The organism is Cupriavidus sp. CPT47-8839-RL05A (assembly GCF_058792255.1).
The window spans coordinates 115,344-171,814 of sequence record NZ_JBYTEG010000001.1 but is presented as its reverse complement, the minus strand read 5'-3'; the positions used below and the strand labels follow the sequence as shown (position 1 = coordinate 171,814).

At 66.5% G+C, this 56,471-nt stretch carries 52 protein-coding genes and 1 pseudogene (1 of these 53 only partly in view); 23 read left to right on the top strand and 30 right to left on the bottom strand.

The window, feature by feature from the left end; translation table 11 throughout:
* Positions 1-2,301 carry the 3' portion of a helix-turn-helix transcriptional regulator gene (locus AC3WVS_RS00745; RefSeq protein WP_492316941.1) on the top strand. The gene continues 390 nt to the left of window position 1, outside the view, so only the last 2,301 of its 2,691 coding nucleotides appear in the window; its start codon lies off the left edge, out of view; the stop codon is at positions 2,299-2,301.
* Positions 2,302-2,393: 92 nt separating this feature from the next.
* Here the strand turns inward: AC3WVS_RS00745 and AC3WVS_RS00740 are convergent, their stop codons facing one another.
* Both AC3WVS_RS00740 and AC3WVS_RS00735 read right to left on the bottom strand, forming a co-directional pair.
* Entirely contained in the window at positions 2,394-2,603 is a 210-nt protein-coding gene (locus AC3WVS_RS00740; RefSeq protein ID WP_492317182.1) for a hypothetical protein, read from the bottom strand.
* 113 nt (positions 2,604-2,716) lie between these two features.
* Positions 2,717-3,454 carry a TetR/AcrR family transcriptional regulator gene (locus tag AC3WVS_RS00735; protein ID WP_492316940.1) on the bottom strand — a complete coding sequence of 246 codons (738 nt, stop codon included), beginning with the start codon at positions 3,452-3,454 and terminating at the stop codon, positions 2,717-2,719.
* Positions 3,455-3,635: 181 nt separating this feature from the next.
* Here AC3WVS_RS00735 and AC3WVS_RS00730 point away from each other — a divergent pair, with 181 nt between their 5' ends.
* The 3 genes from AC3WVS_RS00730 to AC3WVS_RS00720 all read left to right on the top strand — a co-directional run bounded on the left by AC3WVS_RS00730 (position 3,636) and on the right by AC3WVS_RS00720 (position 7,751).
* Positions 3,636-5,528 carry an alkyl/aryl-sulfatase gene (locus tag AC3WVS_RS00730; RefSeq protein ID WP_492316939.1) on the top strand — a complete coding sequence of 631 codons (1,893 nt, stop codon included), beginning with the start codon at positions 3,636-3,638 and terminating at the stop codon, positions 5,526-5,528.
* A 53-nt stretch (positions 5,529-5,581) separates the two neighbouring features.
* Positions 5,582-6,667: a Zn-dependent alcohol dehydrogenase gene (locus AC3WVS_RS00725; RefSeq protein ID WP_492317175.1), complete on the top strand. Its 1,086-nt coding sequence runs from the start codon at positions 5,582-5,584 to the stop codon at positions 6,665-6,667.
* A gap of 85 nt (positions 6,668-6,752) precedes the next feature.
* A complete protein-coding gene (locus tag AC3WVS_RS00720) occupies positions 6,753-7,751 on the top strand; it encodes a Bug family tripartite tricarboxylate transporter substrate binding protein (RefSeq protein ID WP_492316938.1) in 999 nt (332 codons plus the stop codon).
* Positions 7,752-7,986: 235 nt separating this feature from the next.
* Here the strand turns inward: AC3WVS_RS00720 and AC3WVS_RS00715 are convergent.
* The 4 genes and pseudogenes from AC3WVS_RS00715 to AC3WVS_RS00700 form a co-directional block, all read right to left on the bottom strand.
* Positions 7,987-8,113, bottom strand: a pseudogene (locus AC3WVS_RS00715) (porin); the annotation flags it as partial.
* A 69-nt stretch (positions 8,114-8,182) separates the two neighbouring features.
* Positions 8,183-9,745, bottom strand: a complete 1,563-nt coding sequence (locus AC3WVS_RS00710) for an AMP-binding protein (RefSeq protein WP_492316937.1) — start codon at positions 9,743-9,745, stop codon at positions 8,183-8,185.
* A gap of 37 nt (positions 9,746-9,782) precedes the next feature.
* Complete coding sequence (locus AC3WVS_RS00705; protein WP_492316936.1) at positions 9,783-10,757, bottom strand: NAD(P)H-dependent flavin oxidoreductase; 975 nt, start codon at positions 10,755-10,757, stop codon at positions 9,783-9,785.
* A 76-nt stretch (positions 10,758-10,833) separates the two neighbouring features.
* Positions 10,834-11,889, bottom strand: a complete 1,056-nt coding sequence (locus AC3WVS_RS00700; protein ID WP_492316935.1) for a phosphotransferase — start codon at positions 11,887-11,889, stop codon at positions 10,834-10,836.
* Between the two features lie 541 nt (positions 11,890-12,430).
* Here AC3WVS_RS00700 and AC3WVS_RS00695 point away from each other — a divergent pair.
* Entirely contained in the window at positions 12,431-15,145 is a 2,715-nt protein-coding gene (locus AC3WVS_RS00695; RefSeq protein WP_492316934.1) for a winged helix-turn-helix domain-containing protein, read from the top strand.
* Between the two features lie 45 nt (positions 15,146-15,190).
* Here AC3WVS_RS00695 and AC3WVS_RS00690 read toward each other — a convergent pair whose 3' ends face one another.
* The 11 genes from AC3WVS_RS00690 to AC3WVS_RS00640 all read right to left on the bottom strand — a co-directional run bounded on the left by AC3WVS_RS00690 (position 15,191) and on the right by AC3WVS_RS00640 (position 26,624).
* Positions 15,191-16,168, bottom strand: coding sequence for a Bug family tripartite tricarboxylate transporter substrate binding protein (locus AC3WVS_RS00690; protein ID WP_492316933.1), 978 nt, complete (start codon positions 16,166-16,168; stop codon positions 15,191-15,193).
* A 75-nt stretch (positions 16,169-16,243) separates the two neighbouring features.
* Positions 16,244-17,050, bottom strand: coding sequence for an enoyl-CoA hydratase/isomerase family protein (locus tag AC3WVS_RS00685; RefSeq protein ID WP_492316932.1), 807 nt, complete (start codon positions 17,048-17,050; stop codon positions 16,244-16,246).
* 90 nt (positions 17,051-17,140) lie between these two features.
* A complete protein-coding gene (locus AC3WVS_RS00680) occupies positions 17,141-18,322 on the bottom strand; it encodes a thiolase family protein (protein WP_492316931.1) in 1,182 nt (393 codons plus the stop codon).
* 27 nt (positions 18,323-18,349) lie between these two features.
* Positions 18,350-19,540, bottom strand: a complete 1,191-nt coding sequence (locus tag AC3WVS_RS00675; RefSeq protein ID WP_492316930.1) for a CaiB/BaiF CoA transferase family protein — start codon at positions 19,538-19,540, stop codon at positions 18,350-18,352.
* Positions 19,541-19,599: 59 nt separating this feature from the next.
* On the bottom strand, positions 19,600-20,568 hold the full coding sequence (locus AC3WVS_RS00670; protein WP_492316929.1) for a Bug family tripartite tricarboxylate transporter substrate binding protein: 969 nt from the start codon (positions 20,566-20,568) through the stop codon (positions 19,600-19,602).
* Positions 20,569-20,640: 72 nt separating this feature from the next.
* On the bottom strand, positions 20,641-21,819 hold the full coding sequence (locus AC3WVS_RS00665; RefSeq protein ID WP_492316928.1) for a CaiB/BaiF CoA transferase family protein: 1,179 nt from the start codon (positions 21,817-21,819) through the stop codon (positions 20,641-20,643).
* A 26-nt stretch (positions 21,820-21,845) separates the two neighbouring features.
* Positions 21,846-22,553 carry a CoA transferase gene (locus AC3WVS_RS00660; protein WP_492316927.1) on the bottom strand — a complete coding sequence of 236 codons (708 nt, stop codon included), beginning with the start codon at positions 22,551-22,553 and terminating at the stop codon, positions 21,846-21,848.
* A gap of 50 nt (positions 22,554-22,603) precedes the next feature.
* A complete protein-coding gene (locus AC3WVS_RS00655; RefSeq protein ID WP_492316926.1) occupies positions 22,604-23,392 on the bottom strand; it encodes a crotonase/enoyl-CoA hydratase family protein in 789 nt (262 codons plus the stop codon).
* Positions 23,393-23,493: 101 nt separating this feature from the next.
* Positions 23,494-23,907 carry a Zn-ribbon domain-containing OB-fold protein gene (locus tag AC3WVS_RS00650; protein WP_492316925.1) on the bottom strand — a complete coding sequence of 138 codons (414 nt, stop codon included), beginning with the start codon at positions 23,905-23,907 and terminating at the stop codon, positions 23,494-23,496.
* Positions 23,908-23,919: 12 nt separating this feature from the next.
* Complete coding sequence (locus AC3WVS_RS00645) at positions 23,920-25,005, bottom strand: thiolase family protein (RefSeq protein WP_492316924.1); 1,086 nt, start codon at positions 25,003-25,005, stop codon at positions 23,920-23,922.
* 1,076 nt (positions 25,006-26,081) lie between these two features.
* Entirely contained in the window at positions 26,082-26,624 is a 543-nt protein-coding gene (locus AC3WVS_RS00640; RefSeq protein ID WP_492316923.1) for a MarR family winged helix-turn-helix transcriptional regulator, read from the bottom strand.
* Positions 26,625-26,719: 95 nt separating this feature from the next.
* Between AC3WVS_RS00640 and AC3WVS_RS00635 the strand changes: the two genes are divergently transcribed.
* The 3 genes from AC3WVS_RS00635 (at position 26,720) to AC3WVS_RS00625 (ending at position 29,997) form a co-directional block, all read left to right on the top strand.
* Positions 26,720-27,697 (top strand): Bug family tripartite tricarboxylate transporter substrate binding protein, encoded by a 978-nt coding sequence (locus tag AC3WVS_RS00635; protein WP_492316922.1) that lies wholly within the window; start codon positions 26,720-26,722, stop codon positions 27,695-27,697.
* A 17-nt stretch (positions 27,698-27,714) separates the two neighbouring features.
* Complete coding sequence (locus AC3WVS_RS00630) at positions 27,715-29,283, top strand: sulfatase-like hydrolase/transferase (RefSeq protein WP_492316921.1); 1,569 nt, start codon at positions 27,715-27,717, stop codon at positions 29,281-29,283.
* 189 nt (positions 29,284-29,472) lie between these two features.
* The gene (locus AC3WVS_RS00625; RefSeq protein ID WP_492316920.1) at positions 29,473-29,997 is read left to right on the top strand and encodes a host attachment protein; all 525 of its coding nucleotides are present in this window, start codon (positions 29,473-29,475) and stop codon (positions 29,995-29,997) included.
* Between the two features lie 50 nt (positions 29,998-30,047).
* Here AC3WVS_RS00625 and AC3WVS_RS00620 read toward each other — a convergent pair whose 3' ends face one another.
* The gene (locus AC3WVS_RS00620; protein ID WP_492316919.1) at positions 30,048-30,302 is read right to left on the bottom strand and encodes a hypothetical protein; all 255 of its coding nucleotides are present in this window, start codon (positions 30,300-30,302) and stop codon (positions 30,048-30,050) included.
* Positions 30,303-30,572: 270 nt separating this feature from the next.
* Positions 30,573-31,283, bottom strand: a complete 711-nt coding sequence (locus tag AC3WVS_RS00615) for a GntR family transcriptional regulator (RefSeq protein ID WP_492316918.1) — start codon at positions 31,281-31,283, stop codon at positions 30,573-30,575.
* A gap of 174 nt (positions 31,284-31,457) precedes the next feature.
* Between AC3WVS_RS00615 and AC3WVS_RS00610 the strand changes: the two genes are divergently transcribed.
* The 7 genes from AC3WVS_RS00610 to gabD all read left to right on the top strand — a co-directional run bounded on the left by AC3WVS_RS00610 (position 31,458) and on the right by gabD (position 39,139).
* On the top strand, positions 31,458-33,131 hold the full coding sequence (locus AC3WVS_RS00610; protein WP_492316917.1) for a GMC family oxidoreductase: 1,674 nt from the start codon (positions 31,458-31,460) through the stop codon (positions 33,129-33,131).
* A gap of 49 nt (positions 33,132-33,180) precedes the next feature.
* Positions 33,181-34,092 (top strand): TauD/TfdA dioxygenase family protein, encoded by a 912-nt coding sequence (locus AC3WVS_RS00605; RefSeq protein WP_492316916.1) that lies wholly within the window; start codon positions 33,181-33,183, stop codon positions 34,090-34,092.
* Between the two features lie 34 nt (positions 34,093-34,126).
* Positions 34,127-35,548: an aldehyde dehydrogenase family protein gene (locus AC3WVS_RS00600; RefSeq protein WP_492316915.1), complete on the top strand. Its 1,422-nt coding sequence runs from the start codon at positions 34,127-34,129 to the stop codon at positions 35,546-35,548.
* A 194-nt stretch (positions 35,549-35,742) separates the two neighbouring features.
* Positions 35,743-36,978 (top strand): AI-2E family transporter, encoded by a 1,236-nt coding sequence (locus AC3WVS_RS00595; protein ID WP_492316914.1) that lies wholly within the window; start codon positions 35,743-35,745, stop codon positions 36,976-36,978.
* A gap of 108 nt (positions 36,979-37,086) precedes the next feature.
* Positions 37,087-37,302 carry a hypothetical protein gene (locus tag AC3WVS_RS00590; protein ID WP_492317174.1) on the top strand — a complete coding sequence of 72 codons (216 nt, stop codon included), beginning with the start codon at positions 37,087-37,089 and terminating at the stop codon, positions 37,300-37,302.
* 97 nt (positions 37,303-37,399) lie between these two features.
* Positions 37,400-37,618 carry a DUF3079 domain-containing protein gene (locus tag AC3WVS_RS00585; RefSeq protein ID WP_492316913.1) on the top strand — a complete coding sequence of 73 codons (219 nt, stop codon included), beginning with the start codon at positions 37,400-37,402 and terminating at the stop codon, positions 37,616-37,618.
* A gap of 72 nt (positions 37,619-37,690) precedes the next feature.
* Positions 37,691-39,139: an NADP-dependent succinate-semialdehyde dehydrogenase gene (gabD, locus tag AC3WVS_RS00580; RefSeq protein WP_492316912.1), complete on the top strand. Its 1,449-nt coding sequence runs from the start codon at positions 37,691-37,693 to the stop codon at positions 39,137-39,139.
* A gap of 12 nt (positions 39,140-39,151) precedes the next feature.
* On the opposite strand, the gene AC3WVS_RS00575 is transcribed toward gabD, so the two are convergent.
* Genes AC3WVS_RS00575 through AC3WVS_RS00565 form a run of 3 tightly spaced genes read right to left on the bottom strand, consistent with a single transcriptional unit; the run spans position 39,152 to position 41,230 of the window.
* Positions 39,152-39,994, bottom strand: coding sequence for a hypothetical protein (locus AC3WVS_RS00575; protein ID WP_492316911.1), 843 nt, complete (start codon positions 39,992-39,994; stop codon positions 39,152-39,154).
* A gap of 22 nt (positions 39,995-40,016) precedes the next feature.
* Positions 40,017-40,370 (bottom strand): flagellar transcriptional regulator FlhD, encoded by a 354-nt coding sequence (gene flhD, locus AC3WVS_RS00570; RefSeq protein ID WP_492316910.1) that lies wholly within the window; start codon positions 40,368-40,370, stop codon positions 40,017-40,019.
* Between the two features lie 26 nt (positions 40,371-40,396).
* A complete protein-coding gene (locus AC3WVS_RS00565; RefSeq protein ID WP_492316909.1) occupies positions 40,397-41,230 on the bottom strand; it encodes a helix-turn-helix domain-containing protein in 834 nt (277 codons plus the stop codon).
* Between the two features lie 243 nt (positions 41,231-41,473).
* Between AC3WVS_RS00565 and AC3WVS_RS00560 the strand changes: the two genes are divergently transcribed.
* Positions 41,474-43,468: a PAS domain-containing hybrid sensor histidine kinase/response regulator gene (locus AC3WVS_RS00560; RefSeq protein ID WP_492316908.1), complete on the top strand. Its 1,995-nt coding sequence runs from the start codon at positions 41,474-41,476 to the stop codon at positions 43,466-43,468.
* A 109-nt stretch (positions 43,469-43,577) separates the two neighbouring features.
* Positions 43,578-44,558, top strand: a complete 981-nt coding sequence (locus tag AC3WVS_RS00555; protein ID WP_492316907.1) for a Bug family tripartite tricarboxylate transporter substrate binding protein — start codon at positions 43,578-43,580, stop codon at positions 44,556-44,558.
* 10 nt (positions 44,559-44,568) lie between these two features.
* Here the strand turns inward: AC3WVS_RS00555 and AC3WVS_RS00550 are convergent, their stop codons facing one another.
* Together AC3WVS_RS00550 and AC3WVS_RS00545 are read right to left on the bottom strand one after the other, a co-directional pair.
* Entirely contained in the window at positions 44,569-45,399 is an 831-nt protein-coding gene (locus AC3WVS_RS00550; protein WP_492316906.1) for an IclR family transcriptional regulator, read from the bottom strand.
* Positions 45,396-46,223, bottom strand: coding sequence for an IclR family transcriptional regulator (locus tag AC3WVS_RS00545; RefSeq protein WP_492316905.1), 828 nt, complete (start codon positions 46,221-46,223; stop codon positions 45,396-45,398). Before AC3WVS_RS00545 ends, AC3WVS_RS00550 begins: the two co-directional genes overlap by 4 nt.
* 319 nt (positions 46,224-46,542) lie before the next feature.
* On the opposite strand from AC3WVS_RS00545, the gene AC3WVS_RS00540 reads away from it, so the two are divergent.
* The 4 genes from AC3WVS_RS00540 (at position 46,543) to AC3WVS_RS00525 (ending at position 51,031) form a co-directional block, all read left to right on the top strand.
* Entirely contained in the window at positions 46,543-47,502 is a 960-nt protein-coding gene (locus tag AC3WVS_RS00540) for an MBL fold metallo-hydrolase (RefSeq protein ID WP_492316904.1), read from the top strand.
* A gap of 49 nt (positions 47,503-47,551) precedes the next feature.
* Entirely contained in the window at positions 47,552-49,276 is a 1,725-nt protein-coding gene (locus AC3WVS_RS00535; protein ID WP_492316903.1) for an FAD-dependent oxidoreductase, read from the top strand.
* A 30-nt stretch (positions 49,277-49,306) separates the two neighbouring features.
* Positions 49,307-49,531, top strand: a complete 225-nt coding sequence (locus tag AC3WVS_RS00530; RefSeq protein ID WP_492316902.1) for a DUF2783 domain-containing protein — start codon at positions 49,307-49,309, stop codon at positions 49,529-49,531.
* Between the two features lie 141 nt (positions 49,532-49,672).
* On the top strand, positions 49,673-51,031 hold the full coding sequence (locus AC3WVS_RS00525) for an MFS transporter (RefSeq protein ID WP_492316901.1): 1,359 nt from the start codon (positions 49,673-49,675) through the stop codon (positions 51,029-51,031).
* Positions 51,032-51,086: 55 nt separating this feature from the next.
* Here the strand turns inward: AC3WVS_RS00525 and AC3WVS_RS00520 are convergent, their stop codons facing one another.
* Positions 51,087-51,395, bottom strand: coding sequence for a hypothetical protein (locus AC3WVS_RS00520; protein ID WP_010814535.1), 309 nt, complete (start codon positions 51,393-51,395; stop codon positions 51,087-51,089).
* A gap of 173 nt (positions 51,396-51,568) precedes the next feature.
* Here AC3WVS_RS00520 and AC3WVS_RS00515 point away from each other — a divergent pair, with 173 nt between their 5' ends.
* Positions 51,569-51,790: a DUF2188 domain-containing protein gene (locus AC3WVS_RS00515; RefSeq protein WP_010814536.1), complete on the top strand. Its 222-nt coding sequence runs from the start codon at positions 51,569-51,571 to the stop codon at positions 51,788-51,790.
* 63 nt (positions 51,791-51,853) lie between these two features.
* Positions 51,854-53,233, top strand: a complete 1,380-nt coding sequence (locus AC3WVS_RS00510; protein WP_492316900.1) for an erythromycin esterase family protein — start codon at positions 51,854-51,856, stop codon at positions 53,231-53,233.
* Positions 53,234-53,262: 29 nt separating this feature from the next.
* On the opposite strand, the gene AC3WVS_RS00505 is transcribed toward AC3WVS_RS00510, so the two are convergent.
* From AC3WVS_RS00505 to AC3WVS_RS00485, 5 genes are all read right to left on the bottom strand, one after another.
* Positions 53,263-53,535, bottom strand: coding sequence for a BON domain-containing protein (locus AC3WVS_RS00505; protein ID WP_492316899.1), 273 nt, complete (start codon positions 53,533-53,535; stop codon positions 53,263-53,265).
* A gap of 32 nt (positions 53,536-53,567) precedes the next feature.
* A complete protein-coding gene (locus AC3WVS_RS00500) occupies positions 53,568-54,134 on the bottom strand; it encodes a BON domain-containing protein (protein WP_492316898.1) in 567 nt (188 codons plus the stop codon).
* 44 nt (positions 54,135-54,178) lie between these two features.
* Positions 54,179-55,321, bottom strand: coding sequence for a flavodoxin family protein (locus AC3WVS_RS00495; RefSeq protein ID WP_492316897.1), 1,143 nt, complete (start codon positions 55,319-55,321; stop codon positions 54,179-54,181).
* Between the two features lie 150 nt (positions 55,322-55,471).
* Complete coding sequence (locus AC3WVS_RS00490; protein ID WP_492316896.1) at positions 55,472-55,915, bottom strand: PA2169 family four-helix-bundle protein; 444 nt, start codon at positions 55,913-55,915, stop codon at positions 55,472-55,474.
* A gap of 37 nt (positions 55,916-55,952) precedes the next feature.
* Positions 55,953-56,324, bottom strand: a complete 372-nt coding sequence (locus tag AC3WVS_RS00485) for a hypothetical protein (RefSeq protein ID WP_492316895.1) — start codon at positions 56,322-56,324, stop codon at positions 55,953-55,955.
* Positions 56,325-56,471 lie beyond the last annotated feature (147 nt).

Sequence of the window (56,471 nt, the reverse complement as noted above, 5' to 3'; positions counted from 1 at the left end):
GACGTGTTCCTGTTCATCGACGGCTACCATCACGTTGATGACAGCGACACGCACGCACTGATCCAGGGTCTCGTGGACCACGGGCCCGAGACCCTGCACCTGATCCTGGCCTCACGAACCCACCCGCCGCTTGCCGTCCACCGCCAGCGCCTGACCGGCGAGCTGGCGGAGATCGCCTTCCCCGACCTGCCTTTCGATTTCGCGGAGACACAGGACTTCCTGGCCAAGCACCTCGGCGAAGTGGTGCCTGACGATGCGCGCCTGATCCACGACATCACCGACGGCTGGCCGGTCTGCCTGCAGATGATCTGCATCCGGCTCAAGCGCAGCCCGGCCAACCGGGCCGTGCTGTCCCAGTTGCTGCATCGCCGCACCGATCTGCAGCGCTATCTCTCGGAAGACGTGGTGCGCCATCTGGCGCCAGACGTGGCCGATTTCATCGAGAAGCTCTCGTTCTGCCGCCGCTTCAATGCCGAACTGGCGCGGCGCGTCACGGGCAATGCACAGGCTCCGGTGCTGCTTGAGCAGATCGAGCGCGACAACCTCTTCCTGCTGCCGGTCGAGCTGGACAGCCCGCAGCCGTGGTACCGCCTGCATCCCCTGTTCGCCAGCTTCCTCCAGGACCGGCTGCAGCAGCGCGACCCTGGCTTGGTACAAGAGATCCATGCAAGGGCCAGCCAGTGGTTCGAGCAACAGGGCCTGCTGATTGAAGCGCTGCGGCACGCCTATCACGCGCACGACACCGAGGCGGCCGTGCACCTGATCGAGCGGGCTGACCTGCCGATCCGCAGCATGAGTTTCATCAGCACGCTGCAACACTGGACGGATGAACTTCCGGCCGAGGTGCTGCTGGGCCATCCCCGGCTGCTGCTCCTCGGTTGCTGGGCGCTGGTGGCCGCGGGCCGCTGGCGCGACGCGCAGGGCTGGCTCGAGCGGCTGGAGCGGTCGCACGGCACACTGGCGCCTGAGCACGCCTTGCACGCGCTCTACCTGCGGGCCAGCATCGCGCTGCAGCGCGACGACACCGAAGCCGCATTGGCCCTGGTGGCGCCGTCAGACTTCGAGAGCCTGACCGACCGCTTCCTGCGCCAGGCCCATCTGGCGGTGCTCAGTTTTTCCTATTGCGCGGCCGGGCGCTACGAGGACGCGCGGGCGCTCCATGGGCACATCGCGCGGCTGCCACGCTCCGAGCTTCAGGACGACATGGCCCTGGTGGCCGAATCCACCCTGCTGCTCAGCCACCTGCTGGCGGGCAACAATCGCGACGCCATCCGCACCGGCAGCGCCCTGGTGGCGCGCGCCGAGGCGGCACATGGCCGGCGTTCGGTATCTGCCGTCAATAGCGCGGCATTCCTCGCCAACGCCTATTACGAGGCAGACTTGCTGGCCGAGGCCAACGAGGTGCTGGCCAACCGCCTGGATTTGCTGCGCCTCTCCTCGCCTGAGCCGATGACGCTGGCCATCATCGTGCGCAGCCGCCTGATGGCAGCCCAGGCCTCCCCGGAAGAAGGGCTGCGCGCGCTGGACGAGGAGGAAACCCGCTGCCGCGAGCTGGGGCTGGACCGGCCGTTGGCCTACGTCCTTGCCGGCAAAGCCCGCTTGCAGCTCCAGCTGAACCGCCAGGACGAAGCCCGGCAGCTGCAGGCCGCACTCGACCAGCTGGCCGTACGCCACCGGAATGCCGCCGGTTTTCTCGCCGAGATCGAGGCGATCGCAGCCCTGGCCGGCGCCCGGCTGGCGCTGGCAGGCATGGACTGGACCCATGCCATGGCGCGGGCCGAAACGCTGCGCGGCTACGGCATTGCGTTCGGGCGGCAAAAGAACGTAGCGCAGGCCGACCTCCTGTCGGGCACCGCCCTCGCCGAGATGGGCGAAACCACCAAAGCCATGCATCGCCTGAAGGCCGCGGCCGAGTCAGCGCAGGAGCTGGGACTGGTGCGCACGCTGCTCGACGAAGGCGAGCGCGTGCGGCAGGCCCTGCTGCAACTGCAGCCCACGCTCGGCCCCGGCGGCACTGGGGACTATCTGGCCGAGGTCCTGCGCCGCAGCCTCGCGGCGCATGTGCCGCCCCAGCAGTCCGACGCCGCGGGTGAGCAGGCCAACGGCCCGGCGCTCAAGCCACGTGAGGTCGAAATCCTGCGCCTGGCCGCGCAGTCGATGTCGAACAAGCGCATCGCCCTGACCCTCAACCTCACGCTGGACACGGTGAAGTGGAACATGAAGAACGTGTTCGAGAAACTGGGGGTGCCAAGCCGCTATGACGCGGTAATCGCCGCCCGCAAGCGCGGCCTGATCGACTGACGGCGCAATCACGCGCACGCCTGCCCGCCACCGGGAAAGTGTGGTGATCTCACCGTGGCGGCATCCCAGAATCTCCTGACCAGGCGCGCCCGCTACCATCGCATCGCGGGCACTGCCGCACAGGAGACATCATGGCCCAGGACTGGGCGGTTCGCACCTTCCAGGTGCTCGCCATCGCGCTCGTTGCCCTCCGGAATGCGGCCCATCACCGCCTCGGTCGCGGCATGGATAACGTCGATCAGGCCCGCGCCGTGCGGGGCCACCCACTTGCCACTGATGAAGAGTTTGTCTCGTTGTTGCATGGCTTACCGCTTCCGTTGTGAAAATCCGGGTGCGTGGGAACGCGTGACGCGTGGCATCGCCGCATCGGGGCGAGGCCAGCCTGAGCTCGGGAGGACAGGTGCGCCTGGGGCGCTCAGGAAGTGCTCGCGTCCTGCAGGCGCGACAGAACCTGCTGCGAGACGGGAGCCATCAATGCGCCAATCACCATGTCGATCAGGTTCTCGACGGCGCGGGCCATGTCGAAGCCGCGGTTCTGGCGTCCGCGCCGCGCCTTGACGCGCTCGAAGTCGGCCAGGCTGAACATGATGAACGCCAGGCTAGACAGGTAGCGCTGCCTCACGATGCTGGGCGGCAGGTCCGACAGGATCGATTCCAGCAACGCCTGCGCCCGGCGGAAGCCACGATTGCTCTCGTCACTGGTGAACGCGACGATGTCGACGTCAGGATGCATCTGGGCAGCCGCGAGGAAGCGATTGTAGTAATTGGCCTTGCCGGGCTCGAGCAGACCGGTCGCCATGGGCCTGACCAGGGCTTCGACCGCGGTGCGCAGGCTGGGCAACTCGCCACCGGTCAATGCCTGATCCAGGAAGGCGTTGCGCACCTCGTCGAACTCGCACATGCGCCGCTGCAGGATGGCACGGATCAGCGCCTCCTTCGAGCCGAAGTGGTAGTGCAGCGCAGATGTATTCCTCTGCGCCGCCTCGCGCGAGATCTCGCGCATGGACACCGCATCGATCCCCTTCTCCGCGTAGAGACGCTCCGCCGTGAAGAGCAGCAGGTCGGAACTGCTGGCCGCATCGTCCTGCCCGTCGGCAGGCTCGGCCTTCTGGCGCAAACGTGCAGTCGCTTGTTTCATCGATTTCCCTTGCATACAGGCCGCACTTGCGCCCTCGTCCACTAGTCAGCCGAAGCTTAGACATCCGCCAAATTTAAATCAAGTGCTTTACTTGAATTAAATCACGTGCTTTACTTTCAGGCATCGTGCTTCGCGGCATGCTGGCCGGGCGCGGTCCTGACCCGACCACCCATCCAACAAGGGAAGAGGAAACCACATGCAGAACACAGCATCCGGTCCGACGCGGGCCGCCCAGCGCAAGGCCCTGACCGAATTGCCCGTCGAAGACGGCATCGACGAAGAGGAAGCGCGGCGCGGCTTCATCGCCACGCTGCCCGACGCGGAGATCCGCGATGACCATGGCCGGCTGGTGTGGAGCCTTGCCGACTATGGCTTTCTGCAGGAGGAGACGGCACCCGACACGGCCCATCCAAGCCTGTGGCGGCAGGCGCGCCTCAATCTTCATCACGGCCTGTTCAAGGTCTGCGACCGCATTTACCAGGTGCGCGGCTTCGACCTTGCCAATATGACGATCATCGAGGGCGACAGCGGCCTGATCATCATCGATCCGCTGACCTGCTCCGAGAGTGCGGCCGCGGGCCTGGCGCTATACCTGGAGCATCGTCCGCGCAAGCCGGTGGTGGCCGTGATCTACAGCCACAGCCACTCCGACCATTTCGGCGGGGTCAAGGGCGTCATCAGCGAAGCTGACGTGCGGGCGGGCAAGGTGCACGTGATTGCCCCGTCCGGCTTCATGGAGCATGCCGTCTCGGAAAACGTGATCGCCGGCCCGGCGATGGGGCGGCGCGCGCAGTTCCAGTTCGGCCATACCCTGGCACGCAGCGCGTGCTGCCAGATCGACAGCGGCCTGGGCAAGAACCTGGGGCGCGGCACCATGACGCTGATTCCGCCCACCTGGCTGATCTCACAGGAAGCGGAAACACACACCATCGACGGCATCGAGATTGTGTTCCAGCTCACGCCCGAGAGCGAGGCGCCGGCGGAAATGCATTTCTTCTTTCCGCAGCTGCGCGCGCTGAACCTTGCGGAGAACGCCACGCGCACCCTGCACAATCTCTGCCCGCTGCGCGGCGCGCAGGTCCGCAATGCGCGCCTGTGGGCACGCTATCTCGACCAGGCGCTCGAACGCTATGCGCCGCACGCGGACGTGGCCTTCGCCCAGCATCACTGGCCGGCCTGGGGCCGCGAACGGCTGTCGCAATACCTCGCCCAGCAGCGCGACCTGTACAAATACATCCATGACCAGACCGTCAGGCTGATGAATCACGGCCTGACGGCGAGCGAGATCGCCGAGACCCTGCGGCTTCCCGACAGCCTGCACCGCGAATGGCATGCACGCGGCTACTACGGCACGTTGTCGCACAACGTCAAGGCGGTCTACCAGCATTACCTGAGCTGGTACGACGGCAACCCCGCCAACCTGCATGCCCTGCCGCCCGAGGCGGCCGGCAGGAAGTACATCGAATACATGGGCGGCGCGGCCGCGGTCATCGAGCGCGCCAGGGCCGACTTCGACAAAGGCGAGTACCGCTGGGTCGCGCAGGTCATGAACCACGTGGTATTCGCCGACCCGGGCCAGCGCGAGGCCCGCGAGATCGGGGCCGCCGCCATGGAACAGATGGGATTCCAGGCAGAGTCGGCCACCTGGCGCAACGCCTTCCTGCTCGGCGCTCGCGATTTGCGCCTCGGTGCAAAGGGTGTGGAGATCAAGACGGCCCGTGGCGGCGACATGGTCCGTGCCATGACCGACGAGATGTTCTTCGACTACCTCGCGGTGCGCGTCAACAGTGAGCGTGCGGAAGGCCTGAAGCTGCGGCTGAACTGGGTCATGACGGATACCGGACGCCACTACGCGCTCAACCTGGAGAACAGCGCGCTGACCGTGCGCAGCGGCAAGCGCGCGGACGATGCGCGTGCCACCGTGAGCATGGAGCGCGCCACGCTCGACGCCATCCTGCTGCGCCAGACCGATTTCGCAACGGCCATCGCCGACGGCCGGATTCGCGTCGAAGGCGACGCGCAGCAGTTTTCCGCCCTGCTCGGCACGCTCGACACCTTCGATCACCTGTTCAACGTCGTCGAGCCTTGAGTGATGGCATAGCCGTCACCAATGTACCCGTCACACCACCAGAGGAAACACTCATGAAAGCCGCAGTCCTGCATGCGCCGAAGACACCTTTGCTGATCGAGGATATCGCGATCGCGAAGCCCGGCCCGCGCGAGGTGCTGGTTCGCACTTCGGCGGTAGGCGTTTGCCATTCCGACCTGCATTTCGTCGATGGCGCCTACCCGCACCCCTTGCCGGTGGTGCTCGGGCACGAAGCCGCCGGCGTGGTCGAACAGGTCGGCTCGGAAGTGCGTACCGTCAAGCCGGGCGATCACGTCATCACTTGCCTCTCGGCGTACTGCGGCCACTGCGAGCATTGCCTGACCGGCCACCTGTCGCTTTGCATCGCGCCCGATACGCGCCGCACGGACGACGAGGAGCCGCGCTTGACGGCGCCCAGCGGCGTGATGCGCCAGTTCGCCAATCTCTCCGCCTTCGCCGAGCAGATGCTGATCCACGAGCACGCCCTGGTTGCCATCCGGCGCGACATGCCGCTCGACCGCGCCGCACTGATCGGCTGTGCAGTCACGACGGGCTTCGGCGCGGTTGCCCATACGGCGAAGGTCAGGCCAGGCGAAACGGTAGCCGTGATCGGCTGCGGCGGCATCGGGCTGGCAACGATCAACGCAGCGCTGATCGCCGGCGCCGGACGGATCATCGCGATCGACCGGGTGCCGGGAAAACTGGCGCTCGCACGCGAATTCGGCGCCACCGACGTGATCGATGCCAGCGAAGTGGACGCCGTCGAGGGCGTACGCACGCTGACCCGCGGCGGCGTACAGCACGCCTTCGAGGCGATCGGCCTGAAGCAGACCACCGAGCAGGCGTTCGCAATGCTGCGCCGGGGCGGCACCGCCACCGTGATTGGCATGATCCCGCCGGGCGTCAAGGTTGAGCTCAAGGGAACGGACTTCCTGGCGGAAAAGCGCATCCAGGGCTCGATGATGGGATCGAACCGTTTTCCGGTCGACATGCCGCGGCTGGTGGATTTCTACCTGGCCGGCAAGCTGAAGCTGGACGAACTGATCGCACAGCGCATGCCGCTCGCCCGGATCAACGAAGCCTTCGACGAGCTTCGCCGTGGGGAACTGGCACGGTCGGTTATCGAGTTCGAGCAATAGCACCGGCCGGCATTAGCCATGCGCCGGTCCTGCATCGACCAAACGGCCGGCCCCATCATCCGCTTGGAAATGAGGAGACAACAGTATGAACATGCGGAGCCTATTCGGACGACAGCGCCAGGCGCTGTGTGCAGCCATCGCGCTCACCCTGCTTCCCGTCACCAGTCAGGCTGAAGGAACATACCCGGACAAACCGGTCCGGCTGGTGGTGGCCTATGCCGCCGGCGGATTGACCGACATCCTCGCACGCGCCCTTGCGCAAGGCTTGAGCCAGCGCCTCGGCCAGCCGGTCGTGGTGGAGAACAAGAGCGGCGCGGGCGGCATCATCGGCACGAGCACGGTGGCCAAGGCCGCACCCGACGGCTACACGCTACTGCTGTCCACGCCCGCCCCGATCACGGCCAACATTGCCCTCTACAAGAGGCTGCCTTACGATCCCCGCACCGAGCTGCGCCCGGTTTCCGACATCGCCATGGCGCGCACCGTGCTTGCGGTCAACCCGTCCGTGCCGGCAAAAACGGTGGCCGAGCTGATCGCCTATGGCAAGCACAACCCCGGCAAGCTGCGTATGGGTTCATGGGGACCCGGCACCGTCCCCCACACCATCCAGACGTATATGGCGAAGACTTATGGCGTCGACATGCTGCACGTGCCTTACAAGGGCGAGAGCCCCATGACCACCGACCTGCTCGCCGGCCAGATCAATGTGACCGTGGGCACGGTCACCACGCTGCAGCCCTACCTTGCCAGCGGAAAGCTGCGCGCCCTCGCCGTGACGGGCCCGCAGCGTGCGAAGCGTTTGCCGGGTGTTTCCACTTTCGCCGAGGCGGGATACGCGGATGCTGCATACCAGTACGCTACGCCGATGACGCTATTGGCCCCGGCCAAGACACCCCAGGCAATCATCGACCGACTGGGCAAGGAAGTCTCGGCGCTGGTCAAAGGCGAGCCTTTGAACCGGCAGATCGAGGCGATGAGCGCCGAACCGATCGGCAATCTCCCGGCCCAGGCGGAAGCGGGCTACAAGGCGATGTTGCCGGTGATCCTGAAGTTGACCGCCGATACCGGCGTCACGCTGGACTGAGCACGCCACCATGGCGGCGGCGCGAAGGTGCTGTCTCTCATCGCGCGAGCTGGCGAAGACCACCGGCGCGGTGCGGCAAGCTCGCCGCCGGGCTCAGGGCGGCGCAATCTGGCGTTTTCCGCCTGTGAATTTGTCGTTCGCTGTCCAACCCGATTGGACATGATTCGACAAGCGGTACACGGAAAAGCACGCACCCTGCGTACCGGTGTGGAGACGTCATGTGTGGAACGCTGGCTCAGAACTTGTGCCGCACGCCCGCAGCGAGACCCGAGCATACTGCTCTTGCCGCTGCCAGGGAAATAGCCGTTTGAAAAGCCATTGGCCGAAGTATCAAAGTTCAGGCCGGCGTTCTTCGCGTAGGCGGGCTGCCTTCATAGGTCTCCTCCTTATAGTTTTCTTTCAATCCCAGTCATGCACGGCCAAGCTGCGACTCACGATACCTGGCGACCTTGCCCTTCCCAGAAGCGCGTGCGAAGTGCTTTCTTATCTATCTTTCCGACACTGGTAAGCGGGAGCCTTTCGACAAATTCGATTTGCTTCGGTGCATAGATGGCCCCCTTGCGCGACTTCACCAGTTGCATCAACTCCTCCGCCTGGACCTGCTCGCCAGGGCGGCGCACCACCAGGGCCGCAACTGCCTCTCCCCACTTCGGATCGGGAACCCCAATGACAGCCACCATCGATACCGCCGGGTGAGTGCTGATAATGTCCTCGACATCTCGTGGGTAGACATTGAATCCACCTGATATGACCATGTCCTTCTTCCGGTCAACGATGTAGAGATAGCCGCGATCATCGAATCGCCCGATATCGCCGGTGTGCAACCAGCCATTCTTCAGTGCACTGTCGGACAACTCGGGCAAGTTGAGATACTCGCGCATGACGTGTATGCCTCGCACGCAGATCTCCCCGGCTTCACCCATGGGGACTTCCTGATCCTGGTCGTCCAGCACCTTCAGAAGGGTGCCAAGCGTCGGACGGCCGCAGGACGCAAAGCGCTCCGGGCTGGCGGGATCATGGTCAGCCCGGCCAAGATAGGCCAGGGGGTAAGCCTCTGTCTGGCCATATAGCTGGGCGAAGACCGGGCCCATGCGCTCCAGACCTTCATGCAGGCGAGCCGCGGACATGGGTGACGCGCCATAGAGCAGCAGTTCCAGCGATGACAGATCCGCCTTGTCGAGCGAGGGATGGTCCAGCAGGCTGTAGATCATGGTGGGAACCATCAGCGCCATGTTGATGCGCTCACGACGGATGACATCCAGCACGCGGTCGGGCGCGAAGCCGTCCTGCAGATGGACGGTGCCACCGCGTACGAGCGTCGGCATGATCTTTGTACCCGTCACATGGGTGATCGGCGCCACGGCAAGATAGCGCGGGACGGCCGGAATCTCAAAATCAGCCAGACCGTTCAGGAGCATCGCGGCAAATGCCGCGTGGTCCCGTACCACCCCCTTGGCCCGACCGGTTGATCCGCCGGTATAGTGGACATACGGAACGTCTTCCCGATGCGTCAGATCGCGTGGCGAGCAACTTCCGGCCTTCTCCGCTTGTGCCAGCAAATCACTGCCGAAATCCGACTGCCCAAGGCTGAACACCGAACGCAAGCCGGGTGCAGCCGCGAGAATCTCTTCGCCGCGCGCCAGGTGCGTTGAGACATCCACCACCAGCACGTCTGCATTGAAATCCTGGATCTGCAGCAGATGGTCTTCAAGGGAGCCAAGAGGATGAAGCGGTGTGCTGATCATTCCGCTGCAAAGTGCCGCCATGCCAGCGCACCAGCCGAAGGCCGAATTGCCGGTCAGCAGGCAGACCCGATGGCTGCGGATCAGGCCCGCGCTCGCATAGACGGCCTGCATGCGCCCAAGCAGGTCGCCCATGGCGCGATAGCTCAACGATCCGCCCTCCCAGCTGAAAGCAGTCCGATCACCGTACTGCCAAACAGAGCGCAGCAGCAGCGTACCAATGGTTGGGGCCATTTGAATCGACTGGTCCATGTTGATGTCTCCTCCTTTGAATAGTCTTGTTCCGACGTCACTTGCCAAGGGCTGACCGATACTCCGTCAAGGTCTGGTCAACGAGCTCTGCAACGGACTGGACCGCGCGTACGCCCGACACGCTGTGCCCGGCGCTGCAAATATCCACCCATCGCCGCGGCCCGGCCTTACCGGATCCGGCACCGAACAGTTCGCCAGCGCGCGGGCGGGAAACCTGCTCGTCGAGGCGGTCCGGGTCCAGGCCCGCCGCGCGAATGGAAGGCCGAAGCATGCTGGTATCCAACCCTGTGAACGCCCTGGTCAGCATCACATCGTCCATGGTGCTGTCCACCAGCAGCTGCCTGTATCCTGGCGCCGCCATGCTCTCAGCCGTAGCGATGAAGCGAGTCCCCATATAGGCAAGGTCGCAACCCAGGACTTCTGCGGCGCGAAGCGCAATGCCATCGGATATGCCGCCGGCAAGGACGATGGGGCCGTCAAACAGGCTGCGCACGGCACGCACAAAGGCGAAGGGATTGAGCCAGCCGGTTTGCCCGCCGGCCCCGGCTGAAAGCAGCACCAGTCCATCGGCACCCGCCTCGATGGCCTTGTGCGCGTGCTTCAGTGTGGCCACGTCCGCCCACACCTGCGCGCCAATGCCATGCAAGGCAGGTATCACAGCCGCCGGCGATCCAACGCTGGTGATGACCAGTTCCACCCGATGCCGCACCAGGCACGCCAGATCGTCCCTGAGCCGGGATTGCTGCATGATGAGATTCGGGCAAATCGGCGCAGGCGGGCTGTCACAGGTGGCAAGCGACCTCTTCATGCCGGCAAGCCAGTGGTCGAGCTCATCCGTCGAGCGGGCATTGGCGGTCGGAAACGCACCGATCACACCCTGTCGGCAAGCGGCGATCACCATCTCGGGCCCTGACACGCGCAGCATTGGCGCCGCAATCAGCGGCAGGCCAACTCGTTCTGCAATGTGTTTTGGAAGCCTGCCGCCAGACGCTATTGATGGCGATGCGTGCATCAAGTCATCTCCATCGTGGCGCGTCCCGTTCGAACGACCCCCGCCGCATGGGCAGCGCGGCTCGGCCAATGCCAGCTCATGCCGACCGCCGCTGGGCCACCTGCCACCCGACCTCGGCGAACTGGCGTGCCCGCCGACCGAACTCCGATGCGTCGGCGCCGACTGCATTCCCCTGCAATGCGCGATGGTAGACACCCTGCGCGATGGCGGCCGAGCGGAACAGCGAGAACGCAACGAAGAACGGCCAATGTTCGAGGTCCGCATCCCCCGCTCTCCTGACGTAGGCTGACACCAGGCTGTCCATGCCGGGAAGGCCCGCGGCTTCCAGATCAAGCCCATGGAGACCGTTGGGAAAGACGTCTGCAGGCAGCACATAAGGCATGCAGCAATAGGCAAGGTCCGCGAGCGGATGCCCGATTGTCGCCAGTTCCCAGTCAAGGATGCCGACGACCTCGGCGCGTTCGGCATGAAAGATCAGGTTGCCAAGCCGGAAGTCCCCATGCGCAATGGCATCACGGTTCAGCACGGGAACTTGCGTGGCCAACCATGCCATCAGCGCATGCATTGCCGGCATCTCGTCGGTCTGGCTCGCCAGGTACTGCGCGCTCCAACGCGCGATCTGGCGTTCCACATAACCCTCAGGACGACCGAAGTCGCCCAGACCCGCCGCACGCCAGTCGACCTGATGCAGTCTTGCCATCGCGTCCACCATCGCCTCGTAGATGGTCTTGCGGCTTGCCGTCGGCACACCCGCAAGGTCCACCCGACTGAGAATCCTGCCGGGAAGATGCTCCATGACATAGAACGGCGTACCAATCACGCTTGCGTCCTCGCAAAGGACTCTCGCTCGTGGAATGGGCACGTCGGTATCGGCCAGTGCCGCCAGAACGCGGTATTCGCGCTCGATCTGATGTGCGGAGGGAAGCAGCTTGCCCGGTGGCTTCTTGCGCAGCACATAGTTGTGCCCGTTCGCCTGCAGCAGGTAAGTGGGGTTCGACTGCCCGCCCTGGAACTGCGACACGGCAAGGCTTTCATCAACGCCATCCAGGCGTCCGCGCAGGTGCGCGACCAGTGCCTCGACATTGAAGCGATGGGATGGAAGTACATCCACGGTCAGAATGTCCGCACTCATTCCCGGATCTCCAACGGCTCGACCACGGGACAGAAATACCACTTTGACCGGGCTTCAAACGGATTGACCGCACATGGTGGTCCAGGCAGGATGTCGTTCAGGTTCATAGCTATTCTCGAGTGAATCTGCGTACCTGCGTGTGACCGATAGCGGTCAAGCTCGCGGGGATATCACGAGGCTTCGACGCCGACCGCAGTCCGTATCGGAACAGAGCCGACCAGAAGTGGCCACAGCAGGTCCGCGCGGCCATCCCACCGGATACTGGCGGGAAACCAGTGACGTGCGCCCAGTATGGCCAACTCTTTCGCGCTGGCACATCGTCAGAATTGACGATCAGAGGCGTCGCCATCCGAATCCAGTTTTCACATCACCGGCCAACACGCCGCTCACAAGCGTGACCAGCACGCGTCGCTTCGAACATGGTTGTGCTATGCAAGCCAAATATTTGATAATCGCAGGAAGGCCTGGGCAATGACCCATCCTCCACGGAGTTGACGGCCACCTGCGAGCACGCGCCGTGCCTCGCTCAGGAGACAACGAGATGATCGGCAGTAGAGAGCGGCACGGATCTTCGCCGCCAGTTGCGATAAAGCTGAATCCCCCCAATGCTTTGCCAAACCAGGTCCAGCGTCAGTCGATCTGTGACGCGGCCTGTGACTCCCACGCCGCCAAGGTGGTTCTCATCAGCGCGCCCGCCGGTTCTGGCAAGACGACGTCCATGACCCAGATTCGTTCCCGACTCGAAGGCAATGGCGTTGCTACCGCCTGGCTGACCTGCGACGCGGCGGACAACGATACTTCGCGCTTTCTTGGCAATCTTGCGATGGCGGTCTCCCGGCTCGCTCCTCGACAGCACGATCGGGACAATCGGGAGCCGCGGCAATCCATGACCGTGTTGGAGACGATCCAAGAGCTAGGCAGAAGTCCGTCGCCGTTCGCGCTCTTTCTGGACGAGCTGGAGCATCTTCACGAACCGGCCGTGCTGGGCTTGCTCAGAGAAATCCTGAGCCAGCTTCCGCGCCGCGGGCTGATCGTGATCGGTACGAGAAGCACCCCGGATCTTGGGCTGGCCCGGCTTCGCGTGCATGGCGAACTGCTGGAGATCGATGCTTCATGGCTCAGGCTGTCGCTCGAGGAGACTGTGGACTTCTTCAACAAGAAGCGTCACCTGTCGATACCGCACGACGAGGTGCGTCAACTTCACCAGACTACGGAAGGCTGGGTCGCTGCGATATCGCTCGCCTCCGTCGCATTGGAGCGCCATGTCAGGCATAGTGATTTCATCACCCGCTTCTCGGCGTCGAACCGGGAGATAGCCGAGTACCTGAGCGAGGATGTCCTGAACCGGCAGCCAGCCGCGACCAGGAATTTTCTGCTGCGGACCAGCGTCCTGAAGCACCTTTCCCCCGCGCTTTGCGATGCCATCCTGCGACGCACCGACAGCACGCAGATGCTGGAGCGGCTGGAAAGATCCAACCTGTTCCTCACCTCCATCGCAGGTCCGGAGCCGACATATCGCTATCACAGCCTGTTCGCCAGCTTCCTGCGCAATCAGCTGGCGCACGAGATGCCGGACGAGGCTCCCCGGCTCACGATGGCGGCCTCGCGCTGGCATGAAGAGCAAGGCCGACCTGTGCCGGCAATCGACTATGCCATCGACGCGCAGGACTACGGGCGTGCCCTGGATCTCATCGCCGCCCATGCCGACAGCTTTCTTTCCAGCGGCCGCTGGCGACTTCTCAGCCGCTGGTTCGGGGCGATACCGTCGGCCCTGCTGGGCAACTACCCCATTCTCCGGGTGGTCCATATTCTTGCCGTCTATTTCACCCGCGGCGCACACGAGGCAAACCGGCACCTGGAGCAACCGGAACTAAAAGAGGCGACGAATCCCGAGGTCGTCACCCACCTTCGCGCCCTGCGTCCGCTGCTGCTGGCAAGCGTGGATCGCCATGAAGCAGCCTATGAGGTAGGCGTGACAGCGTTATCGTCGTTTCCGACCGGAAACGCGTTTGCCGACGGTATCCTGGCCAATGCAATGGCCGTCGCCTTTGCCGTCAGGGGCGAACATGAGCAAGCCCGCAAGCTCCTCGACGAGGCCAGGATCACGCAATCTGACCATCCGAACCCATTCGGCCTGATGTATACGGAGTCAGTCGAAGGCATGATCGACATGCAGGAAAACCGGCTGCGGCAGGCGACTGCCCGCTTCCGCATGGCCGTGGCCGCAACCGGCGCTCCCTCCTACTGCTACACGACCGGCAACGCATGGGCCGGTGTCTTCTACGCCCATGCACTGTACGAAGCCAATGAACTGGAGCGGGCTGCGCGCTTGCTCGATGTCTATGTGCCGATCACGAAGGAACTCGGCCTGCCCGATCATATGGTCACGGGACACGTCACCCTGGCGCGGATTGCTGTCGCCAACGGCAATGTCGCCCAGGCCTTCCAGCTGCTCAGCGAGCTCGAGTACCTGGGCCATCACCGGCATGCGGCCCGTGCCGTGGCCAACGCAAAGCTCGAGCGCGCGCGCCTGCTGGTCATGCAAGGCGATCTGATGGCAGCCCGGACGGAGCTCGAGCGCGCCAATTTCCCTGATATCTGGAAACGCTGCCAGGACCTGCGCCTTCCCGCCAATGATGTCGACTATCTCGAACTGGGCCAGCTGCGTTGGCAGATCGCTGCAGGCCAAGCCAGCGAGGCACTGCCGGCCATCGAGCGTGCCATTGCAATGGCGACGTCCCAGCGCCGGCTGCGGCGCGCCATGAAGCTCTGCGTGCTGAGGAGCCTGGCACTGGACAGCATGGGCAACATGGCCGCGGCGAACGCTCAGATGCGGGACCTCCTCAAGGCGGCGTGCCATGAGGGCATCATGCGCCTGGTGCTGGATGAAGGCAGACCTGCGCGCAACATTGTCTTGCGATTAGAGCGGTCAAGCCAGGCCGAACCGCCGACTCAGCGCGACCCCATCTTTGCCGATTTCCTGCAGCGCATGCTGCAGGGGTTCGGGCCGTTTCTGGATGCCCCCGGGGCACGGACGCCCGGCGACAGCGGTGAATCGACGCCACCGCTGTCAGCTGCCGAGCTCAAGGTGCTGCGCCTGCTCGCCGAAGGCTGTTCCAACAAGGCCATGAGCGAGAAGCTGTTCGTCTCCGACAGCACGGTCCGCACCCACGTCCGCAATATCAGCCAGAAACTCGGAACGCATAGCCGAACCCAGGCAGTGGCGAAGGCGCGTCTGCTGGGACTGATCAGCTAGGCATGGCGTCGCGGGTTGATCACCATCCAGACGGGATGGCCGCGCTTATTCCGCTTTGGCGCCCGACATCCTGATCAGCCGCCTGACGGTCGGCTCGATCGCCTCGAAATCCCGTCTGAACTCGGCACCGGTGTTGCCAATCGGCTCGCTGTTGGACATGCCGAGGCGCGCTGCCATCGGCTTCGATCTGGCGGCCGTGCTCGCCTCTTGCTCCAGCCGGGCGACGATGGCCGGCGGCGTGCCGGCACGCGCCAGCAACCCGGCCCAGGCAGCTGACCCGAGCTCCGGGTCTGCCAGGCCGGCTTCTGCCATGGTCGGCACATTCGGCAAGCTCCTGGCCCGATGGTCGCCGAACACCGCAAGCGGGCGCACCTTGCCGCTCTGGATGTAAGGCGCCATCGAGGTAAGCGTGCTGATTGCCAGAGAGATCTGCCCCGCGCCCAGATCCTGAACCATCGGTCCTTCTCCCTTGTAGGCAACGTGTACCATGTCAAGGCCCCTCGACTGGTTCAGGTAAGCGCCCGCCAGGTGCGCGAAGCTGCCGACCCCGTACGAGCCAAAGGACACCTTGTCCTTGTTCTGTGCCGCCCAGGCAAGGAACGCCTTCATGTCGGTGGCCGGCACGCGCTGATTGACAGCCAGTACGAACTGGCCCGTGGCAACCTGTGAGATGAACGCCAGGTCGCGCCGCACGTCATAGGGCACTTTCGAGAACAGATAGGGGGTGCTGATGATTGGGGCGGAATGCGTCAGCAGCAAGGTGTAGCCATCGGGCGCCGCACGCGTCACCGTCTGCACGGCCAGTATTCCGCCTGCCCCTGGCTTATTGTCCACGATGACCGGCTGGCCCATCTGCCTGGCCATCTCCTGTGCCAGGGTGCGGGCGATGGTATCCAGGGTGCCACCGGCAGGCGCGGGCACCACGAGGGTGATGGGCCGCGACGGATAGGTTTGCGCATGGCACAGGGAGAAAACTGTTTGCAGGATGAAGATTGCGACAACGAGCAGCGATCTTGCGATCATAGGAAGTCACCTCGAAGTTGGGAAATCGAACATGTCGCTTGCATGGCAAGCATGCCGGCAGCGCCTTTCCACTGCCTATCCGGCGTTTGGCCATTTGAAGCGCGGTTCGCGCTTTTCCAGGAACCGGCTCACGGCCTCGCGGTGGTAATCGGAAGAGAAGGCGATGCCTTGCGCGGCAGCCTCAAGTTCGAGCATCAGGTGCAGGCTCGACGACTGCGACTGGTTCAGCGCGGCCTTTGCCATGCCCACGGCGGCGGCCGACGCGGTAGTCATCGCGACCGCCATCGCCCGCGCGCGGGACATCAGCTCCGGCGCGGCCACGATCTCCATGACGATGCCGTATTCCCTGGCGGTGGTGGCGTCGAGCTCCCGGCCCGTCAGGATCAGCTCCTTGGCACGTTGCAACCCGACAATGCGAGGCAGCGTATAGAGGGACGCGCAATCCGGCATCAGTCCGATCTTCATGAACGACATGCAGAAGCGCGCGGCTGGCGTGGCGATGATGATGTCCGCCAGCAATGCCGTGCCGAAGCCGCCCCCATAGGCGCATCCGTCCACTGCCGCCACTACCGGCTTGTCGCAGTGATAGAGACGTTCAGCTTTTTCCACGACAGGACGCATGCGCTTGCGTCCGGCCTCGGCCGACAGTTCCCTGGCCCCCTCCATGCCGCGGATATCGCCCCCGGCGCAGAAATGGCCGCCGTTGCCACTTAGCAGGATGGTCCGTACTTCGTCGTCCTGCATGGCACGGTCGAGCAATTCAGCCTGTAGCGCGCGCGCCTCTGCATCCAGCGCGTTGCGGTATCTTGGGCGGTTGGCGATGATTTCGGCGACACCGTCCCTCACCGTATAGAGAACCGGGGCGTCCTGACTGTCTGTCATGATGGTGTTCCTGGTGAACAGTTATCGGGCGACAGGGCGAGCGTCCCCCTGCCATGCCATGGCATTGCGGATGCGCGCGCGTTGTCCTGACTACAGTCTTTCGATGACGGTGGCGTTGGCCATGCCGCCGGCTTCACACATCGTCTGCAGTCCGTATCGGCCGCCGCTGCGCTCCAGCGCATGCAGCATTGTGGTCATGAGACGGGCTCCGGAGGCGCCGAGCGGATGGCCGAGCGCGATGGCGCCGCCGCACGGGTTCAACCGCTCCGGATCCACCTTGAACTCCCGCTGCCAGGCAAGAGGAACCGGGGCGAAAGCCTCGTTGACCTCAAAGTGATCGATGTCGCCGACATCGAGGCCAGCCTTCTGCAGCGCCCGCCGTGTCGCCGTGATCGGGGCGGTCAGCATCAGCAGGGGATCATCGCCGCGCACGTCGAAGGACACGAAGCGGGCCCTGGGCCTCAGACCCAGCTTCCGTGCCATCGCTTCGCTCATGACCAGGACCGCGGAAGCGCCGTCGGTGATCTGGGAAGAGTTTCCCGGCGTGATGCTCCATTCGATCTCCGGAAAACGCTCGATATAGGCTTCCGAGCGGAAGGAGGGCTTGAGCTGGGCAAGACCTGCAACCGTCGTTTCCGCTCGGATGGTCTGATCCTCCGTGACGATGCCCTCGTCGGTATGGATCGGCAGGATCTCGGCCGCGAACCCGCCGCTGTCCCGCACCCTGGCGGCGCGACGATGCGACCTCGCCGAGTACTCGTCCAGTTCCTGCCTGCTGAGCCCCCATTTCCGTGTCACCAGCTCCGCGGAAATGCCCTGGCCCACCAGGCCCGGCGCATAGCGGGCGCGGACGGATGGTCCGTCCCCATCAGCACCGCCACGCGAGCTTCCCATCGGGACGCGGCTCATCGACTCGACACCGCCGGCGATCACGATGTCATAGGCGCCGGCCATGATCCCCTGCGCGGCGAAATGCACCGCCTGCTGACTCGATCCGCAGCGGCGGTCGATCATCGCCGCCGGCACATGCTCCGGAAAGCCGGCAGCCAGCCACGCGTTCCGGCCGGGCAAGGCGGATTGCTCCGCAACCTGGCTGACGCAACCGATCAGCACATCGTCAACCAGCGCCGGGTCAAGATCGTTCCGGTGCACCAGTCCCTGAAGCACCTGCGCCAGCATCTCCACGGGATGGAGGGTGGCAAACGCCCCGCCGGCCTTCCCTCGGGCCATGGGCGAGCGAACCGCGTCCACAATGACAGCTTCCGTTCTCATAGTTTCCTCTGCAAATCCTGCCTTGTTTCAAATAATTCCGGTGTCTTCCAGGCTCCGGATTGCCGCATCGGTGTATCCAAGGCTGGAAAGAATCCGGGCGGTGTGTTCGCCAAGGCGCGGCGGACGGACCCGGATCTCGCCGGGCGTCTCCGACAGGAACACGGGCGCACGCGCAATCGGCACAGCTCGATCGATGCCCGGATAGGCAACAGGCTGGAAAAGAGCCGTCGCAACGGCCTGAGGATGGTCGACCACCTCCGCCGGCCTCAACACCGGGCCCGCGGGGATCTTCGCCTCGGCAAGAAGAGCCAATGCTGCCTCGCTCGACAACGTCTCACACCACTGCTGCATGCGCTCCGATATCAAGTGGCCGTTCTCGCCGCGCGCGGTATCGCTGGCAAAGCGATCGTCGTCCAGCCACGCGGTGTTTCCGGTCAGCCTGGCCCATCGCTTGAAGAGCGGCTGGCCCACCACGGCACACGTGATCCAGCCGTCGCGCGTCCGATACAGATCGGACGGCGCGGCCACGAAACTCCGGTTCCCCACCGGCGTCCGGTTGATTCCGGTCAGGGCCTGCTCGGCAATCAGTCCGCTGCCGAACATCGCCGCCGTGGCGAATAGCGAAGCTTCGACGACCTGACCTTTCCCCGTCTTCATTCTGGCAAGCAAGGCAGCCAGCGTCCCGTAAGCACAGTGCAGAGCGGTGCCAAAATCGGCCCAGACAATCTGCGATTTCTGCGGCGAGCCGGGCGGGCCGCTGAGAAAGACACCACCCGACATGGCCTGCGCCACGCCATCAAAGCCAAGGTGATCGCGCAGGGGCCCCTGCGAGCCGAAGGCCGACACATGCGTGAGAATGATGCGCGGATTGATCGCGGCGAGCGAAGGGTAGTCCAGCCCCATTTTCTCCAGCGTGTAGGCCGGCAGATTCACCACCACGACATCCGCCGACGCCACCAGGCGATTGACCACCCGCCTGCCCTCCCGGGTTGCGGGATCCAGCGTCATGGACAGCTTGTTGCGGTTCATCTGCATGAACAGGGCACCATCCCCTGTGGGCGCCACCGGCATCAGGTACCGGTCTTCGCTGCCGCCCGGCTTCTCGATGCGAATGACCTCGGCACCAAACTCGGCCAGCAGGGCCGCGCAATACGGCGCCGCGACGTATCTGCCGAAATCGAGGACCCGGATTCCATTCAGTACGCCATCCCCAGACATGTCCCCTCCTTGATTCCCTTGACTGCCGCTACCAGCCATCGCACACATCCGATGTCCTCTTACTGTTTAGGAATGCCCGCCGCCTTGACAATCCTGCTCGCCTGCTCGATCTCGGCCAACTGAAAGCGGCGCAGCTCTGCCGGTCCGGCAAGGAAGATGTCCCCATCCATCTGCCTGGAGAACCGGGCGGACTCCGGGAGCGCATAGATGGCGAGCAGATCCTCGCTGAGCTTCTTGACAATGTCCGGCGGCGTCTTTGCTGGAACATAGGCGGCCATCCACGTTGCAAAGACGAAGTCGCGATAGCCACTTTCCTGCATGGTGGGCACCGAAGGCTCCATGGAAAGCCGCTTGTCGCCTGTCACCGCCAGGATGCGTAGCTTTCCGGACTGGACATGAGGCCGGACGATGGAGTAGTCGGCGAATGCAAAGTCGATCTGCCCGCCAGCCAGGTCACTGAGCGCCTGCACCGCACCCTTGTACGGCACGTGCGCCGCGGAAACCCCCGCTGCAACCAGGAACTTCTCCGTCGCGAGCTGGTACAGCGGACTACCGCTACCGTAGTTCAGCTTGCCGGGAGCGGCCTTTGCCCGCGCCACCAGATCCGCCACGGTACGGAAAGGCGACCCGCCTGGGACCACGACCGTCATCACCGACTTCGTCAGCCTGGCAACCGGTGCAAGGTCTTTGATGGGGTCATAGGGCAAGGCATTGAACATGGCGACATTGGTCGCCACGGGCGAGTTGCTGGTAAAGAAGACGGTGTACCCATCCGCCGGCGCATGCACCACCGCCTGTGCGGCAATGATGCCGTTGCCCCCCGGCCGGTTCTCGACGACGACCGCCTGCCCGTTCCGTTCCTGCAGTTTCATCGCGGCATATCGCGCCTGCCGGTCCGGTCCGCTGCCGGCGGGGAAGGACACAATCAGCCGGATCGGCTTGTCCGGATACGCAGCGCCCACATTCCTTGCGCCGCATAGTACGAGCGCAATACCCAGCATGGCGCCGGCCAGGCGATGCTTTCTCATTTCCTTGTCTCCATCCATTGTCTTGTGCCACGTGAAGATTCTGTGGACCAGGTACCGCAAGACCTGAGCGGTCTAAGCCTTGCGCCCGGTCATGCCGAGCTCGGCCAGCAGGTCATCGCTGTGCTGCCCTAGGCGAGGTGCGGGTCCAATCCTTGGCTCCGGCCTGGCGGAGAACTTGACGGGTGGCTGTACCTCGACGTACTTGCCTTCGCTGGGATGATGCCGGTCCTGGAAGAAGCCGACTGCCTTCAGGTGTGGATCGTCGAACAGGTCTTCCACATCATTGACACGCATGGCCGGAATGCCAGCCTGCTTGAGGAAGGCTAGCCACTCATCCGTGGTCCGCTCAGGGGTAACCTCCGCAAGCAGTTCGTACATGACGTCAAGGTGCCTGGTTCGCTGCGCCTTCGAGTTGAGCCGGGGGTCCTCCAGCACGCCGCTCCTGCCGATGGCGTGGAACAGGGCAACCCAGCGCTCATCGGAATAAGGCGTGATGCCGATGTAGCCATCCTTGGTTCGCGCAGGCTTGCGCTTCGGATTCATGACCCGGGGAGACAGCATATTGCCGAGCGGCGGTACGAAAGTGCGCTCGCCCAGGTGCTCCAGCAGCGTGAAGCTCGTGAGGGCTTCCAGCATCGGCACCTCCACATGCTGGCCTTCGCCGGTGCGAAGCTTGTGGACCAGCGCTGCAAGCGTGGCGTAGGCGCCGTGCAGGCCGGACACCTTGTCCGCGACGATCATCGGAAAATAGCGGGGATTGGGGTCCCCATCCACCCTGGGCAAGAGCGAAGCCATGCCGGAGGCGGCCTGGATGACGTCGTCGTAGGCTGGCATCGATGCATAGGGTCCCGACATGCCAAAGCCGACGCAGTGGACATAAATGATGTCAGGCCGAATCTGGCGCACGGCGTCATAGTCAAGGCCAAGCCGGGCGATACCGTCGGCACGCACGTTGTGGACGAAGATGTCACTCGACGCCAATAGCCGGCGCATTGCCTCCCGGCCTGAATCACTGCGCAGGTCCCACGTGACGGAGCGCTTCCCGCGATTGATCGTCATATGCGTGCCGCTCATGCCAGGCGTCTCGACGACGCGGCTGGTATGGCGCATCGAGTCCCCTTCGGCCGGCTCGACCTTGATAACGTCCGCGCCCATGTCGGCCAGAATCTGCGTGCAATAGGGCCCGAAGATCACGGTCGACATGTCGACGACGCGAATCCCCTCCAGCATGGGGCCGTTTTCTTTCTTCATAGTCAAATGCTCCTTGGGCAAGACGATCAGATCACGCCGTCGTTCACCAGGCATGTGAGCTGCTCTTTTGACAGGCTGAGCCAGTCGGAAAGGATGTGGCGCGCAAGCTGCCCGGGCGGTGCCTGCGGCGCGTCGGCGCGGCCGGCCGCGAGCGAGGGCTTGCCTGGCAGTAGCGATCGGGCAGCAGGGTCGAAGTCCACCAGCGCAAGGTCGATGGCTTGCCCGGGACCGCCCTGCACCTCGCGATGGCGCAGGGCGCCGAGCACGGCGATCGCACCACGGAGCCCGCGCTCGCATGACCCTGCGTGTACAGGGTCCTGATCCTGCCCGCACTCCGACTGCAGGAGATAGATGATGCGGCGATTGACTTGCCACACCGCGTCATAGCCCAGGCCGCAACGCGCCATCTGCCCGGCGTCGAGGCTGCCGAGAAACACATCGCACTCCTTGGCGAGCTGGAGAACGAGTTCACATCCTGCCGGCCCGGCAAAGTCGATCGCCAGCGAATGCGGCTGTCCTGACGACGATCCGCGCAAGTTCGCCCCCTCGCCTGCCGCCGCGGAAGCGGCAGGCGTGGAAGTCGGCGGCACGAGCTGCAAGACTTCGGCGCCAAGGTGCGACAGTATCCGGGCACAGGACGACACCGCAGCATCCCGGGCGAGTTCAAGCACGCGGATGCCGGCAAGCGGTCCGCCGTGCGCGGAGCTCCCGGATGGAGCAACGCCGTGCAACATGCCGTTCACCTTTGCTGGGTTAGCTCTCATGTTCGATCGATGGTGCGTGGCTAGCGGTTCTTCCACACCGGGCTGCGCTTCTCGGCAAACGCGGCAAGACCTTCCCGCTTGTCCTCAGACTCCGCGTTGCGGCCCGCCGGTCCTCGCTGCTTCGACCAACTCTCCTCCTCGGTCCAGCCTTCCGCCTGCGAGCGCGACACGATTTCCTTGGACGCGCGCACAGCGATCGGCGCGTTGACCATTACCTTGCGCGCCAGTTCGAGCGCCGCTTCGAACGTCTTGCCTGGCGCGGTGACCTTCGCCAGCAGGCCATGCGCATGCATTTCGGCCGCGCTGCGTGGCTCTCCGGTCAGGATCATCTCCATGGCCAGGTGATACGGAATCCGCTGGCGCAGGCGGAAGCATCCCCCGCCTGTGGCAACCAGGCCGCGCTTCACCTCGGTCAAGGCGAACCGGGTATCGTCCGAGGCGACGATCATGTCGCAGGACAGGGCAAGCTCCAGGCCGCCCGCGTAGGCATGGCCTTCGATCGCCGCGATCACGGGCTTCAGAGGCGGGCGCGTCATCATGCCAAAGCCGCCGCGCTTCGGTGCACGGGCAATCTCGCCGATTGCCGCGGCCCTCAAGTCGTGGCCTGCGCAGAAGGTCGTGCCCTCCCCCCGCAGGACAGCCACCCACAAGTCATCGTCTTCGTCAAACCGGTCCACGATCGCCTCCAGCTGGAGAGCCATGGCGAGGTTGAATGCATTGCGCGCTTCCGGCCTGTCGATGGTAATGACCAGCACATGATCTTCAATGACTTCCGTACGGAAATAGCTGCGCTTTTCAGTGTTATCCATGATCCTTCCGTGAGCGATGAGTTGTCCCTCAGCCGAGCCGGGTGACATTGGAACTTGTGTTCGCCAGTGGATGCCTGGAGTCACCAGGCACCCTGGGCACACTAAGCCGGCCTGAATTTCGGCAATGCGATGTCCTCGGTAACGTGATCGAACACAACCTGGACTGGCATGTCGATACCAATCGCGTCCAATGGGCAGTCCACGATATTCGTGGTCATGCGCACGCCCTCCTCGAGCTCGACAATGGCGACGATGTACGGATCGTCGTTCACGAACTCCGGCGTGGTCGACCGATAGGCGATGGTGTACGAATAGACGGCCCCCCTGCCGGTACAGGTGTGCCAATCCAGTTCGGCACCCCAGCACGCCGTGCACGTGGCACGCGGGTAGTGCTGGACATGGCCGCAATGCCTGCACTTCTGGATCTTGAGTTCGTTCTGCCTGGCTGCCTGCCAGAACGCACGGGTATGCGGCTGCGGGATCGGTAGCGGCTTGCGATATTCATTGGCTGCCATGGGTCTTCCTTTTCAGTTTGCGAGGACGAGCGTGACTTCGTCTGACATGACGCCACCATTGCCGTGGACCACGCCGACCGTCGCCCCTTTGACCTGCCGGGCCTCGGCGCGCCCCATCAGCTGCCGCACGCCCTCCACGACGTGGGTCATGCCGCCTGCGGCGCCTGCCTGTCCGAAGGACAGTTGGCCGCCGTTGGTGTTGCACGGGAAATCGCCCGCAAATGTGAGGCCACGCTCCGCTACAAAGGGCCCGCCGTGTCCCTTGGGGCAGAAGCCAAGGTCCTCGATCGCCATCAGGACCGCGATCGTGTAGCAGTCATAGAGCTGGGCAACATCGACGCGTGCCGGAGAAACGCCAGCCATGGCGAAGGCCGCTTCGGCGGACTGCTTCGACCAGGATGTGGTGATGTCCTGGCGATGGGTGATCGAAAGATGGGACCCCGCCTCGCCTGCGCCCAATAGCCTGACTGGCGGATTCGGCCCTCGGTTCGCCAGGGACTGCCGCGTTACCAGAACCGCGGAACCGCCCACGCAAGGCGAAACGATCTCCAGCAGGTGCAGCGGGTCGAAGATTACTTTTGAGTTCAGCACATCATCGATCGTGAGCGCGCTCTGATTGAAGAGCGCAAGCGGATTCGACAAGGCACTGGTGCGCTGATCCACGGCGATCTTTGCCAGCTGCTCCGGCTTCGTGCCGAATTCATGCATGTGCCGCCGCGCCACCATCGCGTAGCCGGCATTCGGCGGCGAAGCACCAAACGGAATCTCGAATTCGGTAACGGCTTCCGAGCGCAGCATGCCCTTGCGGTTGTTGTTCCGGTCTGCACTCGGCACTTCGACGGTCAGGCAGAGCACGCGATCGCACAGCCCTGCCTGGATCGCCGCGGCCGCGCGCCACACCATGCCAGCGGCAGATGCTCCACCCAGCTCCACCGTATCGAAGTACTTCAGCTTCAGGCCCAGATGCTCGGCCACGGCAGACGGCCAGAACATGCTGTATGCAGCCACCGGCGTGGTGACGAGCAGGCCGTCGATTTCACCGGGAGACACGCCCGCGTCCAGCGCCGTCCCGCGCGCGATTTCCGCGGTCAATGCCATGGGCGTCAGCCCGTCCGCGGTCTTCTGAGATTTGAATTCCGCATACCCTGTGATCGCCGCAACATTTCTTAGAGACATCGCTATCGTTCCTATCCTTGATGTGCGCGTTCGGTCAGCACTGCGTGGCCACACACGGCGCGGCGCTGAAGCATGCGAGTGCCGATGTTTCGCGCGCTACCCAGTGTCACCGTGCGATCCCGTTGCCCTCACGTCTGGAAGCAGTCTAGCGACGCCCCCCACGGCTGTCCGTCGTCAAAACTGACGATTTGATGCCGGGTGCCGCGACAGGCCGGCAAACGTCGGCATCCAGCGGGAGACCTTCTTGTGCTGGTGTCTTCCATCCAACTTCCACCCCTTCATGTGGCAGTCATTGAAGGGATTGGGCCGGCAGGTCGCCGCGCGCCGTACGTTGAAGATGACGTGATGTGAGAATCCGTCAAGTGTCACGTCGGCATCCCCCGCTCGCACTGCCGCCCCCCGCTCGCTGCCCGAGGCGGCCAGTACGCCGCACGCGATCATCCAGCGGCAAAGTGCCGCGATTGAGCATGCCCTGACTTTGCCCAACATCAGAGAGCACTTTGCCCGCTGGGGGAGCAAGCCAGCATATATGCCTCCGCAGCAAGCCACGGAGTTCATACGGGCTCGGCTGGAACTATGGACGGCGAAAATTCGTGACGCAGGCATCGAGCCGCAATAGCGGGTCCGGGCAGATCGCTGCCCTCGCCACCGTTGAGCCCTCGCCGACGTTGCTGAATCCGGACATGCACTGTCGGCCACTTCTTCGTGATGCCTGCAATCTGCGGTGTCCAAGCGGGTGCAGGAGTTTGGATCCCTGTTCGGCACGCCGCTGTTCAACAGATCCCTGCGCACGGGATTTGTAGGGCGCTTGCACGCCAGCCATCGGCCCGTCGCCCTATCAGGAGTCTGGCAGACTCGGGCGCTGAGGCGCTGGCCAGTTTGATCCTGCGGCAAAAAGGAATGCCGATGATCCGCTTCGGGCTTTTGCCGGCCGACGAAGCGCTGGTTGTCTGGACGTGGATGGACGAGGCCAGCACGTGAGCCCCTGCCGCATCATCTTAGGCCCGCCAGACCTGCAGCAGATCCCACGCCGGCTCCGGCCCTTCGGACTGTGGCAACGCCTGTGCCTCAACCAACATCGAGCCGGCCTGCGCCTGCAGCTTGTCCAGGCAGCGCGACAGCACGCGCGCCTCTTCCGCCGTCAGGCATGCAGCCAGCCGCGTATTGAAATCCCGCGCCTGCGCGAACGCCGCACGGTAAACGGCTTCGCCTTGCTCGGTCAGCGTGAAGGCTGCGGCGCGCCGGTCCTGGGTGCGCGTTTCGCGCCGGACCAGGCCGCGTTCCACCAGGGCGTGGACGGCGCGGCTGGCCAGCACCTTGTCAAGGCCGGCGCTTTCGGCCAGTTCGGTCAGCCGGGTTCCGGGCTGCTCGCCAAGGAAGGAGATCATGCGCCATTCGCGCCGCGTGACGCCCGCCCTGGCGCGCAGGTGCAGCGCCGCGGCGCCCAGCGCGACGCGGTTCAGGTGGTAGACCCGGTAGTTGATGAAATCTGCCAGCCGCTGCGGACGCTGCAGGCGGGTGCCGCTGTTGTCGTGTGCCATGCCACATCTGCCAGTTAGTTGACTTTGTCAATTATATCGACGGGTGTTAGCTTGCATCGACGCCGCTCGCCGGCGGACAACAAACTGGAGACATCGTGAGCCCTCGCACCCTACTTCCCCGCTTCGCCGCGTGCCTGCTGGCCGTTGCCGCGGCATGGTCCGCACCCGCCAGCGCGCAGTCGGACCGACCGCTGCGCATCCTGGTGGGCTACCCGGCCGGCGGCACCGTCGACCTCGCCGCACGCCTGGTCGGCGACAAGCTGCGCGAGACCCTGAACCAGACCGTGGTCATCGAGAACAAGCCCGGCGCCGGCGGGCGGCTGGTGATGGACTACGCGCGTACGCAGCCGGCCGACGGCAATACCCTGGTGGTGGCCAACTCGGCGGTGATGACGATTGCGCCGCTGGTCTACCGCAAGCTCAACTACGATATCCAGCGCGATTTCACGCCCGTGGCGCAGGCCGCCAACTTCCAGCTGGCGCTCGCCACCGGGCCGGGCAGCCCGGCGCGCACGCTGAAGGACTATGTGGCATGGCTCAAGGCCAGCCCCCAGAACAACTCCTACGCCTCGCCGGCGCTGGGCAGCATCCCGCATTTCTTCGGGCTGATGGTCGGCAAGCAGGTTGGCATCGACATGCTGCACGTCCCCTTCAACGGCTCGGCGCCGCTGATGAGCGCGCTGGTCGGCGGCCAGGTGCCGGCTTCGGTCGATACCCTTGCCGACCTGACCGAAATGCACCGCGCCGGCAAGATCCGCGTGCTGGCGACTTCCGGCACGCAGCGCTCGGTGGCGCTGCCCGATGTGCCGACCTTCACCGAGCTTGGCTACAAGGGCATTGAAGGTGAAGGCCGCTACGGCCTGCTGGCGCCCGCGGGCACGCCGCGCCCGGTGCTCGACAAGCTCAACGCCGCCATCGTCAAGGCCGTGCAGTCGCCGGACGTGCGCGAGAAATTCCTCAAGCTGGGGCTGGAACCCGCAACCGGCCCGGCCGACGCCTTTGCCGGCGTGCTCAAGGCTGACGCCGGCAAGTGGGCACCGGTGGTCAAGGCGTCCGGCTATACCGGCGACTGAAGCGCGGCAAACCGACCATGACGATCCGCAATACCCTCTTCATCATGTGCGACCAGCTGCGGCGCGACCACCTGGGCTGCTACGGGCATCCGGCGCTGCGCACGCGCAATATCGATGCGCTGGCCGCGCGCGGCGTTCGCTTCGACCGCGCCTTCGTCGCGTCCGGGGTCTGCGGCCCCAGCCGCATGAGCTTCTATACCGGCCGCCATGTCAGCAGCCACGGCGCCACCTGGAACCGCGTGCCGCTGTCGGTGGGCGAAGTCACGCTGGGCGAATACCTGAAGCACAGCGGCCGCGCGCTGGCGCTGGCGGGCAAGACCCATGTGATGCCCGACAACGCCAACCTGAAGCGGCTCCACCTGGATGGCGGCACCGAGCTGGAAACGCTGCTGCGCAGCGGCCACTTCACCGAAGTCGACCGCCATGACGGCCACCACGCCGAGCCGCACAGCGCCTACGCCGACTGGCTGCGCCAGCAAGGCTACGACAGCGCGGATCCGTGGACCGACTACGTGATCAGCGCCGAGAACGAACGCGGCGAGATCGTCTCCGGCTGGCACATGCGCAACGCCGGCCTGCCCGCGCGCGTGGCCGAGCCGCACTCCGAGACCGCGTACACGGTCGACCAGGCGATGCGGTACATCGCCACGCGCGGCGACGATCCGTGGGTGCTGCACCTGTCGCTGGTCAAGCCGCACTGGCCCTACCTGGCGCCCGCGCCCTACCACGCCGCGTATTCGCTCGATAACTGCCTGCCGCTGCAGCGCCACGACGCCGAGCTGGAAGACCCGCACCCGGTGCTGTCGGCCTACCGCACGCAGGAAGAATGCGCCAACTTCATGCGCCAGGAAGTCTCGGACACGGTGCGCCCCGCCTACCAGGGCCTGATCCAGCAGATCGACGACCGGCTCGGCCAGCTCTGGGAACAGCTCGAACGCCTGGGCCGCTGGCAGGACACGCTGATCGTCTTCACCGCCGACCACGGCGATTTCCTGGGCGACCACTGGCTGGGCGAGAAGGAGCAGTTCTACGACACCGTGCAGAACATCCCGCTGATCGTCTACGATCCCTCGCCGGCAGCGGATGCCACGCGCGGCACCGCGCAGGCCAGCATGGTCAGCGCGGTCGACGTGGTGCCGACGGTGCTGGACGCACTGGGCCTGCCGCCGGCCGACCACCGCATCGAGGGCCGCTCGTTGCTGGACCTGACGCGCGCGGGCGAGCGCGCCGATGCCGGCAGCTGGCGCGATTTCGTCATATCCGAGCTGGACTACGCCTATCGCGGCGCTCGCGTTGCGCTGGGCCGCCACCCCGGCGAGTGCCGCGCCTGGATGGTGCGTGACGCGCGCTGGAAATACGTGCACTGGCAAGGGTTCCGGCCACAGCTGTTCGACCTGCAGAACGATCCGCAGGAGTATTTCGACCTGGGCAGCGACCCCGGCCACGAAGCCGTGCGCAGCGCCATGCGGTTGCGGTTGCTGGAATGGTTCTGCACGCTCAAGCCGCGCGTGACGGTAACCAACGAAGAGGTGGCGGCCAAGACCAATGTGTACAAGCAGGCCGGCGTGTTCTTTGGCGTATGGTGACAGATCGGCATGCCGGGGCCTGAAAAAGTTGCACAGCATCCCTGTCGATACTGCAACGGCATGGCCCTTGCGGCATCTGATGCTTGGCCCGGCGCCATCTGCGGCCCCGCCTTGTGCCCCTGCCCCGATGGCGTACCCCTTGCATCGAGGGCATGAGGCCCCGTGTTCGGGCCCGCAACCGGAGCGATCATGAAGAACATCTGGATCCTTGTGGCGGACGAATCCCTCGCCCGCATCTTTGCCTCGCACGCCGATAGCGCACCGCTCGAAGTGGTCGAGGAGATCACCGACGCGGCCGCGCATGCCGACCGCGCCGACCTGCGCCGCGACGCCTATGGCCGGCGTGGCCACGCTTCCGCGCAGGGAGACGTCGGCCACCCCGGTGCCCACCAGGTCGGACCTTCCACGGTCACCTCCTCGGCCGGGGAAGATGAACTGCACCAGGAAGCGCAGTTGTTTGCCCGCCGCGTGGCGGACTACCTTGCCGATGCGCGCAACAAGCAGCGCTTTGACTCACTGGCGCTGATTGCCGCGCCGCGTTTTCTCGGCCTGCTGCGCAAAGCCCTTCCCGCCGGGGTCACCGACGTCATCACGAAGGAAATTGGCAAGGACTTCACCCACGTGCCCAACAACGACCTGCAACAACGGCTCGCGGACGAAGACATCGTTCCCGCGCGCCGCGACGCGCGCGTCGTTACCGGCCGGGACCGATAGCGAAGCCGCGCAGCCGCCGGTGCCAGGCCACCGGCGGCTGTGCGCCGGCGTCAGCGGGCAGTGCCCGAGCCGCTGGCTGCACCGCTGCTGCCGCTCGAGGTGCCGCTCGGGCTGGTAGTGCTGGTGGCGCCGGACGTGCCGGTAGAAGTGCTTGTGCCAGGGGTGGTGCTGCGGCTGCGGCTCTGTTCGGTGACCGAACCGGAGCCGGACAGCGAGCCGGAGCCGGTGGTGCTGCCGGTGGCGGTGCAACCCGCCAGGATGCCAAGTGCGAGCAGGGCTGTGCCGATGCGTAGGGTTGTTTTCATGTCGTCCTCCATCTAGCAGGTTGGCGGCAAGCCTAGCTGCACGGCGCAGGCTGCCGGCGAGCGCGCTGGAACGCAGCTCTGCTGCGGAAGACGCAACTGACGTACCAGCGGCGCCATGTGACGATCGGCGCGAGTCCGTTGACCACGCGGCACCCGGCAATGCAGGAAAGGACATGACTGCGGCCCGGCCGCAGTAAGAAGTGCGCGCCGCGGGTAAAAGTTACCACGCCGGCGCAGTTCAGTTTCGACTGAAGATGGCAGACATCCGCGCTATCGCGTCAGTGTCCACTTATAGGCATAGCGGTCCGGACGGAACAGCAGTTCGCCGCACAACAACGGTGTGTCCTCGATGTCATGCGGCGTGCTGCGCAGGCGCAACAGCGGATCGCCCACGCCAACACCGAGCCGGCGCGCCACGTCCGCGGGCGCGGCGACGGCGGTGGCTTCCATCGCCACTTCCTTGAACCGGTATCCCAGCCGGCTCTCAAACAGCGCCATGGCATCGTTGGTTTCCAGGTCCTCCTGCACCAGGCGGCGCATCAGCGGCTCAGGACCCATCAGGGTGAAATGCGCCACGGCCGCGTCGTCCCAGTACCGCACGGTAGCCACGCTCAGCACCTTCTCGCCAGGCTGCAGACGCAGCGCCGCCGCCACATGGGCCGGCGCCCGCACCAGCCGTACCGACACCAGCTTGCCGTAGGCAAGCTGGCCACGGGCGCGTCCGGTTTCATAGAAGCCGGTCAGCGCGCCTAGGCTGGGCGTGTCCGAGGGGCGGGTCACGAAGCTGCCCTTGCCGTTGACCTTCTCGATCAGGCCGGCGTTGTGCAGCCCGGACAGGGCCTGGCGCACGGTGATCCGGCTGACCGCGAATTCCGTCACCAGCTCGGCCTCGGAAGGCAGCTTGGCGCCGGGCGCCCATGTGTTGCTGGCAATCCGCTGGCGAATCTCGTTTTCTATCTCTTTGAACCTGGGCAGCGCCACGTGTGTTCCGCCCTGGGCGGCTCCGAATGCTGGGTGGAACGGATTATACCTATCATGACAGGTCGAGGCGAAACCCTATTGACCTGTCATAACAGGTAATGGCAGTATCGCCCATCGGCAGCTACCTGCACCCACAGGAAAGCACCGTCAAAAGCCGCTCAGGAGACACAGAAATTGAAGACCAACGCATCGCAGGGCGCCGCCACTCCGGCGGCTGAATTCGACTACATCGTGATCGGCGCCGGGTCAGCCGGTTGCGCCGTGGCTGGGCGCCTGGCCGAAGACACGGACGCAACCGTGGCGCTGCTCGAGGCGGGGCCGCATGACCATCACTTCTCGGTCTGGGCGCCGGTGGGCATTGCCGCGGTCGTCCCCAAGGCCGGGCCACGCAACTACGCCTACTACACCGAACCGCAACCGGGCCTGAATGGCCGCCGCTCCTACCAGCCGCGCGGGCGCGGCCTGGGCGGCAGTTCCTCGATCAACGGCATGGTCTATATCCGCGGCCATCGGCACGATTACGACGGCTGGGCCGCGCTCGGTTGCCGGGGCTGGGGCTTCGACGACGTCCTGCCCTACTTCCGCCGCAGCGAGCGCAATCCGCGCCTGGCCAGCCAGGAACATGCGCTGCACGGCAACGACGGGCCGCTGCACGTGAGCGACCTGCGCTCGCCCAATCCGTTTGCGCAACGCTTTGTCCAGGCAGCGATCCAGGCCGGCCTGCCTCACAACGGCGACTTCAATGGCCACAGCCAGGAAGGCGCCGGCCTGTACCAGGTAACGCAGCGCAACGGCGAACGCTGGAACTCGGCGCGGGCCTACCTGCACAGCGGCAATGCCGCGGACACGGCGCTGAATGGCGGCCGTCGCGGCCTGGCGGTGCTGACCGATACGCAAGCGCTGCGGATCGTGTTCGAAGGCAAGCGCGCTGTCGGGGTGGAAGTCGTGCGCGGTGGGGCGGTGCAGATCCTGCGCGCACGGCGCGAGATCGTGGTCAGCGGCGGCACCTTCAACTCGCCGCAGTTGCTGCTGGCATCCGGCATCGGCCCGGCCGCGCAACTGCGCAGCTTCGGCATCGACGTGGTCCATGACCTTCCGGGCGTGGGCGAGAACCTGCAGGACCACCTCGACATCATCATCAACAAGCAGCTGCAAACGACCGAGCTGTTCGGCAAGACTGGCCGCGGCATGCTGCGCCTGGCGCGCGAGGTGATGCGCTACCGGCGCAACCGCACCGGCATGGTCTCGTCCAATATCGCCGAGGCCGGTGCCTTCCTGCGCAGCCGCCCCGAGCTGGACATCCCGGATGTGCAGCTGCACTTTGCCGTGGCGCTGCTCGGCAACCGCAACCTGGGCAAGCTGGGCCACGGCTACTCCTGCCACGCCTGCGTGCTGCGCCCGAAGAGCCGCGGCCATGTGCGCCTGCGCAGTGCCGACATGCGCGAGACGCCGGTGATCGATCCGCGCTTCCTGTCGGCCGAGGAAGACATGGCGGGCATGGTCGCAGGCGTGCGGGCGATCCGCCGCATCTTTGCGCAGCCCGCGCTGGCGCAGCACGGCGGGCGCGAAGTCCTGACCGACGCTTTCGGCCCCGACAGCAGCAATGAAGCCGCCATCCGCGACTTCGTGCGCACGCACGCGGACACGGTCTACCACCCGGTCGGCACCTGCAAGATGGGCGTCGACAACATGGCGGTAGTCGACCCGGAACTGCGCGTGCACGGCGTCGAGGGCCTGCGCGTCGCTGACGCATCGATCATGCCGACGCTGATCGGCGGCAACACCAACGCCCCCGCCATCATGATCGGCGAAAAGGCTGCGGACCTGATCAGGGCCTCGCACCGCTGAGCCGGTCATTCCCCCCTGCATTGGCAACACAACACCGAGGAGACACCCCATGCAAGCCACTGCCGCAACCACCATCAGCCCGGAAGCCTACCGGGCGCAGGACAACGAAGACTTTCCCTTTACCGTGCGCCGCTGCACGCCGACGATCGGCGCCGAAGTCGAAGGCATCGATTTCCGCGAGACGCTGGACCACGAAACCTACCTCTCGCTGCGCCGCGCACTGCTGAAGTACAAGGTGCTGTTCTTCCGCAAGCAGGCGATCACGCCGGCCCAGCACGTAGCCGTGGCGCGCCGCTTCGGCGAGCTGGAAGTGCATCCGATGCTCACCAACCACCCGGAACATCCCGAACTGGTTGTATTCGGGCGCGATGGCACGACGCGCGGACGCGAGAACCTTTACCACTCGGACGTTACCTGGCGCATGGCCCCGTCGATGGGTTCGATGCTGCGCTGCCTGGAATGCCCGGAGGTCGGCGGCGATACCATCTGGATCAATATGGTCGCGGCCTATGAAAACCTGCCGCAGGACATGAAGGCCCGCATCGCCAACCTGAAGGCCGTGCACGACGCGATGCCGACCTTCGGCTCGGCGCTGAACGAAGAAAAATACGCGGAGATGCGCGCCAAGTTTCCGCCGATGGTGCACCCGGTGGTACGCACGCACCCGGAAACCGGCGAGAAGATCCTGTTCGTCAACGAAGCCTTCACCACGCATTTCGCCAACTTCGCCAAGGAACAGCCGTACCGCATCGGCTCCGACTACCGGCCCGCGGAACTGGACCTGCTGCAGTACCTGTACCGCCAGGCCGCCGCGCCGGAGTACCAGGTGCGGCTGCGCTGGCAGCCGGACACCATCGCGCTCTGGGACAACCGCTCCACGCAACATTACGCGGTGCAGGATTACTTCCCGGCCGTGCGCCATATGAACCGCGCCACCATCATCGGCGACCGTCCGGTCTGACCCTATCCACCCACAAACTTCCGAGGCAACCGGCATGAACATCGTCGACAAGTTCTATATCAACGGCAAGTGGGTGCAGCCCGCAGCGGGCGCGACCCAGGCCGACATCATAGACCCAACCACCGAAGCGGTCGCCGGCAAGCTCGCCATGGGCACCACGGCGGACGTGGACCAGGCCGTGGCCGCAGCGCGCGCGGCATTCCCGGCCTGGTCGGTGTCCACGCGTGAAACCCGCATCGCCCTGCTCGAGCGCATCATCGCCGCCTACCAGGCGCGCATCGGCGACCTGGCGCAGGCGGTGCGCCAGGAGATCGGCGCACCGATCACGCTGGCCACCAACGTGCAGGCCGCGATCGGCCTGGCACAGTTGCAGGCAACGCTGCAGACGCTGCGCGGCTTCGAGTTCGAAACCACGCGCGGCAAGAGCTGCATCCTGCGCGAGGCCATCGGCGTAGCGGCGCTGATCACGCCGTGGAACTGGCCGCTGAACCAGATCGCGGCCAAGGTGGCGCCGGCGCTGGCGGCGGGCTGCACCGTGGTGCTCAAGCCGTCCGAGATCGCGCCGCTGGACGCCCGCATCTTTGCCGAGATCATGGATGCCGCGGATACGCCACCGGGTGTCTTCAACATGATCTATGGCGAGGGCCGCACCGTGGGCGCGGCGCTATCGTCGCATCGCGACGTCGACATGGTGTCGATCACCGGCTCGACCCGCGCCGGCGTGGAAGTGGCCATCAGCGCCGCGCCCACGGTCAAGCGCGTGGCGCAGGAGCTGGGCGGCAAGTCGCCGATGATCATCCTGGACGATGCCGACCTGCAGGCGGCGGTGACCAGCGGCGTGGCGCAGTGCATGCTCAACACCGGACAGACCTGCATCGCGCCGACGCGCATGCTGGTGCCGCGCTCGCGCTATGAGCAGGCCGTGCAGATTGCCGCCGCCGTCGCCAGCGCGGTCAAGGTGGGCGACCCGTCCGACCCCGAGACCAAGATGGGCCCGATCTCCAACCGCGGCCAGTACGACAAGGTGCAGCGCCTGATCGGGGTGGGCATCGAGGAAGGCGCGCGCGTGGCCGCAGGCGGCCCCGGCCGCCCCGACGGGCTGCAGCGCGGCTTCTATGCGCGCCCGACCATCTTTGCCGACGTGCGCAATGACATGACCATCGCGCGCGAAGAGATCTTCGGGCCGGTGATATGCCTGCTGCCGTACGACTCAGAAGAAGAGGCGGTGGCAATCGCCAATGACACCGAGTTCGGCCTGGCCGCCTACATCGCGTCGTCCGACGCGGCGCGGGCACGCAAGCTGGCCGCCCGCCTGCGCGCCGGCAGCGTGCGCATCAACGGCGCGACGATGGACCTCACCGCGCCGTTCGGCGGCTACAAGACGTCCGGCAACGGGCGTGAATACGGCCCCGAAGGCATTGCCGAGTTCCTTGAAACCAAGACGGTGACAGGTTGAGCCTGCGCGCTCCCGCCTGCAGTCACCGTACCGCCCGGTCGTGCAGCGCCATGCTGCCGGCCGGGCGGTGTCGCTTGTAAGGCGCCTCGCTGCCGCGCTTGTCTGACATGCGCAGGCGGCGGCGTCCGACAGCCGCAGCCTGCCGGCCAGCTATCTTCATAGCAGCGCCAGGCCTTTTGCCAGGGCGCCCGACTATGTCGACCATCCCCGATTCCGCGCCTTCTTCGCTGCCCCCTGCCCCGCCCGTTCCGTTGCCCGCCGACGGCAACCCGCATGCGGGCGCCGACAACGAGGGCGCCGCCGGGCCGCGCACGGTGGCGGAGATGCCTGACACAGTCGCGCCAGCCGATGCCGTCAACGCCTCGCTGCACCGTGCCAGTGTGGCGCTGGTGGTGCTGGCCACGCTCTTTTCGCTGTACGCCGTGCATATCGCACGCGAATTCCTCATTCCGGTGGTGCTCGCGATCGTCCTGGCCTACCTGCTGGACCCGCTGGTCTGCGCGTTGCAGCGGCTGGGCCTGCCGCGCGCGCTGGCGGGCACCGTGGTGTTGCTGGCCGTGCTGAGCGCCCTGCTCAGCGGCGCCTACCTGCTGCAGGGGCAGGTGGAGTCGATCGTCAACAGCCTGCCCGAGACCGCCAGCAAGCTGTCGCGCTCGGTCGGCGCGCTGATGAGCGGCGACGATTCCATGTGGCAGAAGGTACGTCGCGCCGCCACTGTCCTCAGCGGCACCGGCCAGCCCCCGCCCGCACGCGGCACGCAGGTGGTGGTGGAGCAAGCGCCCGCCCAGATCCACAACATGCTGCTGGCCGGCTCGGTCAGCATCTTCACCATGGCCGGACAGGCGGTGGTGGTGGTCTTCCTGCTGTACTTCCTGCTGCTGGCCGGCGATACGTTCAAGCGCAAGTTCATCAAGATGGTCGGGCATACCATTTCCGAGAAGAAGATCAGCGTGCACATGCTGGACGAGGTCAACCGCTCCATCCGCCGCTATATGGGCATGCTGCTGGTGACCAATACGGCCCTGGGCGCCTGTACCTGGCTGCTGCTCAAGTGGCTGGGCGTGCACAACGCCGGCAGCTGGGCAATTGCGGCCGCGGCGCTGCACCTGGTGCCCTACTTCGGCGCCCTGGCAATCGCGGTCTGCCTGGGGGTGGTGACCTTCATGCAGTTCGGCACGCTCGGCATGGCAGCCGCGGCAACGGTCGGATCGCTGCTGATCGCCACGCTGATCGGGTCGGTCGTCACCACCTGGATGACCGGCCGCATGGCGCGCATGAACGCGGTGGCCGTATTTGTTGCACTGCTCCTGTTCACCTGGCTCTGGGGCGTATGGGGCATGTTGCTCGCCATCCCGCTGATCACCATCGCAAAGGTGGTTGCCGATCACATTGAGGGACTCGAAGTGGTGGCTGAGTTCCTTGGCGAATAGCCGCGCGCCGTCGCCCAACGGCACTATCGATCCGCCGCTATACTGGAAAAGCGAATGCTGCACCACAGCATTCTTGCTACGCCGGGGATCGTGCGGAGGAAAACAATGATGTCTATATGCGACCTGTGCGAGTCGCAGCTGGACCGGCCGGGCCACGTGCCGCCGCATCCCAGGCTGGTGATGTCGGCGACCTTGCGCACCGCCAGCGGCCAGAATGCGTTTGTGTACCGTTGCGCGCAATGCGGCCAGACACTGCTGCTGGCCTCGCCCGATGGCGAGGCGCCCGACCGCTGGACCCGGCTGGATGCCGACGGATGGGACTGAGCGGGATGGCTCCCGGCTGACTTGCGCTTGCGATTGCGCAAATCGACGGCTTGCGGGTGTGGGCATAATCGTCTCAGCAGTTTCCCAACCGCAAGCCATGGCCAAGAAATTTCCCCTGCATCCCCGCCACCCCGAGCGCATCTGCTGGGGCTGCGACAAGTACTGCGCCGTAGACGACATGGGCTGCGGCAATGGCTCCAGCCGCACGCAGCACCCGGTTGAACTGCTCGGCGACGACTGGCTGGAGTACGGCGACTGGGGTATCGAGGCACCGTCAGCGGCCTCGCCTGCGGCGCCACCCAAGACCTCAACCTAGGCCGCCGGATTACAATCGTTGTCTCAGGCTTCCACAAGACGCCCGGCACCGCCGGCATCCACCGAGACAACCATGCTGAAACTCCAGGACTCCTCGCTGCTGCGGCAGCAGTGCTATATCGACGGCCGCTGGATCGACGGCGAGCGCCGCATCGACGTCACCAACCCGGCCACCGGCGAGCGCGTGGGACAGGTCCCGCAACTGGGTGCCGATGAAACCCGCCAGGCCATCGAAGCCGCCAACCGCGCGCTGCCGGCATGGCGCGCCCGCACCGCCAAGGAGCGCTCGGCGCTGCTGCGCAAATGGTTCGAACTGATCCTGGCCAGCCAGGAAGACCTGGCGCGCATCATGACCGCCGAACAGGGCAAGCCGATCGCAGAAGCGCGCGGCGAAATCGCCTACGCAGCCTCGTTTATCGAATGGTTTGCCGAGGAAGGCAAGCGCGTCTATGGCGACACCATCCCGGCGCCGGTCAGCAACCAGCGCATTGTGGTGACCAAGGAGCCGGTGGGGGTATGCGCGGCCATCACGCCGTGGAACTTCCCCGCTGCCATGATCACGCGCAAGGCCGGGCCGGCCCTGGCAGTGGGTTGCACCATGGTGCTCAAGCCGGCATCGCAAACCCCGCTGACAGCGCTGGCGCTGGTGGCCCTGGCCGAGCGCGCGGGCATTCCGGCCGGGGTGTTGTCGGTGGTGACCGGCTCGGCCGGCGCCATCGGCGGCGAGATGAGCAGCAACCCGCTGGTGCGCAAGCTCACCTTCACCGGGTCGACCGAGGTTGGCCGCGTGCTGATGGCCCAGACCGCGTCGACCATCAAGAAGGTGTCGATGGAGCTGGGCGGCAATGCGCCCTTTATCGTGTTCGACGATGCCGACCTGGACGCGGCGGTTGAAGGCGCGATCGTGTCCAAGTACCGCAATGCCGGCCAGACCTGCGTCTGCGCCAACCGCATCTACGTGCAGGCGGGCGTGTACGAGGCGTTTGCGCAGAAGCTGGTGGCGGCGGTGGCTGCCCTGAAGGTCGGCAACGGCATGGACGACGGCGTGCGCATCGGCCCGCTGATCGACGACAAGGCCGTGGCCAAGGTGGAAGAGCATATCGCCGACGCGCTCGGCAAGGGCGCGCGCCTGCTGCAGGGCGGCCAGCGCCATGTGCTGGGGCATTCTTTCTTCCAGCCGACCGTGCTGGCCGACGTCGGCCCCGGCATGCTGGTCGCGCGCGAGGAAACCTTCGGCCCGCTGGCGCCGCTGTTCCGCTTCGAAACCGAGGATGACGTGGTCGCCATGGCCAACGACACCGAGTTCGGCCTGGCCAGCTACTTCTATGCCCGCGACCTGGGCCGGGTCTGGCGCGTCTCCGAACGCCTGGAATACGGCATGGTGGGCGTCAATACCGGCCTGATTTCCAACGAGGTGGCGCCGTTCGGCGGCGTCAAGCAGTCTGGCGTGGGCCGCGAGGGCTCGCACTACGGCATCGAGGATTACCTGGTCATCAAGTACACCTGCATGGCCGGTATCTGACCTTGCCGCGCCTCAGCACGCCGTGTCCGCGCACACGGCGTGCCGGGGCTCGGGGCAGCGCCCGCCGTGCCGGCAGGTGTCGCGAAAGCGCGCGATCCGGTCATGGACACGCTGCATCTGCTCCAGCTGATAGCTGGCGCGCGCAGCGCTGTAACTGGCGCCGAACTCATACAGGGCACCATCCGCGGCGCGGGATAGTCCTTCCAATGCCTGCGCCAGCTCCCGCCCTTCCACGCTGCGGTGCCGGCGCAGGCGCCAGGACAAGGCCTCCTGGCCCTGCGCGAGCAGGCTCTGCTCAAGGTAGCCAAGCTGCTCGGCAACGGCCTGCGCGCCATGCAGCGCCGACAGGTAGGCACACACCACCGCCAGGCGCTGGTTCATCTCCCCGCCGCGGCCCAGCAGTTCGCTGGCACAGGTGCGCAAGGTATCCGCGTCAAACGCTTTGCCTTCGTCGGTGGCTTCCTGTGCATAGGCGGCCAGCGGCAGCACCGTGACTGCCAGCCCCGGCGGCAGCACGCTGGTGAAACGGCTGGCGATCGCGTGCTGCAAGGTGCTGTCCAGTTCGCAGCAGGTCGGCACAGCGGCATCGACATAGAATTCCAGCGCCGGCGGCCGCCCGTGGTCCATCGACACCACGGCACGCGCAGGCGGGTGCCCGGCCATCGCAAGCACCTCGAGGCCGGCCTCGACACAGCGCTGCTCATCGGGCTCCGCCCCCAGCGCCTGGACAATATCCTGCATCTGCAGCGTGCAGGTGATTTCCATGCGGGTTGGCCCGGGCGGGTGGTCGCCCCTGCGGCCGCGGTCGAGCGCCATCCGCTTCCATTCGACTTGCGTCATCGCATTGCCCGTCATACAGCCTCCGATTTTGGTTCCACTAGCCGCGCTGCGCGGCCATCACGATGGCCGCGTGCATGTTCTGCAGGGCATGCAGCGGCTCGGCGCCGGTCAGCGCGGCCACCAGCATGCTGTCTTCCAGCCGGAAACGGCACAGCACCAGGTTGGAGCGCGCCAGTGCCACCATCTGCAGCGGCGTGAGCGCGGCCAGCACACGGCCCACTTCGCGCTCGATGCCGAGCCGGAACAGGGCCTCGGCCTCGTTCTCGCGCATCAGCCGCTGCACCAGCAGCAGGTAGGAGAGGTTCAGGTCCGTGATTTCCCGCAGGCTCTCGCCGACCAGGTCGCTGGCCGTCCCTTCAGCCGCGGTGCCGGCCGGTGTTGCATGTTCCATTCGGTCCTCGCGCTGGCCGGGCTTGGTCATTCGACTGCCACAGCCTGGCCACCGGCCGCGCGCGGTGCCAGCCGGCGGGCATCGTGCGGGCCGCGCCGGGGCACCTGCTGATCGCACGCAGGCGCGTGCGCGGAGATCATCGGGCGCTCGGCGATGGCCCGCAAGGCGGGCTTGTCGAGCAGCGAGATGGTGCGGTGCCTCACCCGGATCAGCCCGCAGTCCGCCAGCCGCGAGAACTGCCGGCTGACTGTTTCCAGTGTCAGGCCGATATAGCTGCCGATTTCCTCCCGGCTCATGCGCAGCACGAACTCCGAGGACGAGAAGCCGCGCGCCGCAAGGCCTTCAGCCATCCATAGCAGGAAGGTCACCAGCCGCTCTTCGGCGGTCATCAGCGCCAGCATGGTCTGCAGCGCGCGTGCGCGCTGCGCCTGTGCGCCGAGCGCCAGGAACAGCTGGTTGGCAAGCTCCGGCATGCCGGCGGCGGCGCCGCGCAGCGCGTCCATGCCGAGCATGCACAGCTTGGTGTCTTCGAGCGCGGTGGCGTAGGACGCATAGTGCGGATGCGCCAGGCTGTCCAGCCCGACCAGGTCACCGGGGAAGTGGAAGCCGACCACTTGCGTGCGGCCGTCTTCCGTGGTCACGTGGGTCTTGACCGTGCCGACGCGGATTGCGTAGAGCGAGGTCACGGGGTCGCCCAGCAGGTACAGGCACTGGCCCTTGCGCAGGCGCACCGTGCGGTGGATGCCCCGGGCGCCGCCCGGCAGCCCCCGTGCGCCTCCCAGGCAGAAGCGGGCCAGTTGGCAATCTGCGCTGCACGGCATGCCGTCGCACGGCAGGTGGCATTCGTCTAACTGTGTCATTGGCGCCTCTGGATGGAAGAGCTGAAAGCCCTTGTGCGACCATTCTATGGAGCCAGTTTCCCCAGACAATCCGCACATTCTGATTTGCAGTACAGAAGCTTCTGATCCGGACCTGCGCTGCCGGGGCCACCGGCATCCCCCGCCATTGGCCCTGCCAGGCTGCTGGCGGGGGTATCCTTGCTACAAGACCAGGACCGGATGCGCTGGCGGGCCACGCCGGCAGGACGCCGTTCAGGACATGCCATGACACGACACCCCGAGAACCCGCAGCAACCCGCCGGAAGCGTACCTCGCCCCGACGCTGGCGAGCCATCGGGCGGGCGTTCGCACGAGATCCGGGCCGACCTGCCCGATGTGCCTTACCAGACCCTGGTGGACTCCGTGCAGGACTACGCCATCTTCACGCTCGACGTCGGCGGCCATGTCTCCAGCTGGAACAAGGGCGCGGCGCGCATCAAGGGCTATGCCCGCGAGGAGATCCTGGGCAAGCATTTCTCGCAGTTCTACACGCCGGATGCGATCGCCCGGAGTTGGCCGCAAGCCGAGCTGAAGGCCGCGGCCGAACAGGGCCGGTTCGAGGACGAGGGGTGGCGCGTGCGCAAGGACGGCAGCCGCTTCTGGGCCAACGTCGTCATCACCGCCCTGAAGGACGCCGAGGGCCGGCTGATCGGCTTTGCCAAGGTCACGCGGGACATGACCGAGCAGCGCCGCGCCGCCGAGGCCCTGCGCCAGAGCGAAGAAACCCTGCGGCTGCTGGTGGAGGGGGTCAAGGATTACGCCATCTTCATGCTCGATCCCGGCGGCCATATCGTCAGCTGGAATTCCGGTGCCTCTTATATCAAGGGCTACCGCCGCGACGAGATCATCGGCCGTCATTTCTCGGTGTTCTATCCGCAGGAGGATGTCGCCGCCGGCAAGCCGTCACGGCTCCTGGCGCTGGCGCGGCGCGTCGGGCGCGTGGAAGACGAAGGCTGGCGCGTGCGCAAGGATGGCTCGCTGTTCTGGGCCAATGTCACCCTGACAGCGGTATACGACGAGTCACGCACGCTGCGCGGCTTTGCCAAGGTGACGCGGGACATGAGCGAGCGCCGCCGCCGCGAAGAGCTGGAACGCTCCAGCCAGCGCATGAATGAGTTCCTGGCCACGCTTTCGCATGAACTGCGCAATCCGCTGGCGCCGGTGCACAGCGCGCTCGCGGCGATGCGGCTGGCGCCGGAGGACGCGGTGCTGGCAAACCGGAGCCTGGCCATGATCGAGCGCCAGGTGAACCACCTGAGCCGGTTGGTGGACGACCTGCTCGACATCGGGCGCATCACCTCCGGCCGCATCGAGCTGCGCATGGAGCCGGTCGAGTTCAACGAGATCATCGCGCTCGGCGTCGAGGCAGCGCAGCCGGCGCTGGATGCCAAATCGCAGTGCGTCGAAGTGCGGACCCATGCCGGCTCGATCCCAATGCGTGCCGACAAGACGCGGCTGGTGCAGGTCATGCAGAACCTGGTGCTCAATGCGTCGAAGTTCTCGCCGCCCGGGTCGTCGGTGACGATCGCCACCACGATCCAGAACCGCACACTGCAGGTCCAGGTGACGGACCAGGGCTGTGGCATCGGGCCCCAGGCCATCGACGAGATCTTCAACCTGTTCATGCAGGAAAGCCGTCCGGGCACCGACGTGCATGGCGGGCTGGGCATCGGCCTGTCGCTGTGCCGGTCACTGGTCGAGCTGCACGGCGGCACCATCGCTGCCGCCAGTGCCGGGCCGGGACAAGGCAGCACCTTCACGCTGCGCCTGCCGCTGCCGGCCTCGCGCAAGGATGACGCCCGCTCAGGAGCCGCACCGCGGGCCCTGGGTCCGGCCACGCCCGAGCAGCAGGCGCAGCGCATCCTGCTGGTCGACGACAACCGCGACGCCGCCGACAGCCTGGCCATGCTGCTCGAGATTTGCGGCCACGAGGTGACCATTGCCTACGACGGCGCCGAGGCCCTGCATGTGGCGCCGCGCTGCCGCCCGCATATCGCGCTGATCGACCTGGCCATGCCCGGCATGGACGGCTTCGAGGTAGTGCGCGCCATGCGCGGCGTGGCCGGCACCGAGCTGACGCGCTTCGTGGCGCTGACCGGCTTCGCCCAGCCGGCGGACCGGCAGCGTACCGAGGCAGCCGGCTTCGACGCGCACCTGGTCAAGCCGGTGGAGCTGGAAACGCTGTTCGGCACCATCGCCCGGCTGCGCCCGCCGGAGTGACCCGCTCCGGCACCGAACCCGACCTTCGCCAATCCCAAACACGCGCCTGCCGGCGCTGCGACACACTGACAGCCATTCCATCGCAACAGATCACAGAAAGGAGACAGCGATGCAGGGTTGGATCAGGCGTGCAGCCGCGGGGCTGGTATTTGCGTTCGCGGCCACGGCCGCCGGTACCGCGCTGGCGGACTATCCCGACAAGCCGGTGCGGCTGGTGGTGCCCTTCCCGCCCGGCGGCGCCACCGACCTGCTGGCGCGCGAGATCGGCAACGCACTGTCGGCGCGGCTGCACCAGCCGGTGGTGATCGACAACCGGCCCGGCGCCGGCGGCAACCTGGCGGCCATCGCGGTGGCGCGGGCCCCGGCCGACGGCTATACGCTGCTGTTCGGCACCTTCGGCTCGCTGGCGGTCAACAAGAGCCTCTATGACAAGCCTGGCTACGATCCGCTGAAGGACTTCGCGCCGGTGGCTTCGGTCGCCTACCTGCCCAACGTGCTGGTGGTGCATCCCAGCGTGCCGGCGCGCACCGTGCAGGAGCTGCTGGCGCTGGCGCGCAAGGAGCCGGGCAAGCTGACCTATGGCTCGTTCGGCAACGGCTCCTCGTCGCACCTGGCGGGCGAGCTCTTCACCCACCTGGCGGGTGTCAATATCACGCACATTCCGTACAAGGGCAGCGCCGCGTCGATGACCGACCTGATCGGCGGGCGCATCACCATGATGTTCGACAGCGTCTCGACCGCGCTGCCGTATATCCGCGACAACCGCGTGCGCGCGCTGGCGGTGACCACGCAGAAGCCCTCTGACCAGCTCCCCGGCGTGCCCACGCTGGCCGCCGCCGGCGTGCCCGGCTACGAGCTGACCGCGTGGTTTGGCGTGGCCGCGCCGGCCGGCACGCCCAAGGCAGTGATCGACCGCCTCAACGGCGAGATCGTGGCGGCGCTGAAGCAGCCTGACCTGGCCGCCAGGCTGGCCAGCCAGGGCACCGTGCCCTTCCCCGCCACGCCGGCGCAGTTCGGCAGCTATATCCGCGCGCAGTACGAGAAGTGGGACAGCCTGATCAAGTCGGCCAACATCAGGCTGGACAACTGATGGCCTGAGCTCAGGCCGTGTCCGGCGCGCCGAAGCGCCACGACAGCCGGCGCGCCGCCTGCCGCACCAGCGCGGCAGTGGCGCCTGCGGTGCTGCTGTCAAAGCTGCCGCTCGAGCCCATCACGGCGATCACCAGCGCCAGGCTGCCGGTGTGGTCGAATACCGGCGCCGCCAGCGTGTCGATGCCCGGCACCGGGTGGCTCAGCGCATTGTCGAGCCGGGCCGCGCGCACCTGTGCCAGGCGCCCGGCGTAGGCCGGCGCCAGCTTGCCGCCGGGTTCAAGCACTTCGGCCGCGGCGGCGCCGGCCATGCGCAATTCGTCCTTTTCCAGCAAGCCCGCCAGCACGTTGGCTGGCAGGTATGCCGCGGCGGTGCGGCCAATCGCGGTATGGACCAGCGACAGCACCGTGCCCACGCGCAGGCTTACGTGCTGGGGCCGCGCCGATTCCTCCAGCCGGACCACCGTGGGCCCCAGCGGCCCCAGCACTGCCATGGCCACGCTCAGGCCGGTGGCGCCGGCCAGCTCGATCACCTCCGGTTCCGCCTCACGCGTCGGCGACAGCCGCTGCAGCGCGATCAGTCCCAGCTCCAGCCCCAGCGGTCCGCACAGGTAGTTGCCCGCGGCATCGCGCGCCAGCAGGCCGGTCTTCTGCAGGCTGACCAGATGCGGGAACGCCTTGGCCGGCGGCATGCCCGCGGCCAGCGCCAGGTCGCGCAGTGCCAGCGGCCGGCCGGCGGCCACCAGTGCCACCAGCAGCTGGCCGGTGCTGTCCAGCGACTGGATGCCGCGCTGCGGCTTGCCGCCTTCCAGGTCTTGCTGGGCTTCTGTCGCGCTGCTCATGCCGGGCGTCCCTGTTCATCACGCAGCGCGGCGCCGATGTCCGCCGCTGCGGCCAGCAGGGCCTGCGCCGCCGCGCCGCGCCAGTCCACCTCGATGGCACCGGTCGATCCCACCAGGGTCAGCACCAGCCGCAGCACGCCAGCGGCGTCCAGCACCGGCACGCTGAGGCTGCTGACGGCCGGGCTGGGCGTGTCGATGCTGCGCTCGATGCCGCGCGCTCGGATTTCTCCCAGCCTGGCGCTGAAGGCGGCCAGGTCGGACTCGGCCGCGCCCGGCTGCTGTGCGCGCCACAGCGGCTGCCACAGTGCCGGCGGCTGGAACGCACAGAACACGCGCCCGGTAGCCGTGGCGGCCAGTGCCATCACCGTGCCCACGTGCAGGTTGACATGCAGCGGCGCGCTGGCCGGCACATAGCGCACGATGGTCGGGCCCTGTGGCCCGGCAATGCTGATTGCCACGCTGAAGCCGGACGCCTGCGCCAGCGCATCCACCCGGGGTTGCGCGGCGCGCCAGGCGGCGTCCTGCTCCAGGTGCAGCATGCCCAGCTGCAGCGACAGCGGCCCGGGCTCGTAGCGGCCGGAGAGGTGGTCGCGCTTGATCAGGCCCAGCCGCGTCAGGCTGACCAGGTAGGCATGCGCCTGGGCCGGCGCCAGCTGCGCCGCCTCGGCCAGCGCGGCCAGCGGCATTGGTGCGCGCGCGGCGGCCAGCGCCGCCAGCAGGCGCCCGCCCACCTCCACGCTCTGGATGCCGCGCTGTGCCTTGTCGGCACGCGCAGCGGGCTCGTCCGCCTGCGTTCCTGCTTCCCCAGCCTTGCGCCTGGCCATTGCCATCCTGTGTGATCGGAAAACCCGGATATTAATCGAACGCCTCCCGTTGCCGTGCACACGGGGGTTTACCCGAACAAGCTCCACCTGCTTCTGATGGCGCTTTCGGCACGCCTCAATTATTTGTCATAGGCTAATCATTTCGCTATTGATTAATTTTTCAACGTTTCCTAAGATTGCACTACCCCGTCCGAACACGGCGACCCACGCCGTCAGACATCCATAGAAACGGGGGCGAGACAGCCCGCGCGGCCAGCGCAACGCAGCCATCGTGCCCCGACCGGTGCCGTCTCGCCTCCCCACACAAAGGAAAGACGCCATGTCCAAGGCATTCGCATCGCAGGCCGACCTGGAAGCCAAGCAGGTCACCTTCACCCAGCTGTCGGAAAACGCCTGGGCCTACACCGCCGAGGGCGATCCCAATTCGGGCGTGGTCATCGGCGACGACGGCGTGCTGATCGTCGACACCACCGCTACGCCGGCCATGGCGCAGGACCTGATCGCCCGCATCCGCACCATCACCGACAAGCCCATCAAGTACGTGGTGCTGTCGCACTACCACGCGGTGCGCGTGCTGGGCGCGTCGGCCTACTTCGCCGAAGGCGCGCAGCAGGTCATCGCCAGCCGCGGCACCTACGAGATGATCGTCGAGCGCGGCGAGGCCGACATGAAGTCCGAGATCGAGCGCTTCCCGCGCCTGTTCGCGGGGGTCGAGACCGTGCCCGGCCTGACCTGGCCGACGCTGGTGTTCGAGAAGGAAATCACGCTGTTCCTGGGCAAGCTGGAAGTGCGCATCGCCCACCTGGGCTCGGGCCATACCAAGGGCGACACCGTGGTCTGGCTGCCGCAGCAGAAGGTGCTGTTCTCCGGCGACCTGGTCGAGTACGACGCCGCCTGCTACTGCGGCGACGCCCAGCTGGAAGACTGGCCGGCCACGCTGGACGCGCTGCAGGCACTCAAGCCGGAAAAGCTGGTGCCCGGCCGCGGCCCCGCGCTGACCACGCCGGAGGAAGTGGAGAAGGGTATCGCCTACACCAAGGACTTCGTCACCACGCTGTTCCAGGCCGGCAAGGAAGCCGTGGCCGAGAAGCTCGACCTGAAGGCCGCGATGGCGCACACCCGGCGCGCGATGGACCCCAAGTTTGGCCAGGTCTTTATCTACGAGCACTGCCTGCCCTTCGACGTCTCGCGCGCCTATGACGAGGCCAGCGGTGTCCGCCACCCGCGCATCTGGACGGCCCAGCGCGACAAGGAAATGTGGGCCGCACTGCAGGACTGACCTCCAAAAAGAACAAGTCGGGCAACAAGCTATGGATGGAGACACAGGCATGAGCAGCATCGATTACCAGCGGCTGTCGTTCGAGTACCAGCCCTGCGCCGAGCAACAGAAAGGGGCCGATCCGGCCGCCCACCCGGTCGTCGTGGTCGGCGCCGGGCCGGTCGGCCTGGCCACCGCCATCGACCTGGCGCAGCGCGGCGTGGCCGTGGTGCTGGTGGATGACGACTGCACGCTGTCCACCGGATCGCGCGCAATCTGTTTTTCCAAGCGCACGCTGGATATCTTCGACCGGCTGGGCTGCGGCGAGCGCATGGTCGACAAGGGCGTGCGCTGGCACGTCGGCAGGGTGTTCCTGCGCAACCAGCAGGTCTACAGCTTCGACCTGCTGCCCGAGAGCGGCCACCGCCGCCCGGCCTTCATCAACCTGCAGCAGTACTACCTCGAAGGCTACCTGCTCGAGCGCGCGCAGGCGCTGCCCAATATCGATATCCGCTGGCGCAACAAGGTGGTCGGGCTGCAGCAGCGCGCCACGCCAGAGCCCGGCGTGGTGCTGACCATCGAGACGCCTGAAGGCTGCTACCCGCTGGCGGCACGCTACGTGGTGGCCGCCGACGGTTCGCGCAGCCCGATGCGCAAGCTGCTGGGCCTGGACAGCAAGGGCCGCACCTTCCGCGACCGCTTCCTGATTGCCGACGTGAAGATGGAAGCGGATTTCCCGAGCGAGCGCTGGTTCTGGTTCGACCCGCCCTTCCACCCGAACCAGTCGGTGCTGCTGCACCGCCAGCCGGACAATGTCTGGCGCATCGACTTCCAGCTCGGCTGGGACGCCGACCCGGAGCTGGAGAAAACACCGGAGCGCGTGATCCCGCGGGTGCAGGCGCTGCTGGGCAAGGACGTGAAGTTCGAGCTGGAATGGGTCAGCGTCTATACCTTCTCCTGCCTGCGCATGGACAGCTTCCGCCACGGCAACATCCTGTTCGCCGGCGATGCCGCGCATGGCGTGTCGCCGTTCGGCGCGCGTGGCGCCAACAGCGGCATCCAGGACGCCGAGAACCTGGCCTGGAAGCTGGCCTATGTGCTGCAGGGCCATGCCTGCGACAAGCTGCTGGACACCTACGCCAGCGAGCGCGAATACGCCGCCGACGAGAACCTGCGCAACTCCACCCGTTCCACCGACTTCATCACGCCCAAGAGCGCGGTCAGCCGCGTGTTCCGCGATGCGGTGCTGACCCTGTCCAGGCGCCATGCGTTTGCGCGCACCCTGGTCAACAGCGGGCGGCTGTCGGTGCCCGCGGTGCTGCAGGATTCGCCGCTGAACACCGCTGACGACGCCCAGGACTATGCCTGCAAGCTGGTGCCTGGCGCGGTCTGCTGCGACGCGCCGGTATCCGGCGCGCAGGGCGCGGGCTGGCTGCTGTCGCACCTGGGCGGGGACTTCACGGTGCTGGTGTTCGGCAGCCCTGACGCCATCGATGTGGCCACGCTCGCCGGCCTCGCCGCGCTGAAAGACAGCGGCGTGCCGCTGCAACTGGTCTACGTGACCGACGCCGCGCAGCCGGCGGTGACCTGCACCAATGCCACCGTGCTGCGCGACGACGAGGGCCTGGCCGCCGCGCGCTACGGTGCCACGCCCGGCACCTGCTACCTGGTCCGCCCGGACCAGCATGTCTGCGCCCGCTGGCACCACCCCGACCCGGCCGCGATCCGCGCCGCGCTGGCGCGCGCCACCGGTGCCGATCTGCGCGCCCCGCAGCCCGGCCGCATGGCCGCCTGAGACCGGCCAGACCTCACCGCGGAGACTCCCGTGCCCAATATGCTCAACACCCAACCCAACCTGGCGCGTCCCGACGACTTCTACGAAGCGCTGATCGAGATGCACCGCGACCTCGACGAGGTACAAAGCCAGGCCGCCAATGCGCAGCTGATCCTGCTGCTGGCCAACCATATCGGCGACCACGATGTGCTGCTGGCCGCCATGGCCACCGCGCGCGAAGGCGTGACCGAAATGCCCGCCGCCACGCCAGCCTGACCCGACACAGGCGCGGCACCGCCGCGCCTGTGCTGTTCTTTTCCCGGCACCATCCCGGGCCAACGCGCGCAAGACGCTGCCCACTGGCGGAACCCTCCGGCTGCCCGCCGCCGCAGCCACCACCGTACGGAGACAACGTTCATGAGCCATCCGGTCTCAGGGGATCTTTCGTCCCTATCCAGCCTGACGTCCCCCACCCTGCCTCCCGCAGCACTGGCTGCGCACGATGAAGATGCGCTCTACCGCAAGGTCTGGCTGCGCATCATCCCGTTCCTGTTCGTCTGCTACGTGGTGTCGTTCCTGGACCGCATCAACATCGGCTTCGCCCAGTTGCAGATGAAGCAGGACCTCGGCTTCAGCGACGCCATGTACGGCCTGGGCGCCGCTGTCTTCTACGTCGGCTACGTGCTGTGCGAAGTGCCCAGCAACATGCTGCTGGCGCGCTTTGGCGCGCGGCGCACGTTCACGCGCATCATGGTGCTGTGGGGCCTGGCCTCGGTGGCGATGATGGCCGTCTCCACCCCGGCGCAGTTCTATACGCTGCGCTTCCTGCTGGGCGTGTTCGAAGCCGGCTTCTTCCCCGGCATCGTGCTCTACCTGACCTACTGGTTCCCGGCGCGCCGCCGCGCCGCGGTGATGGCGATCTTCTTTGCCGGCGTGGCGGTGGCGGGTGTGCTGGGCGGGCTGGTGTCCGGCTGGATCATGCGCGACATGGCCGGCGTGCTCGGCCTGCAAGGCTGGAAGTGGATGTTTGCGATCGAGGGCGCGCCCGCGGTGCTGCTGGGCCTGCTGGCCGCGCGCTGCCTGGTGGATGGCCCGCAGCAGGCCGGCTGGCTGACCGACCGCGAGCGCGCCCACCTGGCGCGCGACACCGCCGCGCAAGCACATGCCGGCGGCCATTCGCTGCACGCGTTGCGGCAGGTGCTGCGCAACCCGCGCGTGTACCTGTTCGCGTTTATCTATTTCTCGCTGACCTGTGGTTCGCTGGCGCTGAGCTTCTGGATGCCGCTGATGATCCGCGACTTCGGCATCACCGACGTGATGTCGGTCAGCCTGTATTCGGTGGTCCCCAATGCCGTGGGCGCGGTCGGCCTGCTCCTGATCGCGCGCCATTCCGACCGCACCGGCGAGCGCCACCGCCACTTCCTGCTGTGCACGGCAGGCGGCGCGCTGGCCCTGGCGGCGCTGACCCTGCACCTGCCCAGCCTGGCGCTGATGCTGGCCATCCTGTCGGTGGCCGCGGTGCTGATCTTTGCCGCGCTGCCGGTGTTCTGGTCGCTGCCGCCCAGCTACCTGCCGGGCGCGGGCACGGCCGCCGGCATCGCCTTCATCAGCAGCATCGGCATCACCAGCGGCATCGTCAGCCCGTGGGTGATCGGGCAGATCAAGACCCGGACCGGCAGCCTGGACCATGCGCTCTACCTGCTGGCGGCGCTGCTGCTGGCCAGCGGCCTGGCCATGTGGCTGGGCGTGCCAAGGCAGCCCGCGCGGCCGGCCTGAACCGGGCCGCAGGCATCGTCAAGACCGGAATGTCCGCACCCGCGGGGTGCGGCGTTCAGTGAGATCGGCCGCAGGGGATGACCGAGGCGATTTCCTCGCGCATCACCTCGACCACGTCGTCGATCTCCAGCCCTTCGGCCGTGACCAGCACGTCCTGGCCGCGGCCGATCGCGTAGACCACGCCGCGCCAGCGGCCGGGCTCGACGGCCTCGCACAGGCGAATATTGAATTCGGTGTCCTGATCCTGGCTATACACCGTCACCAGGTCGCCCACCTGGGGAGTGCGCACCGCTTCTCCGTCGAACGCCCGGGCCACCACGGTCACCGGCGACTGCGTCAGCCCCCTGGCAAATCTTGCACGCATGGTCCGCTCCTCTTTTTGCGATCCAAGTCCAGCTTACAAGAGGCCCGACAAATAACCAGGGATTTCCATCGAAAAGTGGAACCCGGTGCCCTTTGCGCCTGTCAGACGGCGCCGGATAGACAGCGCGCACAGATGCGCCACAATGAAAGCATCGATCATCGAGGAGACCCACCATGGGCAGCAACATACACGTCGTACCGCACGACGAAGGCTGGGATGTGATCCACGAGGGTGCGCGCTATGCAGAATCGCACCACGCCACCCAGGAAGAAGCAGTTGCGGCCGGCACCACGAAGGCGCAGAGCGAGCATGTCGAGCTGCTGATCCACGGCCGCGACGGCCAGATCCGCTCGCGCAGCAGTTTCGGCCACGATCCGCGCACCATTCCGGGCTGATCCCGGCCACGGGTCAGGCCCCGCTGAGGAGTCCGGCGCTGTTATCCCGGATACCGATGCGACATGCCACACCACCGGGCTGACCCCCGCGCCGCCGCCGCGATTGCGGCCGCGGCGGTTCCGTTGCCGCCCATCGACGACCCGGCGGCAAGCCCGTTCCGCGGTCCGTTTGCCAATGCCACCGGCGTGCTGGCCGATTTGCTGGCCCGACACCGCGTGGTGCTGCTGGGCGAGAGCACGCATGGCACCGCCGAGTTCTATCATGCCCGCGCCGCGCTGACGGCGCACCTGGTGGCCCGGCACGGCTTCCGCATCATCGCGGTCGAGGCAGACTGGCCAGATGCCGCGGCAGTCGACCGCCACGTGCGCGGCCGCCCGCCACAGCCGGCCGAATCACCCGGCGCAGCCTTTACACGCTTCCCGGTCTGGATGTGGCGCAACCTGGAGGTGGCGCGCTTTATCCGCTGGCTGCACACGCACAATGAAACCCTGGCGCCTGCGCAGCGCACTGGATTCTTCGGCCTCGATATCTACAGCCTGCGCGCTTCCATGGCTGCAGTGCTGGCCTACCTGGAGGGCGTAGATCCACAGGCCGCCCGAGCGGCGCGCGAGCGCTATGGCTGCCTGGAACCGTGGGGCAGGGATCCGGCGCGCTATGGGCGTGCCGTGCTGCACGGCACGCATGCCGACTGCGAGGATGCCGTCGTCGCACAGTTGCAGGCGCTGCTGGACAAGCGGCTGGCCTATGCCCGGGCGGGCCACGAGGACTTTCTCGATGCCGCGCAGAACGCGCGCCTGGTCGCTTCAGCCGAGCGCTACTACCGCGTGATGTATCACGGCAGCGACGACAGCTGGAACCTGCGCGACACACATATGTTTGAAACCCTGGCGCATCTGCTGCAGGCGCATGGCCCGCAAGCGCGCGCGGTGGTATGGGCGCACAACTCGCATATCGGGGATGCTTCGCAGACCGAGATGGGCGCCAGCCAGGGGCAGCTGAATATCGGCCAGCTGTGCCGCGAGTCCTTCGGCGACGCCGCCGCGCTGGTTGGCTTCAGCACTTACGACGGCACCGTCGCCGCGGCGACATCGTGGGACGGCCCGATGGAAATCAAGCAAGTGCGCCCTGCCCGTGCCGACAGCTACGAGCACCTGTTCCATGCGGCCGGCCATGCGCAAGCCTGGGTCGACCTGCGCGGCCCATCCGGCGCCGCCAACGGCGGCGTGCTGGCCGATGTGCGTCAGCTGCTGATGCCGGCCCGGCAGGAGCGCTTTATCGGGGTGATCTACCGCCCCGAGACCGAACTGCAGAGCCACTATGCGCGCGCCACGCTGCCGCGGCAATTCGATCTGCTGTTGTGGTTCGACCGTACGCGCGCGGTCCCGGCGCTGCCGGCGGAGCCCGCGCCGGGCGCGCCGGAGACCTGGCCTTACGGGCTCTGAAGTGGCCGCCTGGTCGCTTGTACGGAAGCTCATCCGCCGGTGCGGTCCGGCGCAACCTGGATGCGATTGACGATCTCGCGCACGCCGTCACAGCCGCGGACGCAGGCTTCGACTGCATCGCAATCGGCCTGCGCGCCGATCGCGCCGCGCAGCGTCACGCGGCCTTGCGCCACGTCCACGGCCACCTCGCTCACGTCGAGGCCGGCGTCCCACAGGCGCGAGCACAAGGCCGCCTGCAGCGCGATATCCGCTGCAGTCGCGGCATTGCCACGGGGATTGGCTGGGTTCGGGGAACCGGTCATGCGCGCACTCTCCCGTCCGTGGGAACAACGCCTCAGTAGGTACGCATGCCGTGGCCCGGATGCGCTTGCGCTGCGCCAGTGCGCGCCACGTGCAAGTGGTTGACCAGATCCTTCACGCCGAAAACCTCGTCGGCAATATCCTCGATCCGGTACTTCTGCAGCCGGTCCGGCACACTGCCCTCCAGCGTCACCACGCCCTGCTCGACCCGGACTTCGACATCGTTGAGGTCCAGCCGCGCGCTGCGCGAGAGCTGCTCGCACAGGTCTTCGAGAATGCGCTCGTCCGTGCGCTGGTAGTTGCGCGGCCCCACCGGACGCGCCCGCTGCGGCCCGCCCCGGTAGAGATCCATGCGCTCGTTGTAGCCGGTGAACTGGCGGTAAGGATCGGCCTGGCCCCGGGCGCGCGGCGCCGGCGCGTCCGGCGGCAAGCGCTCCGGGCGCCATTCCCAGGCCCCGCGGCGCCCGCCAGACTCGTCCGGGTCCACCGGCTCGTCATAGTCGTAGACCCCGTAGGCGCCCACGTAGTGACTGCGCATATCGGCTTCAGGCACCGCGCTCTCGTGCCATGGCTGGCCGCGCCAGTTGTCTCTGCGATCCATCGTCGTCTCCGCTTGCCCCGATTCGTCAATCAGTCTGCGTCCCGCTACTTCTGCCGCGGCGGCACCAGCCCGCGGTCCGGCGCGCGCAGTTCGCCCTTGCGCAACTGCCGCACCGCGCACGCCAGCGCGCGCGCCACGTTGTCCACTTCGCCCTGCACGCCAGTGTCTTGGTCCAGTGCCACGTGGCTGGTGGCATAGGGCTCGTAGTAGCCGATATACCGGTCCAGCCGCGCCTGCGGGCCCGCGTCGATCAGGCCCATCCAGTCGAGCCAGTCGGCCAGCGCGCGGCGCACGCCCTCGGTGCCGGCCACGTCGCCGTGCACCACCAGCCCGTAGGCGCGCCCGGACAGGTGCTTGGGATAGTCCCAGCCGGACAGCTCCATCGCCTTGGCGCGCACCACGTCCTTGCCATGCGTGCTGGTGGGATCGGGATTGCCGCCGTCGGCACAGACCAGCCGGTCCATCATCAGCTTCAGCGGGCTGGCGGCCTGGTACCAGTACACCGGCGTCACGATCAGCACGCCGTGGCAGGCCGCCCAGCGCGGATAGATTTCATTCATCCAGTCGTTGACCTGGCCCAGCGCATGGTTGGGATAGCAGCTGCACGGCCAGTGGCACAACGGCATTGCCGTCGACACGCACGCCTTGCACGGATGGATGCGCAGGTCGGCATCCGAAGCGAGGAGGCTCAGGTCGAGCAGGTCGACCTCGATGCCGTCCGCCTCCAGCCGTTCCCGTGCGCGCCCGGCCAGGCGCCAGGATTTCGATATCTCGCCCGGGCAGGTGTAGTCGTTGCGCGCCGCGGCGCACACCAGCAGCACGCGCGACGGCGTGGCGGGATCGGCCTGGCGCTCCTGTGCGCTCCGCACGGCCTCGCTGGCGGCACGCCACTCGTCGGAGAGCTCGTAGTCCGGATCGGCATAGCCTGGCCCGGCCTTATGCGTGCGGGGTGCCTTGCGGCCTTCCTGATAGGCATCCCAGGCGATGTGTTCGAGGCGGTCCAGCGCCTCATCCTCCTGCCGGTATGCGGGATCCGCGAAGCGCGCAAGAAAGCGCTGGCGGAACGTGTCGCGCGCCAGGGGGGCGGTCACCTGGCCCTTGCGCACATCTTCCGGGTTGCCGGGATGGCGCGGCGCACGCGGCGCATCCTGCGATGGCCGGGCTGGCTTGGGCGGGTGCTCGGGCATGACGGTCTCCGTACGGGATGCATGTCCCGCAGACATGCAAGATGAGCGCCATCCCCGGGGGGCATGCATTGCGCGCGGCGCCCTGCGTGGCGGGCGGCCGCGCGTGCAATTCGTACGTTGCCTTGTAAGAAATGCGGTCTCGGCCGGCGGCTACGGGCTTGCCTGCGGCGTCCGGTACTGCTGCTGCAGCACGCGAAACAGCTCGTGGCTGACCTGCGCCCCACGGTACTGGCGGCGCACCACGGCGCGCAGGCGCGAGCCCAGCACCTGCGTGCGCAGGGCCCGCGCATAGCGCCGCTGCACGGCGTGCTCGCGCTTGCTGACCTCCAGCAGGATGGACCGGTCCGAGCCGTGCTTGCCGATCGCGCTTCCGGCCGACGCAGCCGGGGCTGCCGTCATGTCGGGCAGCTGCCCCAGGTCAAGCAGGCACGCCTGCAGCTCCCGCGCCGCTTGCGCAAACGCATTGGCGCGGCTGGTGAGCAGCGATTTCAGGTGGGGATTGGCCGCGGCCAGCGCTGCGCCGCGGCAGCCAAGCTCGCCTTCGCGCGATGCCGCGATCAGCGCATTGAGCAACAGGATCTTCTTCTTCGCCATGACACACCTGCCCTGGTCCGCGCGCGGACCCGTGAAGTCACCGATCGGGGCCGGCTGCCGCCGGCGGTTGCTCGCTCGCGCCGGACGTGCGCCGCACACCGGGCTCGTGCAAGGATAGCGGCTCGTTCCGCGCGCCGCCAGTGGCCGCAAGCGCGCGCTGCGAGGCGGGCGGCCACGCCTTGCGGGCCTCGCGCATGCCGCGCAGGTTCATCGCGATCAGCGCCAGCTGCAGGACCACCAGCGCCTTGGCGCCGCCGTGCCAGCCCCAGGCAATCCACAGCACGTTGCTGGCAAGGAAGACCCAGAAGCCGGCGCGCCGGCGCGCGCTCCGGCGTGAGCCGACCAGCCAGGTGGCCACCACCGTCACCACCATCGCAGGCCATTGCGCTGCCTCCAGCCACCAGTCCATGCGCCTCCTTCCGCGGCCTTCCCACCGTGCCGGGAACAACACGCGCTGCCAGAGAGCGGCAAGAAGCGTACCGGCTGGACACCGCGCTCGCATCGGCCCATTGCCCTGCGCGTTCTTTCCATCGGCACGGGGCGCGCCGGTAGTTTT

Coding starts and splice junctions, on each gene's coding strand:
- AC3WVS_RS00735 (WP_492316940.1), bottom strand. CDS start 3,454: ATGCAAGGGAAATCGATGAAACAAGCGACTGCACGTTTGCGCCAGAAG.
- AC3WVS_RS00665 (WP_492316928.1), bottom strand. CDS start 21,819: ATGAAGAAAGAAAACGGCCCCATGCTGGAGGGGATTCGCGTCGTCGAC.
- AC3WVS_RS00740 (WP_492317182.1), bottom strand. CDS start 2,603: ATGCAACAACGAGACAAACTCTTCATCAGTGGCAAGTGGGTGGCCCCG.
- AC3WVS_RS00510 (WP_492316900.1), top strand. CDS start 51,854: ATGCCACACCACCGGGCTGACCCCCGCGCCGCCGCCGCGATTGCGGCC.
- AC3WVS_RS00540 (WP_492316904.1), top strand. CDS start 46,543: ATGTCCAAGGCATTCGCATCGCAGGCCGACCTGGAAGCCAAGCAGGTC.
- AC3WVS_RS00590 (WP_492317174.1), top strand. CDS start 37,087: ATGTCTATATGCGACCTGTGCGAGTCGCAGCTGGACCGGCCGGGCCAC.
- AC3WVS_RS00490 (WP_492316896.1), bottom strand. CDS start 55,915: ATGGCGAAGAAGAAGATCCTGTTGCTCAATGCGCTGATCGCGGCATCG.
- AC3WVS_RS00495 (WP_492316897.1), bottom strand. CDS start 55,321: ATGCCCGAGCACCCGCCCAAGCCAGCCCGGCCATCGCAGGATGCGCCG.
- AC3WVS_RS00505 (WP_492316899.1), bottom strand. CDS start 53,535: ATGACCGGTTCCCCGAACCCAGCCAATCCCCGTGGCAATGCCGCGACT.
- AC3WVS_RS00515 (WP_010814536.1), top strand. CDS start 51,569: ATGGGCAGCAACATACACGTCGTACCGCACGACGAAGGCTGGGATGTG.
- AC3WVS_RS00645 (WP_492316924.1), bottom strand. CDS start 25,005: ATGGCATTGACCGCGGAAATCGCGCGCGGGACGGCGCTGGACGCGGGC.
- AC3WVS_RS00695 (WP_492316934.1), top strand. CDS start 12,431: ATGATCGGCAGTAGAGAGCGGCACGGATCTTCGCCGCCAGTTGCGATA.
- AC3WVS_RS00485 (WP_492316895.1), bottom strand. CDS start 56,324: ATGGACTGGTGGCTGGAGGCAGCGCAATGGCCTGCGATGGTGGTGACG.
- AC3WVS_RS00705 (WP_492316936.1), bottom strand. CDS start 10,757: ATGCACGCATCGCCATCAATAGCGTCTGGCGGCAGGCTTCCAAAACAC.
- AC3WVS_RS00525 (WP_492316901.1), top strand. CDS start 49,673: ATGAGCCATCCGGTCTCAGGGGATCTTTCGTCCCTATCCAGCCTGACG.
- AC3WVS_RS00675 (WP_492316930.1), bottom strand. CDS start 19,540: ATGTCTGGGGATGGCGTACTGAATGGAATCCGGGTCCTCGATTTCGGC.
- AC3WVS_RS00595 (WP_492316914.1), top strand. CDS start 35,743: ATGTCGACCATCCCCGATTCCGCGCCTTCTTCGCTGCCCCCTGCCCCG.
- AC3WVS_RS00620 (WP_492316919.1), bottom strand. CDS start 30,302: ATGAAAACAACCCTACGCATCGGCACAGCCCTGCTCGCACTTGGCATC.
- AC3WVS_RS00630 (WP_492316921.1), top strand. CDS start 27,715: ATGACGATCCGCAATACCCTCTTCATCATGTGCGACCAGCTGCGGCGC.
- AC3WVS_RS00650 (WP_492316925.1), bottom strand. CDS start 23,907: ATGGCAGCCAATGAATATCGCAAGCCGCTACCGATCCCGCAGCCGCAT.
- AC3WVS_RS00670 (WP_492316929.1), bottom strand. CDS start 20,568: ATGAGAAAGCATCGCCTGGCCGGCGCCATGCTGGGTATTGCGCTCGTA.
- AC3WVS_RS00520 (WP_010814535.1), bottom strand. CDS start 51,395: ATGCGTGCAAGATTTGCCAGGGGGCTGACGCAGTCGCCGGTGACCGTG.
- AC3WVS_RS00690 (WP_492316933.1), bottom strand. CDS start 16,168: ATGATCGCAAGATCGCTGCTCGTTGTCGCAATCTTCATCCTGCAAACA.
- AC3WVS_RS00625 (WP_492316920.1), top strand. CDS start 29,473: ATGAAGAACATCTGGATCCTTGTGGCGGACGAATCCCTCGCCCGCATC.
- AC3WVS_RS00535 (WP_492316903.1), top strand. CDS start 47,552: ATGAGCAGCATCGATTACCAGCGGCTGTCGTTCGAGTACCAGCCCTGC.
- flhD (WP_492316910.1), bottom strand. CDS start 40,370: ATGGAACATGCAACACCGGCCGGCACCGCGGCTGAAGGGACGGCCAGC.
- AC3WVS_RS00565 (WP_492316909.1), bottom strand. CDS start 41,230: ATGACACAGTTAGACGAATGCCACCTGCCGTGCGACGGCATGCCGTGC.
- AC3WVS_RS00550 (WP_492316906.1), bottom strand. CDS start 45,399: ATGAGCAGCGCGACAGAAGCCCAGCAAGACCTGGAAGGCGGCAAGCCG.
- AC3WVS_RS00730 (WP_492316939.1), top strand. CDS start 3,636: ATGCAGAACACAGCATCCGGTCCGACGCGGGCCGCCCAGCGCAAGGCC.
- AC3WVS_RS00720 (WP_492316938.1), top strand. CDS start 6,753: ATGAACATGCGGAGCCTATTCGGACGACAGCGCCAGGCGCTGTGTGCA.
- AC3WVS_RS00655 (WP_492316926.1), bottom strand. CDS start 23,392: ATGGATAACACTGAAAAGCGCAGCTATTTCCGTACGGAAGTCATTGAA.
- AC3WVS_RS00600 (WP_492316915.1), top strand. CDS start 34,127: ATGAACATCGTCGACAAGTTCTATATCAACGGCAAGTGGGTGCAGCCC.
- AC3WVS_RS00545 (WP_492316905.1), bottom strand. CDS start 46,223: ATGGCCAGGCGCAAGGCTGGGGAAGCAGGAACGCAGGCGGACGAGCCC.
- AC3WVS_RS00680 (WP_492316931.1), bottom strand. CDS start 18,322: ATGAGAACGGAAGCTGTCATTGTGGACGCGGTTCGCTCGCCCATGGCC.
- AC3WVS_RS00725 (WP_492317175.1), top strand. CDS start 5,582: ATGAAAGCCGCAGTCCTGCATGCGCCGAAGACACCTTTGCTGATCGAG.
- AC3WVS_RS00710 (WP_492316937.1), bottom strand. CDS start 9,745: ATGGACCAGTCGATTCAAATGGCCCCAACCATTGGTACGCTGCTGCTG.
- AC3WVS_RS00575 (WP_492316911.1), bottom strand. CDS start 39,994: ATGACGGGCAATGCGATGACGCAAGTCGAATGGAAGCGGATGGCGCTC.
- AC3WVS_RS00700 (WP_492316935.1), bottom strand. CDS start 11,889: ATGAGTGCGGACATTCTGACCGTGGATGTACTTCCATCCCATCGCTTC.
- AC3WVS_RS00500 (WP_492316898.1), bottom strand. CDS start 54,134: ATGGATCGCAGAGACAACTGGCGCGGCCAGCCATGGCACGAGAGCGCG.
- AC3WVS_RS00555 (WP_492316907.1), top strand. CDS start 43,578: ATGCAGGGTTGGATCAGGCGTGCAGCCGCGGGGCTGGTATTTGCGTTC.
- AC3WVS_RS00685 (WP_492316932.1), bottom strand. CDS start 17,050: ATGACAGACAGTCAGGACGCCCCGGTTCTCTATACGGTGAGGGACGGT.
- AC3WVS_RS00605 (WP_492316916.1), top strand. CDS start 33,181: ATGCAAGCCACTGCCGCAACCACCATCAGCCCGGAAGCCTACCGGGCG.
- gabD (WP_492316912.1), top strand. CDS start 37,691: ATGCTGAAACTCCAGGACTCCTCGCTGCTGCGGCAGCAGTGCTATATC.
- AC3WVS_RS00640 (WP_492316923.1), bottom strand. CDS start 26,624: ATGGCACACGACAACAGCGGCACCCGCCTGCAGCGTCCGCAGCGGCTG.
- AC3WVS_RS00560 (WP_492316908.1), top strand. CDS start 41,474: ATGACACGACACCCCGAGAACCCGCAGCAACCCGCCGGAAGCGTACCT.
- AC3WVS_RS00660 (WP_492316927.1), bottom strand. CDS start 22,553: ATGTTGCACGGCGTTGCTCCATCCGGGAGCTCCGCGCACGGCGGACCG.
- AC3WVS_RS00585 (WP_492316913.1), top strand. CDS start 37,400: ATGGCCAAGAAATTTCCCCTGCATCCCCGCCACCCCGAGCGCATCTGC.